Raw genomic sequence first — 57671 nt, forward strand, 5'->3', positions numbered from 1 at the left:
AGGAGATCAGAAAATTAAAAAAATAAAAAAGAGGTCCGAAGACCTCTTTTACAGCAGACTTAATTATAGCGCCTGTTGCTCATCTAGCAACAACTGTGCTTCACGCAAGCTTAATGTACCTTCGTAAATCGCACGGCCGGTAATTGCACCTAAAATACCCGGTTGGTCTTTCAGGTTACGCACGTCATCCAGATTGGTCACGCCGCCTGAAGCAATCACAGGCAAACCTGAGTATTGCGCCAGATTCACGGTTTGCTCAATATTCACACCCTGCATCATGCCATCACGCGCGATATCCGTGTAGACAATGCTTGACACGCCAGCATCGGCAAAACGTTTCGCCAGGTCAGTAGCCTTGACATCAGTCACATTGGCCCAGCCATCTGTTGCTACCATGCCATTCATGGCATCAATCCCAACAATAATATGACCAGCAAATTTTCGACATGCTTCTTCAACAAATTCAGGATCCTGAACTGCTTTGGTGCCAATGATCACAAAAGAAACACCGGCTTGCAGATAATGCTCAATGGTTTCCAGAGAACGGATACCACCACCAATCTGGATCGGCAAATCAGGTTGAGATCGGACAATGGCTTCAACCACTGGCTTATGGATTGGTGTACCTGCGAAAGCACCGTTTAAATCTACTAAATGTAAGCGGCGAGCGCCTTCATTTACCCAATGCTGTGCTGTTGCGACCGGATCGTCTGAAAATACGGTATCGTCTTCCATACGACCTTGCTTTAAACGGACACATTTGCCATCTTTCAGGTCAATTGCAGGGATGATCAGCATGCTTTCGCTCCTTGCTTAATCTTTAGAATGAATTTGAGTGTATTCATCTTAGCAAATAAAGTCGAAATTTCTAACTCTTAAACGGTATGAATAAAGAAAACCTGTCCATAGATAGGTAGCAGTGAGGTAATTTATTTTGCTCGTTTTAATGATTTTAATGATCCGTCTCTTGAATGGAGATCAGATTTTCCATAACGGATCGTGTACTGAGCTGGTCGATAACCGAAGCTGTAAGACCTGTTAAAGTCACAGCTCTCTCATCGAACGCGTTCATCACAGCTTTCATGCGTACATCAAGTTGCCAGTACCAGCAGGCCATGCAAGCACTTAAGCCGTCGATGAAGGACGGATTCTTAATTTCAGTGAAGTATTGGGAATCTCTTTGGGTAAGAGACCCCGCCGCAACAATTCTTCAAATACCAGCACGGGCGCATAGGCATCTGCTGCTGCATAATCAATTTGTGCCGGGCTGAGCTTCTTGCTGGCCCAGTTCGAGGTACTAATCCGTTTGGATTTAGGAAAATTTACTTGAAATAGCAAAGCCATGGCATTTTTTAATCCGATCGGATTGTTTAAACCAAAAGCTTTAAAACATTTGGACAGTTCAATCACACTATTCAGTTCAATGCCTTTTTTACGGAACAGGTGCGCATCATTTTTCAGGCCAAAACCGGCCTTGATCTGCTCGCGACTGGCAAAGATCGGTTTAAGAAAATCCCAGATCGAATCATTCATTTGAAATAAATAGGCTTTATCTAAAGTGGCCAGCTGAATCAGATGTGGCCCGGTAGAAACCTCACCAACTTTAAAGGTCGGTTTGGATTCAGAATCGAAACCCAGGACTGCATGGCTTTTTAGCTCCTGTGCAAGGGCATGACACTGTTCCAGACGATTAATCACCTGAATCTGTTGCATCGGAAGATTTTTAAATACAGGAAAGGTCTGAATTTGTTCCTTGCTTGGTAAAGTATCCAGCAGCTGTTGCATAAGCTTCAATCATGAAATGAATGCGTTCAGCTTAATCACTTTTCCTGTTCTAGGCAAAAATAAAGCCCATGAAGAATGGGCTTTATGCAGAATTTAAATAGGTTTAATCAGTGTGATAGCTACTCTGTTCGATCTGCGCCTGTTGAGCACGTTCAACATAATTCTGATAAGCAGGGACAGCAAAGGCGGCCAAAATAACCGCGAGTACCAGATACAGCACCACCAAAAGCGTTTCCCAGCCACGTGTCGTGCGTGGAGGGCCATATTCATTACTTTCGTTGTGACTGGGTGCCAATAACAGGTAAAGTGTAAAGACAAGGTTTACGACCGGCACAAAAATCAGTAAAGAAAGCCAGCCATTATGATTACGGTCATGTAAACGACGAATTAAAAAAATCACGCTAAAATAAATCGCAACGCCGTAGATCAAAACCAACAGCACCATTAAAGGCATGGACATTTTACCATCTAAAGTCTCTGGACTCATTCCAGGTAAAATGAAAGCAGCAATGATCCCGATGATCATAAAGCAAAAACCCAGCAGCATATTCCATGCGATATACGAACGTCGCCCAAAACGTCCTGATGCATTCCACCCCGAATCCTGAATTGTATTACTCATTATTTTTCCTTTGTTTTCATTAGATTTTTTATAAGTAAGTCTATGATAAAGGGATTTTTTATAAATGAAAAGTGTAAAAAATAATCAACAAAAAAGCCCGCAATTTGCGAGCTTTTTAGGCGAAAGGAAAATCAGATTTTCCAATCCACAAAGTTTTTCAATAACTGTAAACCGGCGGTATGGCTCTTTTCCGGATGGAACTGGGTCGCAAACAGGTTTTCCTTATGAATCGCTGTGCAGAACTCAATTCCATAGGTACAAGTAGCTGCCACCAATTCTGAATCTTGTGGTTCTACATAGTAACTGTGCACAAAGTAGAAACGCGCGTCCTGTTCGATATTGTTCCACATCGGATGATCAGGCTCGACCTGATGCACCTGGTTCCAGCCCATATGCGGCACTTTTAAGCCCGCCATTTCTGGGAAATGCTTAACCGCACCTTCGAAAATACCCAGTGCATCGGTACCACCATTCTCTTCAGAATGCTGCATCAAGGCTTGCATGCCGACACAAATGGCCAATACCGGTTTGTTAAATACGGCATTGCGTACCACTTCATCAATCCCGGCTTCGTGCATGCCTTGCATACAGTCACGCATCGCGCCTACGCCCGGAAAAACAATCTTGTCTGCTTGTGCAATCAGTTTTGGATCATTGGTCACATCAACCGTGGCACCGACATGTTCTAATGCTTTTGCCGCAGAGTGCAAATTTCCCATGCCATAATCAAGAAGGGCAATACGGGTCATTACAGTGTACCTTTGGTTGAAGCTACCGTATTGGCAGCACGTGGATCTACTTCACAGGCCATACGCAGCGCACGCGCAAATGCTTTAAATACGCTTTCGATCTGGTGATGGCTGTTTTTGCCTTTCAGGTTGTCGATATGCACCGTCATCAAGGAATGGTTTACAAAGCCCTGGAAAAACTCAGAGAATAAATCCACATCAAAACGGCCGATCATGGCACGGGTAAATGGAATATCCATAAACAGACCCGGACGACCAGACAGATCCACCACGACACGGCTTAAAGACTCATCGAGTGGCGCATAGAAATGACCATAGCGTTTCAGGCCTTTTTTATCGCCTAATGCCTGTGCAAATGCCTGACCCAGCGTAATACCGCAGTCTTCCACAGTATGATGGTCGTCAATTTCCAGGTCGCCATCACAATAAATATCAATATCAAACAGGCCATGACGCTTGATTTGATCAATCATATGATCTAAAAAGGGAATACCCGTGTTTAAGGTGCCTTGACCAGTACCGTCGAGATTCAAACGAACTCGAATTTTGGTTTCGTTGGTATTTCTTACCACTTCACTGATACGATCTGTCATAGACACGTTCCTCAAATACGTCAAAATGATTGATGTAGAAAATATTTTCGCCGTGACGAAGTCACCGCATATTAGATTGCTCAGGAGGGTTTATCAATGCCTATCACCGTACATGCTTATACTTCTTTAGAAAATGACGAAGTGCGCAGCCAGCTTGAGCGACTGTATGACACGAGCCCGGAATTTAGCGACGGGGCAGATGCCATGGAACAACTAGAGCAAAACCTTGCACAGTATACCTCAGTTTATAGCGCAGAATTTAATAGCAAAATTATTGGGGCAATCTGGTGCACTGGACAGGGCGAAAGCCGGATTCTGGAAAATATCGTGGTACATCCGGCCAACCGTGGTCGTGGCGTGGCAGAAAGGCTGGTCAGCGAAGTCTGCCGCATGGAAGAAGAAAAAGGTGTAAAAAACTTCGTGCCAGGCTGTGGGGCCATTCATCGTTGTCTGGCCAATCTGGAAAAAATCTGAAGATAGAGCAATATCAAGCAGCCGTTAGGCTGCTTTTTTATGTAAATAAGCGCTTAAATCTGTTTTATTGCTGAGGTCTTTGGTAAACACTGTTCGATTTATGACTCAAATTGACGCGAGTTGATGGAAAAGTAAACATTTGACGAAAATTATTCTCTCTGCTCTTGACGATTTACAGCTGAAACTGTTTAATACGCGACATCGGCGTGATAGCTCAGTAGGTAGAGCAACGGATTGAAAATCCGTGTGTCCCCAGTTCGATCCTGGGTCTCGCCACCATATTTTAAAACGATTTCAAAGTTTTCAATCCCTGATCCCATCAGGGATTTTTTTTAGGCCAAAAATCAGTCACTCAAATATTTTTTTCATAATTTTGATTGACTAATGAGGCCAGATACGGCTTAATACACCGCATCGGCGTGATAGCTCAGTAGGTAGAGCAACGGATTGAAAATCCGTGTGTCCCCAGTTCGATCCTGGGTCTCGCCACCATATTCAAAAAATCCTCAAACTTGGTTTGGGGATTTTTTTTGCCTACACCAAAGCCAGATCAGCACTCTTTTCTATTTTTCAGTTGTTTCAACTTGTTCTTTTTCTAGGTTTCCTGCCTTTTTATGCATCATTGACCGTTTATCAAACTTAACAATAGGCACTGGCATTATTTGTAAGATTTAGCTTTGACGCTTTCCCTTTTCCAAACGAGGGTAAAAATGATGAATCTCCTAACACCAATTAAACTCGGCTTTCTTACGGCCTGTACTGCTTTTAGCCTACCGATATTAAGCCATGCTGCGCCTGCTGCTGATTCCGTCGTCTTGCCGACCCTGACCGTCATGGCGGAACCGGAACTGCGCGCCGTGACTGAAAAAATGTTGCCTTATCAGGAGCAGAACAGCCAGCGTAAGGCCCTGCAAATGCGCCTGATGAAAATTGAACGTGAAATTCAGGCCTATAGCGTGGATGGTGACGTAGTGGCGAATATTGATGTGATGCGTGCACCTGCCGACCCTGATCTGGATAGTCTGCCTGTGGTGTTCCGTGAATATGTATTGGCCATCGCACAGGGCTTGCAGTCTTCAGACCCAAGAAATGGGGTGTATGTATTGCTGCAACCTTTTGGAATTAACCACGATGCCACCAATGTGAATATTGTTCGGGAACAATTCGATCCGAACCGGCTGAATCTGAGCCTGCCGTTTAATTCCCCATAATGTGCGCCTGTCGATCTAGATAACTTTGTTTAACGAGCTTGTCAAAGCTAACATGCAATGAGATCGACAAAATAGTGTTCTGGGAAAGGGTAGCTTTGTGAGAGGAGCAATTTCTGTCTAAGCTAGACGTATTATTGGAAAAATCAAATGCCTTGAATTGTGTTTAAAAAATAAGCATAGTGGATGTAAATCAACAAGATCTGACTGACAGAGCTGGAGCGTATACATGTCGCGTGTTTTTATGATTGTAGCCGCTGTGACACTGGCAATTTTTATTGGGCTGTTTTATCAGAATTCGGTCCAGCAAAAACATCAGGCCGAGCTGCTCGAATATGAAACTGTGCTTGAAGAAAAAACCGAGAGTATTGCGCAGCAGGCACAGGACTGGTCTAAACCAATTCAGATTGAACTTGAGGATGACCGTCTGGATGGTGACTATGCCATCATGGCTGAATTTATGTTGGGGCAATTGCGCGACAGTGCCGAGGAACGAAATCAGTATCTACGCGACTTAAAAGCCGCCAACTGGCAGAATTTTCTGAATATCGACCGCTTGGCCAAGGATCAGGCACAAGGCTATAAAGAAACTGAAGCGATGCTCAAGCAAGTGCATCAAATTGTGAATAGCTATCAGCAGAAAATCCAGCAGCGTGATGCCGAGCTGATCGACAAGGCGCAGCAACTGGATATTAAAAACCGTTATCGCCAGCAACTAAGCCTGACCCTGAAAGACAGTCAGCAAAATAGTAATGCACATGTCATTTTTGAAATTGAAAAACAGACTCTGGCCAAGGCTGATGCCTTATTTGCAGTACTGAAAAAGCATAAATGGCAAAAGAAAAATAACACCTTTATGTTCTATGATGATAAAGCCGTGCAAGAGTTTAATGCGCTGTATAAAGAAATGCTGTTCCTCAATAAGCAGATGGAACGAGTTGCGAGCGCTAACCAGAAAGCGGTTGAAAACAAGTTGTAGCCTGATTTAGATGACAGGATTGCCATAGGACTGTCATCTGCTGTTCAAACTCACTTGCTAAATTGAAAGGGTCGCACAGATCACGACATAACATTTAAGCAGGTGAGTCATGCAAACAATTCAGGTTTTTGCTGATATTCAGCAGGTGTACGGTGAGTTTGTCGCAAATAAAACATGTCCAAAATTACAAAGGATGAATAACGGGGACAAGAACCGGTTGTTCTTGAATCAATATTTCACGCTGATCGAGGACTGGCACTATACCGAACAGATTGTGATTCAGTTCAATCAGCAGTATTTCAGTCTGGATCTGGGGAGCGCACCGGATTTTATGGATCAGGATAAATATATCAACTGGCTAAAGTCGGAACTGCTGCATTAATCGAATCGTCATATTCCTCGTTGATAGATAACCGAGCTGTCTCAAGAGAGGCAGCTTTTTTATTTTGATAGAAAACTGGTATTGATCTTGCTGTTGCATCGGCACAGCGCGAACAGGTGCTGATTCCAATTCCGATTTGAACAGGCTATGCTGAATTAATTACCGCTGCCAAAAGAATAACAGGCGGAGCATGGATGATATGGAGGGCAAAAATTATGCAACAGTTGATATGTTATAAGGAACTTCCAGTCTGGAACCAGCAGAGTATTCCTCAGGGCTTTAAGAATCAGCACAATACCAAAGCCGGCACCTGGGCGAAACTGACAGTATTAAAAGGTGAGCTGCATTTTGCCATGCTGGAAGAATCTGGCGCAGTGCAATCCGAGCATGTGTTTACACCAGAGCAGCAGCCGCCATTTATTGAGCCTGAGGCCTGGCACAAAATTGTTTCTGCCAGTGAAGATGTTGAATGTCAGCTACGTTTTTACTGCCGGCCTGAGGATTACTTCATCAAGAAATATCAGTTAAATCCTACCCATTCTGAAGTGCTGGCAGCGATGCCCTATTTAAAAGGTGGCTGTGCGCTGGACGTCGGCTGTGGTACAGGCCGTAATGCGCTTTATTTGAGTCAGAACGGCTTTAATGTCGATGCCTGGGATGTTAACGAAAACAGTTTGCAGACTTTAAGACAGATTGTGCAGACCGAGCAGATTGATCATATGCAGGTACAGCGCCGCGACCTTAACACGGATACCAGCATTGCAGGCCAATATGACTTTATCTACTGTACTGTAGTGATGATGTTCCTTGAGGCGAAAACCATTCCACCGCTCATTGCACAGATGCAGCAGGCGACCGTGCCGGGTGGCTATAACCTGATTGTCTGTGCCATGGATACGCCAGATATTCCGGCACAAGCCGATTTTCCATTTGCTTTTCAGCCGGGGGAGTTGCGAGGGTATTATGAGGGCTGGAATATCGTGAAATACAATGAAGATATCGGTGAGCTGTATCGTGTCGATGAGCAGGGCCAGCGGATTAAACAGCACTTTGCCACCATGTTGGCGCAAAAGGTTTAAATAAGATTAAGTCTTTTAATTTCTGAAAATAAATTAAATCATCCAAAACAAAAAAAGATGTCAGAATGACATCTTTTTTTTATGCTTAAAAAATTTTAAGCTGCTTTTTTAAACCAAGAGAACCAGCCTTTTTTCTCAGCTTTTACTTCTGCTTTTTCAGCAGCAGCGTCTTTGGTTTCTACTGCTTCAGTTTTCGCAGCTTCAATGTGTTGTTCTGCTGTAGCTTGAGCCGTTTCTACTTGAGTCGTCGCTTCTGTTTTTACTGCTTCAGCTTTAGTTTCAGCCGCTTGTTGAGTTGCAGCAACAGTCGCTTGAGTCGCTTCAACTTTCGCTTGTACAGGTGCAGCAGTTTCTTTAGCAACAGTTTGGGTTGTTTGGGTTGTTTGGGTTACAACAGTTGCTGGCGCAACTTGAACTTCAGTTGCCATTGCAGATGCAGAAGTCGCTACGATTGCAGTCGCGATCATTGTTTTAAGCATGTTCATATAAACCCTTTTAAGGAAATAAGAAAAAAGAGGCTTGATCATACATTTATAAAATTTAAGTGCTTCATAAATAGGATTTTATTGGTTGAATTTTCCACTAATTTTACAAAGGGATAACACTCACTGTTTTTTTACTTCTAATTCCATAATTCAATAAAAAATTCACATAGCTAAAACTGCTTATTAAATTGTTTAAATATTGATTAATATAGTGCCTAACTTACTAAAAATTTAAAATTTATGAGCACCCGACTAATCCAACATCTAAAAAATAAATGTGAAGCTGACGCCAACGTAGCCATCCTATATGCACAGTGGGAATTTGACCAAAAATTGGTTGGAAAAGCATTAGAAAATATTGGTGGTTTTTACCCACATTTTAGTAATCACAATGCTTCACACTCTCAGCAAATTTTGGTCAATATTGAACGAATTTTGGGAGATGATGTTGATTTATTAAGTGCTACAGATACTTGGTTAATCCTTGAAGCTGCTTATTGGCACGATGTAGGCATGTTAGTTGATGCCAAAAATGCTAAAGAAGTGCATACCAATCCTGACTTTAAGTTCATGATACAAACAATTGCGAATGGAAAAGGGCATGACTTACAAAAATTTTGCCAAGCATATGTAGAACATAATTGGTTGTCAGCAATTGGAACTTTAGATCACCCTTTTGATGGAGTCGAAAAATATCGCCAATTGATTGCTGAGTGGTTTAGACAAGGGCACGATAAAAGAGTTGGAAAGTTAGTTGAAGACCCATTTAAAGACTTAGGAATCACGTCACCTAGAACAGAGCTTCTTCCAAATCGAATCTATCGTTATTTAGGGCAAATTTGTGTTTCTCATGGTATGAACTTTAGTACTTTGATGGAGACAATTCCTTATAAACAAACAGGTTTGGGAACAGAAAATTGTCATCCAAGATTTATAGGCTGTTTGCTTCGTTTAGGGGATTTATTTGATTTAGATGACAATCGTTTTTGTCCCGTCATGGCAAAGCATGTCAGCAATATGCCTTCTGTCAGCAAACACCATCATGACAAGCATTTATCATTACGAGAGTTTCAACTTGATACACGAACAGTCAAGCTTGTTGCTGAGTGTCCAGATGAAATGTCTTATGTGGAAACTCAAAACTGGTTTGGTTGGATACGTGAAGAATTTCAAAATCAAATGTCACAATGGAATTTGATTGTTCCTGATTTAAAATTTGGTTCACTACCTACTATTGAACAACTAGATGTGCGTATGCAAGGTAATAGAGTTCTATTGAGTAATAAACCAATGAAATTTTCAATTGATGAAAGTAATGCATTGGAGATACTAGAGGGAAGTGGTTTATATAAGGATGATACAAATATTTATAGGGAGTTAATTCAAAATGCTATTGATGCCACCCTAATAAGGGTTTGGAATGATTCCGAAAAAGGAAAAATTAAATTTCCTAAAAATGCACATCCTTATGATGAAAATACACAAAATATTTTTAAAAATTATCCAATTAAATTGTCTTTTGAAAGATTAGAAATTATCGATGATAGTGATGATGCTTGGTGGGAATTTAAAATTGAAGATAAGGGGACAGGAATTAGTTTGCAAGACTTGAAATATATGCAAAAAGTAGCAGGTTCAAGTAAGAATATTGAGAAGCAAAAAATAATAAATAAGATGCCAAAGTGGATGAGACCTTCTGGACAGTTTGGTATTGGTTTACATAGTGCTTTCTTATTATTAAAAGAACTCAATGAAGATGATCAGAAAATAACTATTATTACAACAAATTCAATTGATTATAAAACTTATAAGATAGAGTTAAATTCTCCTCTGAACTCAAAAAAAGGATATTGTTTTATAGAAGAGATAAAAGAATCAAATGGTGATAGTGGTACAACTTTAAAACTAAAATTAAAAATTAAAAGGAGAGCTAGAAGCTATAGTTTTAATCACTCCAAATTATATAAATTTTTATATTCTAATCATGATCCGATAAGAGAGGAAATGTTTGATGTTTTTACGATCGCCACTCAAATCGAGAATATTAAAGAGAAAGTGTTGGAAAAAGTATGTTTTCCTTATGAATTTAATGATTTTTGGAAAATTAAAATAGATAATGTTTTTCCTTTACGTGAAATTGATTTAAAAAATTGTATATGGGTAGAAAAATATAATCTTTATTTTTGTATCAATAGATCTCTTGCGAAAGTCGTTATTGCAAGTTCATCCGGTTTACCAGTGCAGCGATTAAGTTAATGCGTAAACCGAATCTTTTCCGTCTATTTCGATAGCGTTCACTTAGTATTCTAAATCTTTTCAATTGACTGTTAATATGTTCGATTACAACTCGTATTTTTCCAATCATTTTATTGTAATTTTTCTCAGCATCAAATAAGGGTAAATTCTTCTTTTTCTTTATTGGCATCAATAATTTAAAGCCATCTTGCTCTAACCCATAGTACCCTAAATCGGTCATAACATAGTCACAATGTTTGAATTTCTTAACTGTTTTTCTTGCCAATTTAATATCATGCTGACTGCCAGACGATATATCTACTCCTATGATTTGTTTGCTCTTCGGATGATAGATCACTTGGGCTTTTAACGTATGTTTCTTCTTTTTACCACTGTAGAACTTACTCTGATTTTTTTTTCGGGCGTTCTATTAAACATTCTGTCGCATCAATAATTACCCAGTTAAATTGTTCGTCTGCTGTGGTAATGCTTCGTTTTGGCAGGGTAAAACGTCTTGATTTCATTAATGCATCTTCAACCTTTTTAATAGTTCGATTCACATTACTTTCAGCGATATGGTAATTTGCCGCCAATTCCAATTGGGTGTTGTAGCTCCGTAAGTAATTGAGTGTTAATAATAATTGATCCTCTATAGCTAAAGTATGAGGACGCCCTAATTTCTTTTTAAGTGATTCTGCTTCTTTTAAAACTTCGACCATTTCACTAAAAACTGCTCGAGGTACACCAACCAAGCGCTGGAATTCAGAATCTGAAAAACGATTTAATTTCTGATATTTCATGAAATCTATATTGAGGCAGTTTTTACTTTCGCAAGAGGTCTAATAATTCACACGAAGATGGTCTTAATGAGTTACGTAGTGATCTGAGAGGTGGTTTTAAAGGTCAAGATGTTGGACATATAAGATATTATGTAAAACCATTTGATATTTATCTAATGTTATATGGTTTTGATGCTAAGAATACATTACAGACAAACAGAAATGCTTGGAGTAATAACTTTGAAAAGAAGTTTATTGACGACAGATTTTTACATAAGATTTCTAAACATATAGTTGATAAATATAGATATGAATTAAAAAATATTTTGAATGATAATGAATTATTTGATTTGTTCGAGTTTTTTTTAAATGATGATGAGAGTAAAGTTTCTTGGAAAAATAGAAAAATTTTTGGGTCGGAATCTTTGTTAAATTATAAATATAAGAATGAGAAATGTAAGCTTTATGATAAAAGCTTTAATGAGCTTTTAAATTTAAATAAATTTAATATATATCATGTGGATAGTTTTATTAATTCTAGTTTTGACACATCTAAATTGTCAAAACATGATTTAGTCTTTCCTAGTAGCTTTAATAGTTTATTTAAAGCTGTTTTTGATCAAAATTGGATTGAGAAGGGAGGATTTGTATCGAATGAAAAAATTAATGGTTACGAAATTATTCGATATACAAAGGAAGAGTATGAGGGATTTACTGAAAATGAAATTAAAATAATAAACCAAATTAAAAATGCTATTCAATCTAATCGAAAGAGAATTAATTTTAATGAAGAATGGTTGGATGAAAAGTTCTTCGATGAGTTCAAGCCATTATTTACTAAATCAATTTTGGTTGAGAGATTAGTTGGACTGGAAAATTTAAAATTTAATCACTTAATTTTACCATTTTATATATGTTCCAATAATTTGGAAGCAGGTGAAAATATTAAAGTTGATTATTTAAATAATAATGAACTAACTAAATATACTTGGAAGGCAAGACATGAGAAATATGAAAATTTAAAATTTGAGGATTTTGTAGAATTATACAAAAAGTTGGAAGAAAAAATTAGAAAATTATTAGAAACGTTTCATCCAGATTGGATTCAGAAATAAAAAGAAACCCCGCATAAAGCGGGGTTTCTTTTTTATCTAGGTATTTAAAAATTAAACACGTTCGATCACTGTTGCAATACCTTGACCAAGGCCAATACACATCGTCGCAAGACCGATTTGTGTATCTTGCTGTTCCATTACATTCAACAATGTTGTTGTGATACGCGCACCAGAACAACCCAATGGGTGACCCAATGCAATCGCGCCACCGTTATGGTTCACGATGTCTTGCTTGTCATAAATACCTAAGCCTTTAAGAACAGACAGACCTTGTGCAGCAAAGGCTTCGTTCAATTCAAAGGTTTGGATATCAGAAATCGCTAGACCAGCGCGTTTCAACGCTTTTTGTGTTGCCGGAACCGGACCATAACCCATGATCGCAGCATCACAGCCCGCAACCGCCATAGAGCGAATTACAGCACGTGGCTTAAGACCTAAAGCTTGAGCACGTTCAGCAGACATCAACAACATTGCAGAAGCACCATCAGACAAAGCTGAAGATGTTGCCGCAGTTACTGTACCGCCTTTCGGATCGAATACTGGACGCAAAGATTTGAACGATTCAAGGTTCGCATCTGGACGGATCACTTCATCGATATCACACAAGATTTTGTAGCCATCTGCATTATGACCTTCAATGCCCACAATCTCGTTCTGGAACAGGCCATTTTCAGTCGCAGCCCAGGCACGGCGATGTGATTCCACACCGAACGCATCCTGTTCTTCACGGCTAATACCGTTCATGCGACCCAACATTTCAGCAGTTAAGCCCATCATGTTCGACGCTTTGGCATAATGCTTAGACGCTTCAGGATTCAGGTCGATGCCGTGCATCATGCCCACATGGCCCATGTGCTCAACACCACCGATGATGAAGATATCACCCTGGTTCGTCGCAATTTGCGCAGCCGCAGTGTGAATCGCCTGCATAGACGAACCACAAAGACGGTTCACCGTTTGGCCTGCAACAGTTTTCGGCAGGTCTGCCAGTAATGCGATATTACGGGCAATGTTCATACCTTGTTCTAGGGTTTGATTCACACAGCCCCAGATTACGTCTTCAACTTCATGCGGGTCGAATTCGTTACGTACCAAGAGGGCACGGACAAGCTCAGCAGACATCGAGTCGGCACGTACATTGCGGAACATACCGTTTTTGGTTTTACCCATTGCTGAACGTACGCCATCAACGATGACAACGTCACGTGGATTTAAAGTAGCCATTCACGTTGCTCCTTAACCGTAGAATTTTTTGTTGTTAGCAGCCATGTCACGCAACATTTCTGGCGCTTCATAAGCTTTACCAAGGTGCGCATACTTATTGCAAAGCGCAACATACTCAGCTACACCGGTTTGATCGATGTAACGGCATGGACCACCACGGAATGGAGGGAAACCAACACCCATGATCATGGCCATATCTGCTTCAGCAGCAGTGGCTACAATGTTGTCTTCCAGGCAACGAACAGTTTCGTTACAGAAAGCCAGCATCATGCGATCAATGATTTCCTGAGCGTCAAATTCACGTTTTTCCGCAGTTGCAACAGAGGCCACAAGCTCATACGCAGTTGGATCAACCACTTTGGCTTTTTTGCCTTTACGGTCAAGTTCATACTTGTAGAAACCAACGTCGTTCTTTTGACCCAGACGTTTGTTTTCGTACATCACCTGAATCGAACCTTTGAAATCAGGTTTCATACGATCCGGGAAGCCTTCAGCCATCACTTCTGCACCGTGTACGCCAGTGTCGATACCGACAACGTCTATCAGGTAAGCAGGGCCCATTGGCCAGCCGAATTTTTCCATGACTTTATCGATTTGCTGGAAGTCAGCGCCATCTTTAAGCAACAGGTCAAATGCACCGAAGTAAGGGAACAGTACGCGGTTGACCAGGAAGCCCGGGCAGTCATTGACCACGATTGGTGTTTTACCCATTTTCTGAGCAAGCACCACAGTCGTTGCAATCGCTTCGTCAGAAGTCTTCGCACCGCGAATCACTTCAACCAGTGGCATCATGTGTACCGGGTTAAAGAAGTGCATACCGACGAAGTTTTCAGGACGTTCCAGGTTTTCAGCCAGACGCGTGATTGAAATCGTAGAAGTATTAGATGCAATGATCGTGTTTTCACGAACTTTTGCTTCAGTTTCTTTCAGTACGATACCTTTGACTTTTGGATTTTCAGTCACGGCTTCGATCACGATGTCCACTTCTTTAAACTCGTCATAGCTTAAAGTTGGACGGATGCGCGCAAGAGTTTCACCCATTTGAGCAGGCTTCATCTTCTTACGTTCAACTTGTTTGGTCAGTAAACCATTGGCTTCTTTCATACCCAAAGCAAGTTGCTGGTTACCGATGTCTTTCATGATGATCGGTGTGCCTTTGCTTGCCGCCTGGTAAGCAATACCACCACCCATGATACCTGCGCCTAGAACAGCCGCCTGGTTCACTGGATGCGCACCTTTTTCATAGCGCTTCGAGGTTTTTTTCACGATCTGGTCATTCAGGAACAAACCGATCAAGGCACCTGCTTGTGGTGTGACTGCTGCTTTAGCAAAACCTTCAGCTTCCGCTTTCAGCGCGTCATCACGATGCAGGCTCGCACCCGCTTGAAGAGAATCAAGCAGTAATTTTGGTGCAGGGTATTGAGCTGGATTAGCTTTTGCCAGAACCATGCCTTTCGATGAGTTAAACGCCATCATCTGTTCGATCGGGCTGAGTTTAACTGGATCGAGTTTTTCCTGACGCTTGGTTTTCCAGTCTAAACGGCCATGAATCGCCTGTTTTACCAGATCAAGTGCAGCATCTTGTAGCTTGTCAGCAGGAACGACAGCATCGACTGCGCCGTCTTTCAGTGCAGCAGCTGGCTTCTTAGGATTGGCCATTGCCATCCATTCTACCGCGTTGTCGATACCGATTAGACGGCTTAAACGCACTGTACCACCGAAGCCCGGGAAGATACCCAGCTTGATTTCAGGTAGGCCCACTTGTGCCTGTTCTGACATGACACGGTAGTCACACACCAGGCACATTTCGAAACCGCCACCCAGTGCCATGCCATTAATTGCAGCCACTTTAGGAATGTCGAGGTCTTCGAAGCTGTTAAAAATTTCATGTACTGGCATTGCCCAGTCAACAATCGCTTGTTCACCCTGAGCAAAGTTGTCGCCGAATTCAGTGATATCAGCACCTACAATAAATGTAGATTTGCCTGAAGTCACAATCAGACCTTGAATATCGGCATGGGAGACGGCTTCGATAGCAGCCTTGAAATCTTCAATCGTTGCACGGTTGAATTTGTTAACGGACTCACCTTGTAAGTCAAAGCGGAATTCTGCAATCCCGTCCTCAAGCATTTGGACGGTAATGGCATTGCCAGCGTGGATCATGCCCTGATCTCCTTTATTTTGGAGGACTTCTAAGTTGATGTTGTGAAGCAAGTGCGCATGTCCCGCGCACTTTTTGACTTCGCTAATCTTACGATAACTATATCCAAAAAGAACATAACAAGTTGTATCAAGCCGTGACGCAATGGTCATCAATTTCTGCCGGATTGGTTCGAACCGCTATGACTTTTCCTTTCAGTTTTCTAAAAGCAGATGAACCAAAGATTTTGTTTCAATTCATTATTTTTTATCAATCAGCCTGATAGATATGGAGCAGGGTGACTGATTTTCAAGGTTCATTTCTAGCGGAGTTTTGTCAATTCAGTCAATTTCTGTCCTTGAATGTGCCATTTTTAGCCTTGAAGCATACTGAGTGCAGGGCTTTCAGGTCTTTGCTGATAGTGTTCAAGCAGTACAAATAAAAGCGCAGTAGCTCATTTCGGTTGCTGAACTTTTCTGATGAGATCGAAAATGAGAACGATCCTGTCGATGTGTGATTTGAAATAATTTCTATCCTGCCGGGTTGAATCCCTGTCATCTGCTATGGAATTGTTTATGATGATCATGCACCAAGATATGGGGGATATCGATGCACGTATTTCGTTCTAAAAAAGACTGGTGGCTGCTGGCTTTTGTGATTTGTATGAGTGGCCTGTTGCTGCAACTACTGCTGACCATGCAGGCCAAAGGCACTATGCAGCAATATCCGCTGCACACTGCGGTTTATGTCCTGACTATTATCATTTTATGGTGGCCGCTGTGGAGTACGCGCTATGTGGTAGACAATGGGGTGTTGACCATAAAAAGCCTGTGGTTAAGCTGGAAGATTCCGTTAAGTGAAATCCAATCCATTCAGCCCACAGACCACTCTATCATTGCGCCAGCCTTATCCTTAAAGCGTCTGCGAATTGACTATACAGATGCGGGCATGCAGAAATTTATATTGGTTTCACCCAAAGATCAGACTGCTTTTATACAGGCGCTTCAGCCGAATAAAAACTGATATCGAGTCTGCCTTAGTTAAGCTTTTGCTTGCTCAGGCAGAACCACCAGCTGTCCATCGACACAGTCCAGATGCAGACTGAACTGCTCAGGCTGGTTTAAAAAATACAGCGCCAGAATCGGCTCCAGTTCGGTACGCATCTTGCGGCCCAAATGTCGGGCGCCGTAACGAATATCATGGTCCTGATAGAAATAGGCTTTGGCTGAAGCGCTTAAATGCACGCTGCGTTGCTGATGTTGCAAGCGCTTGTTCAGTTTATCCAGTTCAATTTCGACCAGACGTGGCAGGGCATCATGCTGTACCGCCTGATAATGCAGGCTGCGGTCAATCCGGTTCAGAAATTCAGGGTCGAATTTACGCTGCATGACTTTTTCAATGATGCGCTGGGTGGGAACGCGCTTCAGACACAGCGCCTGCATTTTCTCAGGCAGATAGCTGAGTTTGTCCAGATATTGCTGCGCCGCCTGTGCCCCGACATTGCTGGTCATAAAGATCATGCAGTTGCGAAAATCGATAGTTTTAGTGCCCGCTGTCAAGGTCAGCCGGCCAGTATCCAGCACGTTCATCAAGCCGCGAATCACTTCGTTACTGGCTTTTTCTAGCTCATCAAACAGGCTGTGGCCTTCTTTAGAGCCAACATAACCGGGCGGTGCGCCGGTCAAAGCCGCGGCATAATGTTCCTGTGCCAGAGTATTCATATCAATCCGGCAAAAGGCGTCCGGGCGACCATAGATCGCTTCGGCAATCAGACGCACGGTTTCAGTTTTACCGACGCCAGTAGGGGCCAGCATCAAGGTAACCGACAAAGAGCGATCCGGGCTGGAAAAATCTGCCTTGACCACATGCAGCATTTTTTCAATTTCATTCAGGGCTGCATCCTGTCCAATAATCCGTTCACGTAGCAGCTGCATTACATTATTTGGCTCGAAATGAAAACGCGGTTTGCCAATCAGGCGATCACGTTCAGACGGGTGATGGGTGAGGTAGAGGGTTGAACAATATGAATGCCCGATTGCTGCACGGTCATATGAAACATCTCAAAACTAGACTTTTTGAGCATAACAAAGTTAAAGGTTGAAATTTATAGCTTTTAACAATCAGTTTATGCCGTAAGGATTATAGATTGGGGGATAACCCGACAGGAACTTTAAGATTGAATGGCAACTTCAGGGGAATTTTGTGTTTTTGCTTGAAAATGACGCAAAAATCATCACATATATCTGCAGATTGTAGATGAAAAATAGGCTTTAGGTGAACGAAAACGCACGCCCCCATATTGAAAAAATCCTGGCGAATATGACCAGCCTGCCCGGGGTCTACCGGATGTATGGCAAAGACGGCGAATTATTGTATGTGGGTAAAGCCAAAAACCTGAAAAACCGGGTCTCCAGCTATTTTGTCAAAACGCTGGATCATCCCAAAACCCAGGCCTTGGTGGCACGGATTTATGATATCCAGACCCTGGTGGTACGTTCTGAAACTGAAGCCTTGTTGCTGGAACAGAACCTGATCAAGCTGCATCATCCGCCCTATAACATCATGCTGCGTGATGACAAATCTTATGTCTATATTTTTGTTTCGGCAGATAAACCCTATCCGCGTTTAGCCAGTGGGCGCGGCAAGGGCAAGCACCAGGTGGGCAAGTTTTTTGGACCTTATCCGAGTGCGTATACCGCCCGGGATACTCTGGTGGTGCTACAAAAACTGTTCAATGTGCGTTCCTGTGAAAACAGTTTTTTTGCCAACCGGACCCGGCCATGTCTGCAATACCAGATCAAACGCTGCTCTGCGCCCTGTGTCGGATTTATTTCTCCAGAAGACTATAAGGCAGATGTCGATAACTCGATCCGATTTTTGCAGGGCGATACCAAGGAGCTGAATCAGGAACTGATCGCAAAAATGGAAGCGGCCGCTGAAGCGCTGGAATTTGAAAAAGCGGTGTTCTATCGTGACCGGATGGCATTGTTAAGAGACGTACAGTCGCAGCAGGCGATCTATAAGCTCAAAGGCGAAGCCGATATCCTGTCGATTGCCTATCAGGCCGGGGTGACCTGTGTGCAGATCATGCATGTGCGCAACGGCAAAATGCTGGGTGGAAAAAGTTATTTCCCAGATATGCTCAGTGATGACCTGGGGCAGATGCTGGCCGATTTTATTGCCAATTTTTATTTTCAGGTGGCCGATGAAATCCCGGCTGAACTGATTGTTAATCTGGAAGTGGCTGATCGTAAAGAACTGGAAGCAGCACTCTCGCAGCATTTTGGCAAGAAAATCCAGATCAAGTCCAAAGTCCGCGAAACCCGGGCCGAATGGCTGGAACTGGCGCAGATGAATGTACAGCACGCGATTCAGGGCAAGCTGGCCAATCATATAGAATTAAATGAGCGTTTTCATCAGCTGGAGCAGGTGGTCGGCCGTCCGGTAGACCGGATCGAGTGCTTCGACATTTCACATACCATGGGCGAAGATACCGTGGCATCCTGTGTGGTCTTTGATAGTGGCGGCGCGCGCAAGCGTGATTATCGCCAGTTCTCCATTCATGATATTCAGGCGGGTGATGACTATGCCGCCATGCGTCAGGCGCTGACCCGTCGTTATAAAAAAGCCCTGTTGCCAGACTTGCTGCTGATTGATGGTGGCAAGGGGCAATTGCACATGGCAATGGAAGTCATGCAGGAACTGGGACTGGATGCCTTTATGGTCGGTGTGTCCAAAGGTGAGGGACGTAAGCCTGGTCTGGAAACCCTGCACTTTACCGATGGCAGTAAAATTCAATTACCGGAGGATCATAAGGCACTGCATCTAATTCAGCAGGTACGTGATGAAGCACACCGCTTTGCGATTACCAAGCATCGTGCCAAACGCGATAAAAAGCGTGGTTCATCAGTGCTGGAAGTGATTCCGGGGCTCGGACCAAAACGCCGTCGGGATTTGCTGACCCATTTTGGCGGGATTCAGGGCGTACTGAAAGCCTCAGAAAGAGATCTGCAACTGGTACCGGGACTGGGTTCAGTCATGGCCCGGATGATTTATAAAGTGCTGCATGAATGACGCGTGGCTTAAATGCAAGGGCCAAAGTGCGCATTGACGCTTGGGTCACGTGACATTCACAACCTGAAGAATTTTGCCGAATATACTGAGCATCAAGACTTACTGAGGGATCAACATGTCTTTGCATGCACTTTATGCACAAATTGCCGAACAGGAATGGGTAGAGTTTCCACAGGGATGGTTACAGGGTCGTACTCTGTATGGTGGTCTGGCTGCCGCGATGATGATGCAAAAAGCCGTCACTCACATCAATGATCCGGCCAAGCATTTGCTGAGTTGCAGTGTGACCTTTGTCGGCCCGATTCAGCAAGCCAAAGTACGACTGAGTGCCGAAATCCTGCGGCAGGGCAAGTCGGTGACCACGATTGAAGTGCGCTTATGGCAGGACGACGCGGTGCAAAGTATTCTGATTGCCAGTTTTGGTATTTCCCGTGATTCAGAGATTCAGGTTCAGCAACAAGCTCAGGCACCCGACTATGCTGCGCCAGAGCAGCTGTTTCAGATTCCTGCTGGCTATGGCATGCCAGACTGTTATGATCATTTCGAAGTGGCCTGGGCGGATGTCAATCTGCCTTGTAGTGCCAGTTCTCGTCCGGACTTTGGCGGCTGGTGCCGTTTCCATCCCGAAAAGCATTGCAACCGTGAATTTCTGGTCGCCGACTTGATGGCCATCTTTGATATCTGGCCACCCGGGGTGTTACCGATGTTTAAAAACATGGCGCCTGCGAGTAGTCTGACCTGGACAGTGACCTATGTGCATCCGGTTCAACATCAATTGCATGATTGGTTTAAATATAAAGTATTTACCGACTATGCTGCGGATGGTTATACGACGGAGCATGCCTATCTCTGGGATGCCGAAAATCGCCTGATTGCAATGGCAAGACAAACAGTGACGGTGTTTGCCTAGTGACACTGCAAGTCAATTCGTATAAAGTGAAGCCTATTAATGATGGATCAAACCTCTAAAAAAGTGTGCATTTTCATCGTACATGAGGGGAACAATTGGCGGTGTCTATGACTACAGGTCGTATCCTGAATATTCCAAATATCTTGACCTTGGCGCGTATCGCTCTTATTCCGGTATTTCTATTGGTGGCTTACTGGCCGCCTGCAATGGGCTTTGATGCTCATAACCCCGACATGACGCGGCATATAATTTTAACCACGATCTTTGTGGTGGCTGCGGTCACGGACTGGTTTGATGGCTATCTGGCACGTACATTAAACCAGACTTCTGCTTTTGGACGTTTTCTCGACCCAGTTGCAGATAAATTGATGGTCGCAGCTGCACTGATTGTGCTGGTGCAATGGCAGCCTTCCATGTCGATGGCTTTTGCTGCGATTGTGATTATTTCGCGTGAAATTACTGTGTCAGCCTTACGTGAGTGGATGGCAGAGTTGGGTGCACGGACCAATGTTGCGGTTTCAACGGTGGGGAAATACAAAACTGCTTTCCAGATGATCGCCATCACCGTATTTCTGTTAAATTGGCCACCGCTGGAAATGCTGGCGTATGCCTTGCTATACACCGCAGTGGTACTCACTTTATGGTCGATGTTCATTTATCTGAAAGCGGCTTGGCCATATCTGAAACAGCCTTAATCGAAATGAAAAGAGAAGCTCCTTGAAAGGGGGCTTTTTTTATGCGCTTAAATTATCAAGCCAATCGGCAAATTGCAGGCAAAAAAATACCCAGTCTTTGGGGGAAGAACTGGGATGAAATCGGGGTATTTGTTGCTTATTATTATAGTTATTCAAAGATATCTCATCTTCTTAGGGCTCATTATAGAGAGATAGTTTTTTTTAATCATGTGGCTTCTTGTAGCAGAATGTTGTGTTTTGTGAATACTCTGTATATTGCTTTTACAATCCATTATTTTGATACAAATCTAAATGTTTTTCAGTAGGATAGTGACTGACTCGATAGACGAAATAGGATAAGTGAAAATCTGTTTTTTGTGCCCTAAATATTGGTTAGTAAGATTTGCTAGATTTAGTCAAAAAATCCCTTGAGATAGGGGATAGATTTATGCCTACGCGGACTTTATCTTTGTCTCGTGTAACAAAAGAAAAGTAGGGCTTTAATGTGAAAAGCTTCTGTATGGGGAGCTCTTTACATTCAAAACTACGTGCTTAGCTGGTCTTGAGTAATGTTTAGAACAACACATAAAAAAGAATCTCCAAAGTTGGAGATTCTTTTAGATTAAAGTCTACGCGGACTTCGTCCTTGTCTTACGTAAAAAAGAAAAGCAGTGCTTTCTTTTTTACTCAGGCTTCAGCCCTTCGGCTTTTTCTAGGGATGCATCATTGTTAAAGAACTTTTCACGCTGTTCTTCAAGAAACTTTTTCGCATCTGCTTCAAACACGTTCAAACGCTTTTCATTAATTAGCGTAGTCTGGTGTTTTAGCCATTCTTGCCAAGCCTGTTTAGACACGGTGTCAAACAATTCCTGACCCTTTGGCCCCGGGAATGGAGCAAAGTCTAAACCTTCCATGTCCGCCTGATACTTACGGCAAAAAACTTGTCGAGACATATCCATACTCCAAAATTATGCGTAAAGTTGTTCCAAACGCGCATGTGCACGCTCAATGGCTGCTTTCACTTGAGCAGGCGCGGTGCCACCAATGTGATTACGGGCATTCACCGAAGCTTCAAGAGTTAGGGCTTTTTCAAATACGTCTGCTTGAATCAGGTCAGAGAACTGTTGCAGTTGTTCGAGTGTCAATTCAGACAGGTCTTTAGATTCTTGTACACCGAGTGCAACCGCTTTACCTACAATCTCGTGCGCATCACGGAATGCAACGCCGTTTTTTACCAAGTAATCAGCCAGGTCAGTCGCAGTTGAGAAACCACGCAGCGCTGCTTCGCGCATTTCAGCAATGTTTGGAACCAGTGCAGGAATCATGTCAGCAAATGCCATGAGTGAACCACGAACTGTATCGATCGCATCGAACAATGGCTCTTTATCTTCCTGATTGTCTTTGTTATAGGCTAGAGGCTGGCCTTTCATTAAAGTCAGCAGGCTCATCAAATCGCCATAGACACGGCCGGTTTTACCACGTACCAGTTCAGGCACATCCGGATTTTTCTTCTGCGGCATGATTGAAGAGCCAGTACAGAAGCGATCTGGAATATTCACGAATTTGAACTGTGCAGATGTCCATAGAATCAGTTCTTCAGACATACGTGATAAATGCATCATAATTAAAGATGCAGCGGCATTAAATTCAATCGCAAAGTCACGATCCGATACTGCATCCAGCGAGTTTTCAGCAACAGCTTCAAAACCTAGCAGTTCAGCAGTATAAGCACGGTCGATTGGATAAGTAGTACCTGCAAGTGCAGCAGAACCAAGCGGCATACGGTTGACACGCTTACGGCAATCAATCAGACGTTCTGAATCGCGTACCAGCATTTCAAACCAAGCCATTAGATGATGACCAAAAGTCACTGGCTGAGCGGTTTGCAAGTGGGTGAAGCCTGGCATGATGGTGTCGGTGTTTTTAGCCGCTAAGCTTAAAATACCTTTTTCTAGTTTTTTCAGTAATTCCAGGATGCTATCGATTTCATCGCGTACATAAAGACGGATATCTGTCGCCACCTGGTCATTACGGCTACGACCGGTATGCAGTTTCTTGCCAGTAATGCCGATACGTTGAGTCAGGCGTGACTCAATGTTCATGTGGACATCTTCTAAATCAATGCGCCATTCAAAGTTGCCTGCTTCAATATCGGCTTGAATCGCTGTCAGACCTTCAATAATGTCATCGCGTTCTTGCGTGGTCAGTACGCCCACTTTTGCCAGCATGGTTGCATGGGCAATCGAGCCTGCAATATCTTGTTTATAAAAACGTTGGTCAAATTGAACAGATGCTGTAAATTCAGCAACAAAAGCATCAGTCGCTTCAGAGAAACGACCGCCCCACATACCCGAAGTCTGGGCGTGTGATGGATTAGAGGAATTAGAAGATGTGGTCATGTCGGCTCAATCAGATTAAAAGCAGTAGAACGAAAAAGAGTATAACAAATTCAAAGCCCATTGCCGAAGTCACATCTGCTCAATCTTTTACATCGATAAACGAACAGACGCAAAATTCCTATTTTTTTAGCCAGATCGGCAATCTACGCTATTTGCTGGAACTGTTTGCTGGCGGCAATATTCTGGCCATGATTCTGGCGCTTGCAGAAGCGCAATCCTGGCAGGCTTTGAATGGAATGCACCTGCTGCAATATATCCTGTATATCAACTGGGTACTGTTATGTTTTGCAGCACTGGTCGAGCTGTTCCATCAAGCCTTTCAACGTATGGGAATCAAACTGGCTTTGATTTCTGGATTTCTGCTGTTACAGGCAATTGTACTGCTCACTACGGTGAACCTGAATATCTTGATATATTTTGGACAGAATTTTAATTTTCAGGATTTAAACCTGGCGATTGCGCTGGATCGGGTCGGACTCCATTTAAGTCTGGGAATTTTGCTGGGAACTTTCTGTTTTCGCTATCTTTATTTGCGTGAGCAATGGGAGCAGCAGCAGCATAGTGAGTTGAATGCTAGGATTCAGGCCATGCAGGCACGGATTCAGCCGCATTTTTTGTTTAACAGCATGAACAGTGTGATCAGCCTGATCAGTATCAATCCGGATAAAGCCGAGCACATGCTGCTGAATTTGTCACGGTTATTTCGTGCCAGTTTTCAGGAATTAAAACTGGTCAACCTGCAGGAGGAAATTGATCTGTGCCAGCGCTATCTGGAGATTGAGCAGATCCGTCTAGGTGAGCGTTTGCAGGTCGAATGGAAGTTAGAAAACAAAGACTTATACTCACAAGTTCAAATTCCATTATTAACTTTACAACCCTTGCTAGAAAATAGTATTTTCCATGGAGTTGAAAAAATTCTTACAAAGAGTACCATAAGCATATTGGTTGAAATATTGCAAAATCAAATTAATATCATCATAACGAACCCTTATGCACAGGATAATAAAACTTTAAAAAAGGGACATGGTATTGCAATAGAAAATGTCAGACAGCGTCTGCAAGCTTATTATGGACCCAGTGTGACTTTTCAAACCTTTGCCGGCGAAGGGATGTTTACGACGGTAGTGCGATATCAATATAAATAAAAATAAATCAAAGAAATCGCAGTTAGCTTTATCATTCATCTGATGATGTTAACTGGGTAAGGAGGAGAAATGGACATCCTGATTTGTGATGATGAGCCTTTGGCCGTCGAGCGTTTATCACGTTTGGTCTCTCAACTGGGGCATGATGTGGTGGCGACAGCAAGCCATGGCCGTCAAGCGATTGATCTGGCTCACCAATACGAACCCGATGTCATCCTATTAGATATTCAAATGCCTGAAATGAACGGACTGGCTTGTGCGCAACATTTGCGTCAACTGGATCCAATGCCGGCCATTGTCTTTTGTACGGCCTATGACCAACATGCGCTGGATGCATTTAAATCAAATGCCGAAGGCTACTTGCTTAAACCGGTGATGCAACAGGAATTGGCACAGGTTTTAGAGCACTTAACTAAACTTACCCAAGCTCAAATGAGCCAACTAAAACAAAAAGAAAATATGGACGAAATCAATATCAGCCGCCAGCAGATTGCGGCAAAGACCTATCGTGGTGTCGAATTGGTGCCAGTTGAAAATATCTATTATTTTCTGGCGGATCAGAAATATGTCACTGTGCGTCATAAAAACGGCAGTGTATTGATTGATGAAACCTTAAAGGAGTTAGAGCAGGAGTTTGGGAACCAGTTTATCCGGATTCATCGTAATGCCTTGATCTCGGTGCATTATCTGGATGGTCTGGAAGTGGTGAGTTCTGGTCAGTATCAGGTACGTTGTCGTGAGCTGGACGATCGTTTGGCGGTTAGTCGGCGACATTTACCGTTTTTACGAGATCGGATTCAAAAGCTTTAGCGGGGGATGAATGAGAGCATTCAGTTGAAACTTGTATAAATTCACTTGCATTTTCAAGTGAGCAGGTTAAGTTTAGACTATTGTTCTCATTTACTGTTATTGAAATTTATGAAGACCCTAAAAATTGCAACTCGACAAAGTCCACTTGCGCTTTGGCAAGCGGAACACATCCGTGCGCGCCTACAAGATTTGCACGCTGGTTTGCAGGTCGAGTTAGTCACTTTTGTTACACAGGGCGATAAAATTCTAGATACACCACTGGCTAAAATTGGTGGAAAAGGACTGTTTGTAAAAGAATTAGAAGCCGCTTTACTGGATGGTCGTGCAGATCTGGCTGTGCATTCCATGAAAGATGTCCCGATGGCCTTGCCCGAAGGTCTGAGTCTGGCAGTGATCTGTGAACGTGAAGATCCCTTAGATGCCTTTGTGTCGAATACCTACACTAGTTTTGAAGAATTGCCACAAGGCGCCAAAGTCGGAACCTCAAGCTTGCGCCGTAAAACCCAGATTTTAAAACAGCGTCCAGATCTGGACATTATCGATTTACGCGGTAATGTCGGCACACGTTTATCTAAACTGGATGCAGGCCAGTATGATGCGATTATTCTGGCCAGTGCCGGTTTAAAACGCTTGGGTCTGGCAGAACGTATTCGTCATACTCTGACGCCTGAAGTCAGTCTGCCGGCCGTGGGTCAAGGGGCATTGGGACTGGAATGCCGTACTCATGATCAGACGGTGCTGGACTTGATTCAGCCACTCCTGCATGCGGATACAGATGCGTGTGTACGTGCCGAACGTGCCTTTAATGCCTATCTAGAAGGCGGCTGTCAGGTGCCGATTGCCGGTTATGCCACGCTCAAAGAGGGTGTGATTTCAATCGAAGGTCGTGTAGGCAGTATCGATGGAGCAGTTTTGCTCCGGGCACAGCAGACTGGAAAAACGGCAGATGCAGAGCAATTGGGTGTGAAGCTGGCAAAAGACTTGCTTGATCAAGGTGCTGGCGAGTTGCTGAAAGCACTCTATTCACACTGATGTTATTGATTAATACCCGCCCCAGTGATCGTGCTGCAGGTTTGACCCAGCAGTTACAGGCAGCGCAAGTGTCTGTTTTAGAATTGCCTTTGCTCGAACTGCATGCAATGCCTTATTCCGATGAGCTGTCGAGTTTGTATCAGCAGCTGGAGCAGGCACAGATTATTGTGGTGGTTAGCCCGACGGCTGCCCAGATTGGTATGCAATATTTGCAACAGGCTGGAGTCGCGCTCTCGACTTTGGCACAGGTGCATTGGGTGGCAGTGGGTAAAGCCACTGAACAGGCATTGGCGAGCTATGGCATTCATAGTCATGTGCCTGAGGTCGAAACTTCGGAAGGCATGCTGCAATTGCCTGTGTTGAAGCAACTGGCTTCTGGTTCAGGTGTAGCCTTCTGGCGCGGAGAAGGTGGTCGTCAATTTATGATGGATCATTTACGTGCCAGCAATATTAAAGTTTTAAACTTTATTTTGTACCGGCGGCAATGTCCTGAAACGACAGCAACGATTTTGGCAAAGAACCTGGGGCTGCTTAAGACGCAGCAGCGTTTTGCAGTTCTGATCACCAGTGAAGCAAGCTGGTTAAACTGGCTGGCACTTATGCAGGATGATGCAGAGTTCATGCAGCACGTCTGTTATTTGGTTTTGGGGCCACGTTTGGCTACTATTCTTGGGGAATATCAACAGCAGCATCAGGCAAGTTTTCAATTCGTAGAAATCGATGATTTAGACGCAAACACGATCTTGCAGAAAATGAGGCTGATATTAGGGAACGCATGAAGAAACTATTCATTGTATTGTTCATCTTGAGTATGGCGTGGCTAGTTAAGCTCAGCTACGACTTACATGTTCTGAATACAGCACAGACTGAATTCAATCAAAGCATCAATCAGTTACAGCAGCAAAATGCCAATCTCAATGATCAGTTCGTGGCTTTAAAACGCCAGATTTCTGCTCAGCAGGAAAATGCTGGAACCACTTCATCTAAAGCGTCAGGACGTGAAGTGACAATTGATGCAACGCAAAATGATATTGCCTTGGTACAGCAACATCTGGATCTGATCGAATTTGCACTGCAACAGCAACAATACGCCACTGCAATAGAAAAATTAACTCAGTTATCCAATGAGCTGGATGATTATGTTTTAGCGCCTGCCTTGGTCAGTAGTTTGCAGCAAGTAATTGCGAAAGATCAGGACATGCTGAAAAAATTCGTGAACAGCCGATTAGTGCAGCAAAATAAAGTAAAAGAACTCTTGGTGCAGATGGATGCTGAAATTGAAAAAGAAATTCAGACACCACATCGTCAGCGTCCAGAAACTCAACGCTCTTTCTGGCAGCGCTGGATTCAGGTTGAATCCGCAGATCAGCCAAGCACAGTCTTGATGCAACGGCATCTGGTACTGAAAGAGGCCCAGTTGCGCTTGCTCATCGCACAGAATACCTTACAAAAAGACCAATCTGTCGCTTTTCAGCAGGCACTGAATGCCGTGATTGAAGTCTTGGAACAATTGCCGGATGCACAGAGCCAAAAATGGATTCAGCAATTGTATCAAATCAAGGCCACCCCGATTACTCCGATTCCATTATTAAACACACGCACCCTAGTGGGCTAATTGCTTATGAAACAGATTCTGCTAGCCTATTTATTTGTCTGCCTGCTTGGTATTGCGGGGCTGAGTATCCTGAGTTATGGACATGGGGCTGGCTATGTCTATCTGTATTGGCGCGAGTGGCAGTTACAAACCACCCTCTGGTTTTTGGCCGCATCCTTGGTGAGCGTGAGTTTTCTGATGCATTGCATCTGGTATGCGATCAAGCAGTATCGCAGCCGTGAACAACGTAAAACTCAAACGGTCTTTAGTTTTTCCCGCTTACATCCTTATGAACAACTGGCAGTCATCTGGTTATTAAACGCTGCGCAGGATCAGCGGGATTTTATTCACCAGTCTTTTACCAAGTCGGGTTTACTTAAACATATTATTGATGCACGTTTATCTTGGGGGCAACAGCAATATACCCATGCATTAACTGCTTTAAATCAGTCCAATCCCATGGCATTTGAATTGGCAGAATTACAGCGGATTGAAATTTATTTATCACAACAGCAAGGTGAACAAGCACTTACCCATTTAGAGTTTTTAAATCAGCATGAATTATCACCTTGGTTAATACAGGTTAAAACAGCCTATGAGCAGCGCCTTGTCGCCTTATGGGGGGTATTTGCCATGCAGTTTCCTTGGTTATATTTACGTTCGACCCAATATGGGCATTTAGACCAAGAAGTAAAAAAAACATGGCTTGAACAATTATTATTAGCCTATGACCAAGCCACACAGGACGATTTATTTTATTTACAGCAACGTTATTTAGATTTAAAACCGCAAATATTTGATCGTGACTATTCGGTCAAATTATTATGGTTGAAATTATTATTTAGAATACCAGAAATGAGTGCCGAGCATGAAGTGCTTGCGATTCATTTAATGGAACAGCAATTTAATCAGGATGTATTTTATTTGTGGTTCCAACAACAGTTATTGCGTCAAAACCCGGATTATGATGCGATTGCACAACAGATTTCGCACTGGGAAACCAAGTATCCGGCATTACCGGTTTTAAGCTTTGCGAAATGGCATGTGTTGCAAGCCACAGGCTATACAGATCAAGCCCAGCAACTACTTGACTTGTATCCGGATGATATTCGTATGAGTTATTTAAGAATTAAAGCTGCCTTACAAGATCGGGAGGACTTGCTACAGCAGTTAAATGCAGTATTTGAATCGAATGTAAACTTTATAGAAATTAAGACTTGAGAATAATAATGTCAGAATTAAAACAATATCCAGTTATTTATGAACAAACAGTCGCATGGGGTGATATGGATGCCTTTGGACATGTCAATAATGCCATGTATTACCGTTATGTCGAAAGTGCGCGTCTGGCTTATCTAGGGATATTAGATATACATAATGAACCGGTATTTACGGTAGTGTCTTCAAATCAGTGCCGTTATTTAAAACCTGTGGTTTTTCCTGATCATTTAAAAGTAGCAGCACGTATTGAAGAAATTCGAAATAGTGCAGTTAGAATGCAATATCTATTATGGAGTGAAAAACAGCAAAGTATTGTGGCTACTTCAGAAGCAGTGATTGTCTGTGTCGATAAAAAGACCATGCAGAAAACAGAAATTCCGGAACATATTCGCGAAAAAATCAAAGCGCTTGAATTAAGTGTTCAACATGAAATTTAAAAATGAATGAAGCATTTTATTTTGTAATTTTTTTTAAACTTTATTGTTATTGCTTTAAGTTTTTATATTGAATGTTTTATTTAATATAAATATGATGGGGCTATTATTTAACAAAACGAATAATATTATTTTTCGGAGAGCATTATGCCAGATATTACGCATTTATCAGTAGAAGAGTTAAAACGTTTACAAGCAGAAGCAGAGTCACTGATTGCTTCAAAAAAAGATCAAGAGATTGAAGATGCTTATCAGCAAATTTTGGCAGTTGCTGAGAAAGTTGGTATGACAGTTGAACAGTTACTTGAATTTGGTGCGTCTAAACGTAAGAAATCGTCACGTAAGTCGGTTGAACCGCGTTACCGTAGCAAAAGCAATCCGGACGATACCTGGACTGGCCGTGGTAAACAGCCGCGCTGGTTGGTGGCTGAATTGGAAAAAGGCGCAAAGCTGGACGATTTCCTGATCTAAGCTGCCATTTGATCTAGTCATTAGGCTGTCATACAGACAGTCTATGATCATTAAACCAAGCATACCTGCTTGGTTTTTTTATATCTATGAATTGGCGTTGGCAGAAAAGTGTGCATAATGTGTGGGTATAAGGGGAAAATTATAAATGGGGATTTGGACTTGAGCGATTGGTCGTGGTGGGGATGAGCAGTAAACCGAAAACTTTAAGATGGTTGATCCTTGCTCTTGTTGCATTTTTTATTTTTGTCGTATTACAAGTGCCAGCAGCCTGGTTAATTTCAAAATTTTATAAAAATAACCAGACTTTGCATAATGTAAACGGAAATATCTGGCAGGGAAGTGCGGACTGGAAAAAAGGCAATCTTCGGGGCAGTCTGAACTGGAAAGTACGGCCGCTGGATTTGCTGTTGCTGCGAGTTGGAGCACATGTGGATTTGCATAGTGGCAATACCCAGTTGTCCGGAATTATGGCCTATGGTCTGAATAAATCTTTAATTGTCAAAAATCTTGAAGGGCAGGTCGCGCCTGAAACTCTAAAAAAACTTGCAGACTGGCAATGGCCGAGTACTGCGATTCAGTTTAAAGATCTGGATTTTAAATATAAAAAAGAACAGGGCTTCAGTCAGGTGGCCGGACAAATGCAATGGGCGGGTGGTGAGCTGGTTTATACCTTTGCTCAGCGTCAGGAACGCATGAATGTACCCGCCATGACTGGAAAACTCGCAGATGAAAGCGGACAGCTGTTACTTGATGTTCGGGATAGTCGCGATCAACGTATGCTGAATATCAAGCTTGATCCGAGTCTGATGCTGGATATCCAGCTCACCCAGCGCTTTTTAATGAATGCGCCTTCTTATGAAGGTAAAGCCGGATTAGATACCTATGTGATCAGTACCCGCCAACCCTTAATGGGAGGCTTGAACTGATGGCAGTTTCTCTGAATGATTTAAAAAATATTGAACTGAAACAGATCGATCGTGCTGCACCTGTGGTTTTGTTACTGCTCATTCTGTATCTATGCTGGAAGCTGGCGGCTTTTTTCTGGTTGCTGATAGCTCCACCCCAAGCCATGCAGCTGGATCGGGTAGAACTGGGTTCGCAACAGGCACAAATTCCGAATATCGGTGCATTTTCACTGTTTCAGGAAGTTGGGCAGTCTGTGGGTGCTATTGAAACTACCAATATCATTTTACAAGGGGTGGTGGTTGCCAGTCCAAGTTATAACTCTTCTGCGGTACTGAAAATTAATGATCAGGTCGATCGTTACCGTGTCGGGGAAATGCTGGCCAATAGCGGTTTTGAGTTGGCTGAAGTGCATTGGGATCGGGTTATTTTGCGTCGATCCACAGGTGCTACTCAAGAAATCTTATTCAAAGGTCTGGAAAATGGCTTGAATCAGCCGATTGTGCCGGAAACATCAGCATCTTCAAGTTCAATGCCTGCTATGCCTTCTAATAGTGGTATGCCTGAGCAGCCTTCGCCACAGAATGAAATTGGTCGGGCCATCCAGCAGATGCAGGAAAACAAGGACCAGTATTTACAGAATATGGGGGTTAGTGCAGCAGATGGTAGTTATGAAGTAACTTCACGGACGCCGGCTGCATTGCGTAATCGCCTGGGTTTAAGACCAGGCGACCGGATTTTGTCTTTAAATGGCCAGACGCTGAGCCAGGGACAGACCGAAGCACAATTACTGGAACAGGCCCGGCGTGAAGGTCAGGTCAAACTCGAAATAAAACGTGGTGATCAGGTGATGACCATACAACAAGATTTGAAGTGATGTGTCATCACGCATAGGGTTAGGAAACACGAAAGTTTATGGCTTTATTTAATAATAATCGATCAGCATGGGCATTCTGTGTGGCCGCACCGTTAATGGCCATGGTCAGTACGGCGAGTTATGCACAAACCTGGAAAATTAACCTTCGAGATGCTGACTTAACTGCATTCATTAATGAAGTGGCCGATATTACCGGCAAAAACTTTGCAGTCGATCCGCGGGTACGTGGCAACGTAACAGTCATTTCCAATAAAGCCCTGAATAAAAATGAAGTCTATGACCTGTTTTTAGGCGTGCTAAATGTGAATGGTGTGGTGGCAATTCCTTCGGGGAATACCATCAAGCTGGTTCCGGACAGTAATGTCAAAAGCTTAGGCATTCCCTATGATGCCAGAAGTCGTGCCAGTGGTGACCAGATTGTGACCCGGGTGTTGTGGCTGGAAAATACTAATCCGAATGATCTAATTCCTGCATTACGTCCTTTAATGCCGCAGTTTGCCCATCTGGCGGCGGTGCCCGGGACGAATGCCTTAATTGTGTCGGATCGCGCCAGCAATATTTACCAGCTGGAAACCATCATTCGCAATCTGGATGGCACCGGTCAAAATGACATTGAGGCGGTAAGCTTACAATCCAGTCAGGCTGAGGAAATGATTGGACTGATCGAGTCCATGACTGCCACCGGTGGAGCTAAAGATGTCCGCGGTTCACGGGTACGGGTGATTGCAGATACTCGTACCAACCGGATCATCATCAAAGGTGATCCCACGACGCGCAAACGGGTGCGTCAAGTGATCGAAACTCTGGATGTGCCGGCTGCGGATCGTTTGGGCGGTTTAAAAGTTTTTCGTCTGAAATATGCCAGTGCCAAAAATCTTGCGGAAATCTTGCAGGGGCTGGTGAGCGGGCAGGCAGTGAACAGTAGTAATTCAAATTCAGGTAGCACAACCTCGACCTCGTCTTCACTCAGTTCCAGCAGCAATTTAAATAACAACAATACCAGTACGGGTTCGAGTAGCAACACCTCTTCAGGCATTCAGCTGAATACCGGCATGAATAATGAGCAGGGCGGAATTACCAGTTTTAATGGTAATGGCGTCAGTATTATTGCCGATACCACGCAAAATTCTCTGGTGGTGAAAGCGGATCCACAACTAATGCGAGAAATTGAATCAGCAATTGACCAGCTGGATATCCGTCGTCAACAGGTGCTGATCGAAGCCGCGATTATTGAAGTGGAAGGAACCGATGCGGATCAACTCGGTGTGCAATGGGCCTTGGGTGATATCAGCAGTGGGATTGGGCTGGTGAACTTCGATAATTTTGGGACTAGTCTGAAAAATATTGCGGCCGGTTATCTCACCGGTGGTGGTGCAGGTGCTGCAAGTGCCGTGGGCGCGGGCAGTTCACTGGTACTCGGTGATTATCGTGAAGGGAGTGATGGTTCCCGTCGTCTGTATGGTGCGATGATTCAGGCACTCAAAGAAACCACTAAATCCAACCTGTTGTCTACGCCGTCGATTGTGACCATGGACAATGAAGAAGCCTATATTGTGGTGGGTGAAAACGTACCCTTTGTGACAGGCTCAGTGTCTACAGGCGCTGCTGGAGTTGCTAATCCCTATACCACCATTGAACGTAAGGATGTCGGGGTCACTTTAAAGGTGGTTCCACATATTGGCGAAGATGGTACCGTACGCCTGGAAGTGGAACAGGAAGTTTCTGATGTCAAAGCCAGTAAAGGGCAGGCGCAGGATCTGGTTACCAGCAAGCGAGCGATCAAAACCTCAATTCTGGCCGAACATGGACAAACCATTGTGCTTGGTGGTCTGATTTCGGATAACACCAGTTATGGACGCCAAGCAGTGCCGGGTCTGGGTGCGATTCCAGGCTTGGGACGTTTATTCCGTTCTGAAGGTAAATCCAATCAGAAGCGTAACCTGCTGATTTTTATCCATCCAACCATTGTAGGCGATAAAAATGCAGTGCGTAAACTGACCCAACAACGCTATAGTCAGCTATATAGTCTGCAACTCGCACTCGATTCGGACGGGAACTTTGCCAAGCTGCCAGAAAGTGTTGAAGATGTGTATCAACAGCGAATTCCGGTATCCAGAACACCATTGCAAAACTCGACTTATCAAACTGTGCCGACCGCACCCGTTCAGGCGCAGCCAGCCAATGTAGTTGTTACGCCGGTAGCGATAGAACCAGTGATTCAGCGACAAGTGGTAGAACCCGTCCAACAGGTAGAAAAAAGTAAAAATACCGTTACAACAACCACACTTAGACCCAAAAGCTAAGTCATTCGCATTTGCAGACAGCATGTTATGATAATGTCAAAGAGAACAGAGAAGTAACTTTCATGACTTGGAAAATACACGCGATTACAGGCGACTTAACAGGACAGGAAATTAGCATTGACCGTGACATGCTGGTGGGGCGTCATCAGGCGGCAGATATCGTGTTACAGGCTGCGGAAATCTCCCGTAAACATGCGGCATTTTTACTAAAGGATGATGCGCTCTGGGTGCAGGATTTGGGTTCATCGAATGGCACTTTCGTCAATGATGTGCAGATTGCGCAAGAAACCTTATTAAAGCAGGATGACATTGTTCAGTTTGCCAGCTTGAAATTTTCAGTAATGGCGCCTGCGGCTACAGTAGAGGTTCCAGCAGAAATTGAAGCAACGGCAGAAAAAGTCGTGGAACAGGTCGAAGTCGCTGAGCCTACACCTGCACAGCAAATGAATGATCAGGGAATGCCGGAACTGAAACATCGTGATGCTACGGTACAATTAACCCGTGATGGCATGCCAACCAATGTCGGTATTCCAAAACCGGCACCTATTCCGGAAGGCGTGGACATTAATGCGGTAAAACCAGAGCCTACCCCAATTCCGGTTGAGCAGCCTGTATCACGTGTAGAACAGGAAAAAGAAACCCAGAAAAATGTATCTGTAGGTTTGATTTCAGTGATTGTGCTGATTATTTTGGCAATTATGGCTTGGTTGTTGTTCAAATAAGCTGATGATTGGTTACAATCAAGGCATGCATAGCGCATGCCTTTTTTGTGGCTGCGAATATTATAAAAGAGGGTCGGGATGTCTATTGCACAATTAGAAAAGCGCGAACTGATCTTATTCGATCTGGATGGTACCTTGGTGGATTCAGCACATGATCTGTATCGCGCCATGAATATGAGCCTGAATGTGCTGCAATTGCCTCTGGTGACCGAAGAACAGGTACGGACCTGGGTAGGCAAGGGCACGTCGATATTCTGTGAAAGTGTACTCCAGCATCTGGTCGGTGAAGTCACACCGGTACAGCATCAAGAGCTCTTAAACACTTTTCTGGATATTTATAATGTCGATCCCTGTGTTGATACCGTTCCTTTTCCGGGAATCCTGAAATTTCTGGACTGGGCCAAAGCTCAAGGTAAAACCCTGATTTGTGTGACCAATAAGCCTGAACTTCCTGCCCGCAGTATCTTAGATACCTTGGATATGGCTCATTATTTTGCCGATACCATTGGTGGTGACCGTTTTACTGAACGTAAACCGCACCCACGCCAGTTGCTGCACTGTGTTGAACATTATGGCGTAAGTAAAGAACAGGTTTTGCTTATTGGAGATTCTTCCAATGATGTCGAAGCTGCGCGCCGCGCCGGGATTGATTGTGTTGTAGTCAGCTATGGCTATAATCATGGTGAAAATATTGCAGATTGTCAGCCACAGCAGATTGTGGATGATCTTAGAGAATTACTTGCCTAATACGCGTACTAAGGAAAGAAAATGAATAGTTGTAAGGTTTTTCGATGGCGTCGCTCAGTTCAATTCTATTTACATACTGAGTAACCCTAATTTAAAGAGAAAAACCGCATGACCACTCAAGCACAATTCCAGCAACTTGCTGCGCAAGGCTATAACCTCATTCCTGTTTATCGTCAGCGTCTGGCAGATACCGATACACCACTTTCTATTTTTGCTCGGCTTAAACAGCATCAGCAGGCTTATTTATTCGAGTCTGTAGAAGGTGGTGAGAACTGGGCACGCTATTCGATTATTGGACTAGGTGAATCCACGGTATTTTCCTGCAATGCAGGCGAGTTGACGGTACAGCACGCAGATGATTCGATTGAAAAGCAGCACTGTGCGGACCCATTTCAATATATTCGCGACTTTCAGGCGCAATTTAAGGTGCCAACCCAGGCAGAATTACCGGACCTACCGAGTTTTACTGGTGGATTAGTCGGTTACTTTGGTTATGACGCGGTGCGTTATATCGAACCGAAATTAAAAAATGTGCCGGAAGCGGATCCGGTCGGCTTGCCAGATATCTGGATGATGCTCTCTAAAACAGTGATTGTCTTTGATAACCTGAAAGATACCTTGTTCTTAATTGTACATGCGGATGCCACTGCCCCGGGTTCTTATGAAAAAGCACATGAACAATTAAATGAATTGGAAAATATTCTGGCCACGCCCATCAGCCTTAAAGCTGAAAAACATACGCCGCCACATTTTGAGTCCCTCACCGGACATGACAACTTCATTGCTTCGGTCGAAAAGGTCAAAGAGTATATTCGTGCCGGTGATGTAATGCAGGTGGTGCCGGGGCACCGGATGGTCTCTGATTTCGATGGTGATCCGCTACAAGTGTATCGTGCGCTGCGTCATCTCAATCCATCACCGTATTTGTTTCTTGTGCAAGGGCAGACCTTGGAAAACAATACGCCATTCCATATTGTCGGCTCTTCTCCTGAAATTCTGTCCCGTCTGGAAAATGGTATTGCTACCGTACGACCGCTTGCGGGAACACGCCCACGCGGTAAAACCAAAGAAGAGGATCTGGCGCTTGAGGAAGACCTATTATCCGATGAAAAAGAAATTGCCGAACATGTCATGCTGATTGACTTGGGACGTAATGATGTAGGGCGTATCGCAAAAATTGGCAAAGTGCAGGTGACTGATCAAATGGTGATCGAACGTTATTCGCATGTGATGCATATTGTCTCCAATGTGCAGGGTGAAGTGCGTGATGATGTCGATGCTCTGGATGTTTTTAAAGCAACTTTCCCTGCTGGTACACTTTCAGGTGCGCCAAAAATCCGTGCCATGGAAATTATTGACGAAGTTGAGCCGGTAAAACGTGGAATTTTTGGTGGTGCTGTTGGTTATTTAGGCTGGCATGGCGAAATGGACATGTCGATTGCGATTCGTACCTGTATCATTCGCGAAAATAAGGTCTATGTGCAGGCCGGAGCAGGGCTAGTTGCCGACTCAAATCCTGAATCTGAGTGGAATGAAACCCAAATAAAAGCTCGCGCAGTGATCAAAGCGGTTGAATTATCATCAAATGGTTTGATTTTATGAGTTTTTGACGTTTTTTTTGAAAAAAACACTTGCAAGGATTCTGAGTTTTGCTAAACTGCACACCGTTCCGATACGAAACGTACGAAACACTAAGAAACGCCGGCATAGCTCAGTTGGTAGAGCAACTGACTTGTAATCAGTAGGTCCACAGTTCGAATCCGTGTGCCGGCACCATCTTAGAGGTTTGGTAGTGTGAAGTAAAGAACAGCACTGATGTAAGTGTAAAAAATGGTGAGGTTCCCGAGCGGTCAAAGGGGGCGGACTGTAACTCCGCTACGAAAGTTTCGAAGGTTCGAATCCTTCCCTCACCACCAATTTTAAGACTTCAATAAGTGGTTTGTACCAACATCGTGCGGGAGTAGCTCAGTTGGTAGAGCGGTAGCCTTCCAAGCTACATGTCGCGAGTTCGACCCTCGTCTCCCGCTCCATTGAAGTACTAATATTTGCTCTTATAGCTCAGTGGTAGAGCACTCCCTTGGTAAGGGAGAGGTCTCGAGTTCAAATCTCGATAAGAGCTCCAGATTACAGTTTAGCAACTTTGTTGCAAAGAAATTCCAAAAGCAGGCTATTTAGTCTGCTTTTCAAGTATTTGGTGTTCGGTTTTTTTTAAACGATATGTCGGAGCTGGGTTTTACTCAGAATTGTGTTCGACGTAAACGAGGAAGATTAACATGGCTAAGGCTAAGTTTGAACGTAATAAGCCACACGTTAACGTGGGCACAATTGGTCACGTTGACCATGGTAAAACAACTTTAACAGCTGCAATTGCAACTGTATGTGCGAAGAAATTCGGTGGCGAAGCGAAAGACTACGCTGCAATCGACTCTGCACCAGAAGAAAAAGCACGTGGTATTACAATTAATACTTCACACGTAGAATACGATTCTCCAACTCGTCACTACGCTCACGTGGATTGCCCGGGCCACGCCGATTATGTTAAAAACATGATTACTGGTGCTGCTCAGATGGATGGCGCGATCCTTGTATGTGCTGCGACTGATGGTCCTATGCCACAGACTCGTGAACACATCCTGCTTTCTCGTCAGGTAGGTGTACCTTACATCGTTGTATTCTTGAACAAATGCGACCTTGTAGACGATGAAGAGCTTCTTGAACTAGTTGAAATGGAAGTTCGTGAACTTCTTTCTACTTACGACTTCCCGGGTGATGACACTCCAGTGATCCGTGGTTCTGCTCTTCTTGCGCTTAACGGTGATGACAGCCAATACGGCGAGCCAGCGGTAGTTGCGCTTGTTGAAGCACTTGACTCTTACATTCCAGAGCCAGAGCGTGCAATTGACCTTCCATTCCTTATGCCAATTGAAGACGTATTCTCAATCTCTGGTCGTGGTACAGTAGTAACTGGCCGTGTAGAGACTGGTATCGTTAAAGTAGGTGAGTCTGTAGAAATCGTTGGTATCCGTGATACTCAAACTACTACAGTAACCGGCGTAGAAATGTTCCGTAAGCTTCTTGACGAAGGTCGTGCGGGCGAGAACTGTGGCGTTCTTCTTCGTGGTACTAAGCGTGAAGACGTACAACGTGGTCAAGTATTGACTAAACCAGGTGCGATCAAGCCACACACTAAATTCGATGCGGAAGTATACGTACTTTCTAAAGAAGAAGGTGGTCGTCACACTCCATTCCTTAACGGTTACCGTCCACAGTTCTACTTCCGTACTACGGACGTAACTGGTGCGATCGCGCTTAAAGAAGGCGTGGAAATGGTTATGCCTGGTGACAACGTTGAGATGTCAGTAGAGCTAATCCACCCGATCGCAATGGACCCAGGTCTACGTTTTGCGATCCGTGAAGGTGGTCGTACAGTTGGTGCTGGTGTGGTTGCTAAAGTAACTGCATAATCATAGAATAAGACAAGCAGGTTGGAGCTTAGGCTCCAACTTGTTGTTTTGCAGGTCAGTAGTTCAATTGGTAGAGCGTCGGTCTCCAAAACCGAATGTTGGGGGTTCGAGTCCCTCCTGACCTGCCAAGTTTCTAAAAAGACGCTTGATGTCGGCAAAATTGGTCATATAATAAGTCGCGAAACCTACGACGAGTACAAAAATGTCGAATGAAAAATCACGCGACGCATTAGGCGAAGCGGCAATTCCTCAAAGAAATAATCCTGCAGTAGATGTAAGTTCTGGTTCTCCATTAGACATGGTTCTATGGGTTATCGCCTTGATTTTATTGGTTGGTGCAATGATGGTAAACCAATATTTACCAGCGTACTGGGCACCTGCGAATGATATTTGGGTGCGCGTTGGGGTGATTTTGGCTTGTATCGTTGCAGCATTCGGTTTATTATACGCCACCCATCAAGGCAAAGGCTTTATTCGTCTGCTAAAAGATGCACGAATTGAGTTGCGTCGAGTGACCTGGCCTACCAAGCAAGAGACGATGTCCACATCTTGGCAAGTTCTTGTTGTAGTCGTAATTGCATCCATCTTATTGTGGTGTTTTGACTATATTTTAGGCTGGTTAATGAAGTTTATTATCGGGTAAGAGAGCTATGAAACGTTGGTACATTATTCATGCCTATTCAGGTTATGAAAAACAAGTGATGCGTTCGCTTAATGATCGAATCCAGCGTAGCGCTGTTGCCGATAGCTTTGGTGAAGTCCTTGTTCCTACCGAAGAAGTGGTAGAAATGAAGGATGGCAAGAAGCGTAAATCAGAGCGTAAGTTCTTTCCTGGCTATGTCCTAGTCGAAATGGAAATGAACGATGATACTTGGCACATTGTTAAAGAATGTCCAAAAGTTTTAGGTTTTATTGGTGGTACGGCTGAAAAACCGGCACCGATTACGCAAAAAGAAGCAGATGCGATTCTTGCGCGTGTACGTAATACTGGTGAAGCGCCTCGTCCTAAGACGATGTTTGAACCAGGCGAAGAATTACTCGTGGTTGACGGTCCATTCACTGACTTTAAAGGTGTGGTGGAAGAAGTTCAATACGAAAAGTCACGTTTAACGCTGACCATTAATGTATTTAACCGACCAACTCAAGTTGAATTGGAATTTCGTCAAGTCGAAAAATCAGTCTAATTTGTATGGGTTGAAAACGCCTGACTTATTTATAAGTCAGGCATTGTTGTTGTAACGGTATCGTTACTTGAAATCATTGGGGAGCCTTCACCGGCGTTTGCACCCAGAGGTAATTTGAAATGGCTAAGAAGATTGACGGCTATATCAAGCTGCAAGTTCCAGCTGGTAAAGCGAATCCATCTCCACCGATTGGTCCTGCACTAGGTCAACGTGGTGTGAACATCATGGCATTCTGTAAAGAATTCAATGCTGCTACACAAAAAGTTGAAGCTGGTCTGCCAATTCCAGTCGTGATCACTGTGTACAACGACAAGTCGTTCACATTCATCATGAAAACTCCACCTGCTGCTGTTCTTCTTAAGAAAGCTGCTGGTATCCAGAAGGGTTCAGCTGTACCTAACAAAACTAAAGTTGGTAAGTTGACTCGTGCTCAAATCGAAGAAATCGCGACTACTAAAGAACCAGATTTGACTGGTGCTGATTTAGACGCACGTGTACGTACCATTGCTGGTTCTGCGCGTTCTATGGGCTTGGAAGTGGAGCTTTAAGACATGGCTAAATTAACTAAACGTCAAAAAGCGATTGTAGCTGCTGTAGAAGCACACAAAGTTTACACGCTAGAAGAAGCTGTTGCAGTTTTAGAGAGCCTTCCAGCTCCTAAATTCAAAGAATCTCTAGATATCGCGGTAAACCTAGGTGTTGATCCTCGTAAATCTGACCAGGTTGTTCGTGGTGCGACTACACTTCCTGCAGGTACTGGTAAAACTGTACGTGTAGCTGTATTCGCTCAAGGCGCTGCTGCTGAAGCTGCTAAAGCTGAAGGCGCAGACGTTGTTGGTTTCGACGATCTTGCTGAAAGCATCCAAGCGGGTAACCTTGACTTTGACGTAGTAATTGCTGCTCCAGATGCAATGCGCGTTGTAGGTAAACTTGGTACGATCCTTGGTCCACGTGGCTTAATGCCAAACCCTAAAGTGGGTACTGTAACTCCTGACGTTGCTACTGCAGTTAAAAATGCAAAAGCTGGTCAAGCACGTTACCGCGTAGACAAAGCTGGTATTATCCACGCTGCGATCGGTCAAGTAGGTTTTGAGGCTGCTGCTGTTCGTCAAAACGTTGAAGCACTTGTTGCTGACTTGAAGCGTTTGAAACCTGCTACGTCTAAAGGCGTATACATTCAAAAGATCACTTTGAGCTCAACTATGGGTCCTGGTTTGATCGTTGATGTAGCAAACGTTTCTAAATAAGTCTCGACTTATTACAGAATTTTAAAGCCCTGAGTAAAATTTGAAGCAGTGCTTCAAATTTTACGCAAGAAACGCTCCGTCGTATTTTGCAAACTTAGGCAAACTTTGAATTGATAAATGAAAATTTATCAGCGTCAAAGACCGCGGGCGAGGGGAGTTTTATGCTTCTCTCTTAATAGTCCAGCCTGCGTAGACGCGGTGGTGTGATTTGTTCATCCTCCGCGTGTGAGTCCAGTGATGGTCTTGCGAATTGGGAGTGTACTTCGCGTAAGTACATAAATCACCGTTAGGAGGTTTTACAATGGCTCTTCTTATCGAAGGCAAAAAACAGATCGTAGCTGAAGTAGCTGAAGTTGCTTCTACTGCATTTGCTGCTGTTGTTGCTGACTACCAAGGTTTGACTGTAGAGCAGTTAACTACTCTACGTGTTGAAGCGCGTAAACTTGGTGTTACTACACGTATCGTTCGTAACACTTTGGCTAAACGTGCTCTTCAAGATACTCAATTCAATATCTTGAACGACAACCTTGTTGGCCCAACAATCTTAGCTTTCTCGAATTCTGAAGACGACATGGGTGCTGCTGCACGTTTGTTCGAAGAATTCGCTAAAACTAATAAAGCATTTGAACTTAAAGCTGCTGCATTTGATGGCAAACTTTATCAAGGTGCAGAAGTTAGCGTAATCGCGAATCTTCCGAACCAAGAGAAAGCGCTTACTATGCTTGCAAACGTTCTTCAAGCTCCTATTTCGAAATTGGGCCGCTTACTTACAGCGCTTCAAGAGAAAAACGAGTCAGAAGCTGCTTAAGCTCAAACTTAAACACACATCATTCAATACCCATTTGGAGTTAATCTCATGGCTTTAACAAACGAAGAAATCCTAAACGCAGTTGCTGAAAAAACTGTTCTTGAACTTGTTGAACTTATCTCTGCTTTCGAAGAGAAATTCAATGTATCTGCTGCTGCTGTAGCTGTTGCTGCTGGTCCAGCTGCTGCTGCTGCTGAAGAACAAACTGAATTCAATGTTGAATTGACTTCTTTCGGCGCGAACAAAGTTGCTGTAATTAAAGCAGTTCGTGAAGCGACTGGCCTTGGCTTGAAAGAAGCTAAAGACATGGTTGAAGGCGCTCCTGCAGTTCTTAAAGAAGGCGTTTCGAAAGAAGAAGGCGAAGAGCTTAAGAAGAAACTTGAAGAAGCTGGTGCTACAGTTACTCTTAAGTAATTTCTTAAGGGAGCCGGTTTTTTATAATCGGCTCCAAAAATTGGCTGATGGCTCTTGGGTCATCAGCCTTTTTGCGTTACAATAATCGGCTCGATTTTTGTTTGCATGATATAAAAATCATACAAATTGAAAATAAACATAATGAACAAACGTTTACCAATATTTTTCATTAAAAAATATTGATAAGCGTTTTAATACCACTAAAAATTGCAGCATTTGTAAAGAGTGGTGGCCATATCGGCCAGCGTAATTCCTTCTGAGCCCGTTCTGCAGGCGGGCTTGGTTTACACTTTCCGAGGACTCCAGATGGCATACTCATATACCGAAAAGAAACGGATCCGTAAGAATTTTGGTAAATTGCCTAGCGTCATGGATGCTCCGTACTTGCTCGCGATTCAAGTCGACTCGTACAGAACATTCTTACAAGATGGCAAATCACCAAAAAACCGCGAAGATATCGGTCTCCAAGCCGCATTTCGTTCAGTTTTTCCTATTGAAAGTTATTCTGGCAATGCTGCTTTAGAATTTGTTGAGTATAGTCTTGGTAAGCCTGAGTTTGATGTACGCGAATGTATCCTTCGTGGCTCAACTTATGCAGCACCAATGCGTGTAAAAATTCGTTTGATCCTGAAAGATCGTGAAACGAAGTCAATTAAAGACGTACGTGAACAAGAAGTCTATATGGGCGAAATGCCATTGATGACGGATAACGGTACCTTTGTAATTAACGGTACCGAGCGTGTGATCGTGTCACAATTACACCGTTCACCAGGCGTATTCTTTGACCACGATAAAGGCAAGACTCACTCAAGTGGTAAAGTCCTTTATTCAGCGCGTATCATTCCTTACCGTGGTTCATGGTTAGACTTTGAATTCGATGCCAAAGACTTAGTCTATGTACGTATTGACCGTCGTCGTAAATTGCTTGCGACTGTGGTACTTCGTGCCTTGGGTTACAGCAACGAAAACATTCTCAACATGTTCTACGAGAAAGTACCTGTGTATCTTGACATGGGTAGCTACCAGATTGACCTGGTGCCTGAACGTCTGCGTGGCGAAATGGCACAATTTGACATCCTGGACAAGGATGGCAAAGCAATTGTTGAGCAAGGTAAACGTATCAATGCGCGTCATGTACGTCAAATGGAAGCTTCAGGTCTTGAAAAACTTGCAGTGCCAGATGAGTACCTGTATGAGCGTATCACTGCTGAAGACATCCCATTAAAAGATGGTGATGTGATTGCAGCCAATACTGTATTAAGCCATGAAATCATGGTGAAAATTGCAGAAGGCGGCGTGAAGCAGTTCAATATCCTGTTCACTAATGATATCGACCGCGGTTCATTCGTTGCAGATTCTCTACGTGCAGATACGACGAGCAATCGTGAAGAAGCATTGGTAGAAATCTACAAAGTGATGCGTCCGGGCGAGCCACCAACAAAAGAAGCTGCTGAAAACTTATTCAACAACTTGTTCTTCTCTTCTGAACGTTATGACTTGTCTCCAGTGGGTCGTATGAAGTTCAACCGTCGTTTGGGTCGTCCTTACGAAGTCGGTACAGACCAGAAGTCACGTGAGGTTGAAGGCATTCTCTCGAACGAAGATATCACTGATGTATTAAAAACATTAGTTGAAATCCGTAACGGTAAAGGTGAAGTCGACGATATCGATCACTTGGGTAACCGTCGTGTTCGTTCTGTGGGTGAAATGACAGAAAACCAATTCCGTGTAGGTCTGGTTCGTGTAGAACGTGCTGTTAAAGAACGTCTATCTCAAGCTGAAACTGACAACCTGTCTCCGCAAGATTTGATCAATGCGAAACCTGTTGCTGCTGCAATCAAAGAATTCTTTGGTTCAAGCCAGTTGTCTCAGTTTATGGATCAAAACAACCCGTTATCTGAGATTACGCACAAACGTCGTGTTTCTGCGCTTGGTCCTGGCGGTTTGACGCGTGAACGTGCAGGCTTTGAAGTACGTGACGTACATCAAACTCACTACGGTCGTGTATGTCCAATTGAAACGCCTGAAGGTCCAAACATTGGTTTGATCAACTCGCTTTCTGTTTATGCGAAATGTAACAACTTTGGTTTCCTGGAAACCCCATACCGTAAGGTTGTTGATGGTCGTGTAACAGATGAAGTTGAATACCTGTCTGCGATTGAAGAAGTAGGCACTGTGATTGCACAGGCCGATTCTGCAATGGATAAAGACGGTAACTTAACAGAAGAGTTTGTATCTGTTCGTCATCAGGGTGACTTCGTACGTATTCCTCCTGAAAAAGTAACGCATATGGATGTATCTGCTCAGCAGGTCGTATCTGTAGCAGCATCACTGATTCCATTCCTAGAACACGATGATGCCAACCGTGCATTAATGGGTTCGAACATGCAACGTCAGGCAGTTCCGACGTTGATTGCTGACAAGCCGCTTGTTGGTACCGGTATGGAAGCGAACGTAGCACATGACTCAGGTGTATGTGTGATCGCTCAGCGTGGTGGTCGTATCGAGTTTGTTGATGCGTCTCGTGTGGTTATTCGTGTGAATGAAGACGAAATGATCGCAGGTGAAGCAGGTGTAGATATCTACAACCTGATCAAATACACCCGTTCGAACCAGAACACTTGTATCAACCAGAAAGTTCTTGTGAACCTGGGCGATAAAGTAGGTCGTGGTGATGTACTGGCTGATGGTCCATCAACAGATGGCGGTGAGCTGGCATTGGGTCAAAACATGCGCGTTGCGTTTATGACCTGGAATGGTTACAACTACGAAGACTCGATCTTGTTATCTGAGCGTGTACTTCAGGAAGACCGTTTAACGTCTATTCATATCCAGGAATTGTCATGTGTTGCACGTGATACCAAACTGGGTGCGGAAGAAATCACTGCTGATATTCCGAACGTAGGTGAAGCTGCTCTGTCTAAACTGGACGAGTCAGGTATTGTTTACATCGGTGCTGAAGTAACTGCTGGGGACATCCTTGTAGGTAAAGTAACCCCTAAAGGTGAAACACAGCTTACTCCAGAAGAAAAATTGCTACGTGCAATCTTCGGTGAAAAAGCAGCTGACGTAAAAGATTCATCTTTACGCGTTCCATCAGGTACTAAAGGTACAGTCATTGACGTTCAAGTGTTTACACGTGACGGTCTTGAAAAAGACGAACGTGCTCAAGCAATTGAAAAAGCGCAATTGGATGCATACCGTAAAGACTTGAAAGAAGAATTCAAAATCTTCGAAGAAGCTGCACGTGAACGTGTAATCCGTCTACTGAATGGCCAAGAGTCGAATGGTGGCGGTACAACTAAACGTGGCGACAAACTGTCTGAAGACGTGTTGTCTGGTTTAGAGCTTGTTGATCTTCTTGAAATTCAACCAGTTGATGAAGCAATTGCTGAACGTTTAACTCAAATTCAAGTGTTCTTGAAAGAGAAGAGCTTCGAAATTGACGAGAAATTTGCTGAGAAAAAACGCAAACTTTCTACAGGCGATGAACTGACGACTGGCGTATTGAAAGTAGTTAAAGTTTATCTTGCTGTAAAACGTCGCATCCAACCGGGTGATAAGATGGCGGGTCGTCACGGTAACAAAGGTGTTGTATCAAACATCTTGCCGGTAGAAGACATGCCACATGATGCCAACGGTGTACCTGTTGATATCGTATTGAACCCGCTTGGCGTACCATCGCGTATGAACGTGGGTCAGATTCTTGAAACTCACTTGGGTATGGCGGCGAAAGGTCTTGGCGATCAAATCGACAAGATGATGAAAGAGCAACGTACTGTACTTGAGCTTCGTGATTTCCTGGACAAGATTTACAACAAAGTTGGTGGCGAACAAGAAGATCTTGATAGCTTGACTGATGAAGAAATCTTGAAACTTTCTGGCAACTTGCGTGCTGGTGTACCTTTGGCTACTCCTGTATTCGATGGTGCTGAAGAAGGTCAGATCAAAGAGTTGTTACAACTTGCAGGCCTGTCTAGTACTGGTCAGACCGTATTATATGATGGTCGTACTGGTGAGCGTTTCGATCGTCCGGTAACTGTCGGTTACATGTACATGCTGAAACTGAACCACTTGGTTGATGACAAGATGCATGCGCGTTCAACTGGTTCTTACTCTCTAGTTACGCAACAGCCGCTTGGTGGTAAAGCACAATTCGGTGGTCAGCGTTTCGGTGAGATGGAAGTCTGGGCACTAGAAGCTTACGGTGCAGCATATACGCTACAAGAAATGCTGACTGTGAAATCGGATGACGTTGAAGGCCGTACCCGTATCTACAAGAACATTGTAGATGGCAACCATTATATGGATCCGGGCATGCCTGAATCGTTCAACGTATTGACCAAAGAGATCCGTTCTTTAGGTATCAACATTGAACTGAAAAATGGTGACTAATTAGTTCCATTGAATCTCCCTAAACCCCTCTTTGATAAAGAGGGGCTTCCCCCTTAACAAAGGGGGGACTGAGGGGGATTAAAATTCAGTTAAAAAACAATATTTGTGACCCAGTTGTTGAGTGAAAATCTCCACAACACACGGAGAAAAAAATTGAAAGACTTGCTCGATATCATGCGCAAAAAGACGGATTCAGACGGTCATGCTCCTGTAGAGTTTGACCGCATCCGTATTGGTCTTGCGTCACCAGAAATGATTAAGTCATGGTCTCACGGTGAAGTTAAAAAGCCAGAAACCATTAACTATCGTACGTTCAAGCCTGAACGTGATGGTTTGTTCTGTGCCAAAATCTTTGGTCCAGTGAAAGATTACGAATGCTTGTGTGGTAAATACAAGCGTATGAAATACAAAGGCGTCATTTGTGAAAAATGTGGCGTTGAAGTAACAACTGCGAAAGTTCGTCGTGAACGTATGGGTCATATCGAGCTGGCATCTCCAGTTGCACACATCTGGTTCTTGAAATCATTGCCTAGCCGTATCGGTCTATTATTAGACATGACGCTACGTGATATCGAACGCGTATTGTATTTCGAATCTTATGTCGTTACTGATCCGGGTATGACTCCATTTGAGAAATACCAACTTCTAAACGATGAAGAATACTTCAATGCCTTAGAAGAACACGGTGATGAATTCACAGCGAAAATGGGTGCTGAAGCGGTTCAAGACTTGTTGAAAGACATCGATCTTGAAGCTGAAATTGCGCGTCTTCGTGAAGAAATTCCTGTTACAACTTCAGAAACCAAGCTGAAAAAAGCGTCTAAGCGTTTGAAGTTGATGGAAGCATTCAACGATTCGAACAACAAGCCAGAATGGATGGTGTTAACTGTACTTCCAGTTCTTCCACCAGACCTTCGTCCGCTTGTACCACTTGAAGGTGGTCGTTTCGCGACTTCTGACCTGAACGATCTTTATCGTCGTGTGATCAACCGTAACAACCGTTTGAAGCGTCTTCTTGACCTTGCAGCGCCAGACATCATCGTACGTAACGAAAAACGTATGTTGCAAGAGTCTGTAGATGCATTGCTGGATAACGGTCGTCGCGGTCGTGCAATTACCGGTTCGAACAAGCGTCCGCTTAAATCTTTGGCAGACATGATCAAAGGTAAGCAAGGTCGTTTCCGTCAAAACTTACTTGGTAAGCGTGTTGACTACTCTGGTCGTTCGGTAATTACTGTTGGTCCAAACCTTCGTTTGCACCAATGTGGTCTTCCGAAGAAAATGGCACTTGAACTGTTCAAACCATTCATTTTCGCGAAACTACAAGCTTCTGGTCAAGCAACCACCATTAAAGCTGCGAAGAAAATGGTTGAGCGTGAAACTCCAGAAGTTTGGGATGTTCTTGCTCACGTGATTCGTCAACATCCAGTGATGTTGAACCGTGCGCCAACTCTTCACCGTTTGGGTCTTCAAGCATTTGAACCGATCCTGATCGAAGGTAAAGCGATCCGTCTACACCCACTCGTATGTGCTGCGTTTAACGCCGACTTCGATGGTGACCAAATGGCGGTACACGTACCATTAACACTTGAAGCTCAGCTTGAAGCTCGTGCGTTAATGATGTCGACTAACAACATTCTGTCTCCAGCAAACGGTGAGCCAATCATCGTGCCGTCTCAGGACGTTGTCTTGGGCTTGTATTACATCACGCGTGATGCAATCAATGCCAAAGGTGAAGGCATGGTGTTCGCGGATACTCACGAAGTAAACCGTGCACTGGCAACAGGTCAGGTTGATCTACACGCTCGAGTTAAAGCACGTGTACACCAGACTGTGATCGATGAAGATGGTAACCGTGAACAGCAAACCATTATTGTAGATACGACGCCTGGTCGTTGCCTGCTTTGGGAAGTTGTGCCTGAAGGTATGGATTTCCAGCAAATTAACGTTGAGATGACCAAGAAAAACATCTCTAAGCTAATTAACTCTTGCTACCGTAAATTGGGTCTGAAAGATACTGTTATCTTCGCTGACCAGTTGATGTACTTGGGCTTCCGTCAAGCGACGCGTTCAGGTGTATCTGTCGGTATGGAAGACATGGTTATTCCACCGCAAAAACAAGCAATTATTGGTAAAGCGGAAGCTGAAGTTCGTGAAATCGAACAACAGTTCGAACAAGGTTTCGTAACTGCCGGCGAACGTTATAACAAAGTGGTCGATATTTGGGCGCGTACCAATGACCAGGTTGCTAAAGCGATGATGGACAACTTGTCTTTTACCACTGTGAAGAACAAACAGGGTGAAGACGAGAAGCAAAAATCATTCAACTCGATCTACATGATGTCTGACTCGGGTGCCCGTGGTTCGGCAGCTCAGATTCGTCAGTTGGCGGGTATGCGTGGTTTGATGGCGAAGCCGGATGGCTCGATCATTGAAACGCCGATTAAAGCGAACTTCCGTGAAGGTTTGACCGTACTTCAGTACTTCATCTCGACACACGGTGCGCGTAAAGGTTTGGCCGATACAGCACTGAAAACTGCGAACTCTGGTTACTTGACTCGTCGTCTAGTAGACGTTGCGCAGGACTTGGTCATTACCGAGCCAGATTGTGGTACTTATGACGGTCTGGTAATGACTCCGTTCATTCAAGGTGGCGATGTCATCGAAAACCTGGGTGCACGAGTATTGGGTCGTGTGGTTGCTGAAGATGTGAAACGTGTAGGTACAGATGAAGTTCTACTTCCTCGTAATACGTTAATTGACGAGAAATTGGCGACGTTTATCGAAAGCCAAGGTGTCGACGAAATTAAAGTACGTTCAGTCGTGAACTGTGCGTCTACCTTCGGTGTATGTGCGAAATGTTACGGTCGTGACCTAGCACGTGGTCATCAGGTGAACCCGGGTGAGTCTGTTGGTGTAATGGCAGCTCAATCGATTGGTGAGCCAGGTACACAGTTAACGATGCGTACCTTCCACGTCGGTGGTGCTGCAAGCCGAACTTCTGCTGCAAACAGCGTACAAGTTCGTAACCAAGGTACAGTACGTTTCCACAACGTGAAAACAGTACAACATGCCAAAGGTCACTTGGTATCGACTTCACGTTCAGGTGAAATCGGTATTGCGGATGATTTAGGTCGTGAGCGCGAGCGCTATAAACTTCCTTACGGTGCGTCTATCTTGCTGAAAGATGGCGAAGCTGTAGAAGCAGGCGGTATTGTGGCGACTTGGGATCCGCATACACATCCATTAGTAACAGAAGTTGCAGGTAAAGTACGTTTCAGCCAGATTGCTGATGGCGTAACCGTAACTTCTAAAACTGATGATGCAACAGGTATGTCAACCATTGAAATCTTGCCAGTGACTTCACGTCCTGCGTCAGGTAAAGATTTGCGTCCTGCTGTTGTGTTAGATACCGTTGATGGTGGCGAACAGTTCTACTTCCTGCCACAGAACACGATTCTTTCTGTTCGTGATGGCGAAACGATTGGTGTCGGTGATGTCATCGGTCGTGTACCACAAGAAACTTCACGTACCCGTGATATTACCGGTGGTCTGCCGCGTGTAGCTGACTTGTTCGAAGCACGTAAGCCAAAAGAGCATGCAATCCTTGCAGAAGTGTCGGGTGTTGTAAGCTTTGGTAAAGAGACCAAAGGTAAGAACCGTCTGGTGATTACGCCGGATGATGGCTCTGAGATTTATGAAGAGCTGATTCCGAAATGGCGTACGATTAACGTGTTCGAAGGCGAACATGTGAACCGTGGTGAAACTATTTCTGATGGTCCACAGAACCCGCACGATATCTTACGTTTGAAAGGCGAAGTTGCGCTTACAAACTACATCGTGAACGAAGTTCAGGACGTATATCGTCTGCAAGGTGTAAAAATCAACGACAAGCATATTGAAGTCATCGTACGTCAAATGCTGCGTAAAGTTGATATCACTGATGGCGGCGATACCAGCTTTATCAAAGGCGAACAAGTGGATTACATCCGCGTTGTTCAAGAAAACCAAGCAGTTCTTGCACAAAACAAGTTCCCTGCGAAGTTTGAACGTCAATTGATGGGTATTACCAAAGCATCGCTTTCTACTGACTCGTTCATCTCTGCTGCATCGTTCCAAGAAACCACGCGTGTGTTAACTGAAGCGGCTGTAACAGGTAAAGAAGATGACTTACGTGGCTTGAAAGAGAACGTGGTTGTAGGTCGCCTGATCCCAGCGGGTACAGGTTTGGCTTACCACCTGGAGCGTCGTCGTCAAGAAGCAGAAGCTGCAGAATTTGAACTGCACAATGACTTCTCTGATGTAGACCAAGCTCTAAGCCAGGCATTTAACGAAGAATTCTAATTCGAGTTAAAGCTGAGAAAAGAGACGCCTTCGGGCGTCTTTTTTTTGTCTGAAATTTATAAATAAGACATCTTGAACAGAAGAATAATCCATTGATATTTACAAAACTCAGCAGGAATACCGAGAGAAGTAACACGCTACAGATTTTAGTTTCATAAAATGAAGATAAGCTTAAATAAAGCAAGACAGGAAGGCCAAGGTCATGAAAAAATTAATGGGTGTTATGGCAGTTGCCACTCTTTCCATCTTTATGTTGGCGGGTTGTGAAAGTATGTCTGCCAATGAGCAACGGATCGGTGCTGCAGCCCTTGGTGGTGCAGTGGGTGGTGGTGTCGGTAATAAAGTCGGCGGTGGCGTTGGTGCAGCTGTGGGTGGTGGTGCCGGTGCGGCAGTGGGTAGTAAATCCCAAGGCGGTTCAAACCGTAATGCGACCTATAGTGGTGTAGGTGGTGCTGTTGGTTCAGCAGTCGGTAAAAGCATCTTCGGTGGTAATGCGGGTGCTGCAATTGGTGGTGCAATCGGTGGTGGTGCCGGTGCTGCGATTGAACAGGATAACCGTCATCGTTAAGTCGAAAGTTACTTCAGATTCATCTAGATTTAAAAGCGCCAATGTGGCGCTTTTATCTTATTTAGGAGCGTTAATTTTCCCTTTGCTCTGTTTCCGCCGGATATAGACCGTTTTCTCTACCTCAGCAATTCTGACCCCGGCTTCATCATAAATATTCAGCTGATAATGTCGATACACTGGCGCATTATCGGCCGCCAGATTGATAATCGTGGTAATTTCTTCAGCAGAAATCCGAATATCCGCCACCACTGTGCCGCGACCCGGTGCCAAAAACTGAATGCTGGCGCCTTTATCCCAGACCAGATATTTCGGCCCCAAATGATGCATCAGCAATAACATGTAAAAGGGATCGACCATCGAATACAGGCTGCCACCAAAATGCACACCGACAATATTTTGGTTCTTACGGGTCAGCGGCATTTTGACCCGAACGTGATAATTATTAAAATCAATCTTATTAATTTCAATGCCTGCACCACGATAAGGGGCATAGCGGTTCAGAATAAATTTTGAAACCAGAGGCAGTTTTTGAATTTTCTGGAATAGGCTCATACTGACATTCTTTTTGCGGCTGTGATTATGCATACTAGAGCAACAAAAATGCGCTGGCATTGATCAATCATGCCGATTTATAAACTAAGTGGTCAATAATAAAAACAGGATCAAAAGATGGAAACACAAGTGCAATGGGTCGATACCACGGATCAGCAGTGTCTCTGTGTCAAAACTTATGGACAACCCGAACAAACAGCCTTGGTACTGGTTCATGGCTATCCTGATCATCAAGCAGTTTGGGAGCCAGTCATTGCTCATTTGAGTCAGGATTATTTTGTGGTGACTTATGATGTCCGGGGCGCAGGGGAGTCCAGTATTCCCAAAAAAATCTCCGATTACCGCTTGGCCCGTTTAAGTCAGGATCTGGAAGAGGTGGTGAATAAGGTATTGCCGAATCGAGCTTTTCATCTGGCTGCGCATGACTGGGGCTCAATTCAGTCCTGGGAATCTGTCACCGATCCACGCTTTAAAGGGCGAATTCTGTCTTATAGCACCTTATCTGGGCCATGTCTGGATCATGCCGCTTTCTGGATGCGTGAACAGTTCCAGCAAAACAAAGCAAAATTTTTAAAGCAAATGAGCAAATCTTGGTATATCGCGATGTTTCAGTTGCCTTTAGTGGCGCCGTTGGCCTGGAATTTTTTTAATCCGCAGCGTTGGGGCAAGATCGTGCAGCAACTGGAAAGACACGATGATCTGCCACTCAACCCGCATATTGTCAAAGATGGCAAATATGGTGTGAACCTGTATCGGGCCAATTTTTTGCCACGCTTAGCTCAACCACGGCAGCGTTTTGCCATCTGTCCGGTACAGGCGATTGTGCTGAAATATGACCAGTTTGTCGGGCCAGATCTGGTTGATGAAATGTCAAAATGGGTGGATGATTTCTCGAAAGTAGAACTGGCTGCCAATCACTGGGCGATCCTGAGTCAACCGGAGCAAGTGGCTCAATTGATTGATGAGTTTATTCAGCGTAAATCTGCTGACATTCATTGACAGGCCACTCCGCGAAACATGACCCGACCAGAAAAAAGTGGCGGAATTTTTATCCGCATTTTCTGATAAAATAGCCGCTTTCTCTCTATTCCGATTCATTATGTTCGCAATTCTTGCTGCTATTGGAGTCATGTTCGGACTCTCGTTGGCACGTGTACCTGTGGTTTTTGCCCTGGTCATTGGTGCTGTTACAGGTGGTTTATTGGCAGGTCTGGGCCTGCAGGGAACCTTGGACGCGTTTAACAATGGTTTGGGTGGTGGTGCCAAAATTGCCTTGGCTTACGGTATTTTAGGTGCATTTGCTTTGGCTCTGGCGCGTTCGGGTTTACCGGATTTACTGGCTTATAAAATGATCAGCACCTTAAAAGGTGAGGCCGATTTTAAAGCGCAAAACCGGGTGAAATATCTGATCTTCTTCACGGTTGCTATTGCAGCCGTGTTCTCGCAGAACGTCATTCCCGTGCATATTGCCTTCATTCCGGTACTGATTCCGCCGCTATTGATTGTATTTAACCATTTACAACTGGATCGCCGTTTGGTGGCCTGTTTGCTGACCTTTGGTCTGGTTGCCACCTATATGCTCATTCCAGTCGGTTTTGGCGCGATCTTCCTGAATGATATTCTGGGGCATAACATCAATACCTTTGGTAAGCCTTATGGTTTTGAAATTACTTATGATCAGATTCCATCTGCAATGGTCATTCCGGTCATTGGCATGCTGGTCGGGTTGTTGATTGCCATTTTCTTCTCTTACCGTAAACCACGTCTCTATAAAGATATTCATATCGAAGAGCAGCAAAGTATTTCTGCTGAACTTGGAGTAGAGCAAAACCTTAAACCTGAAATTTCGAAATTTACCATCTGGATGGCCGGTCTTGCAGTTGTAGCCACATTGGCTGTACAGCTGTATTCAGATTCAATGATTCTGGCAGGTTTAGTCGGTGTCGCGATTCTCAGCTGTGCTGGCATTTTCAAATGGAAAGAAGCGGATGATGTGATCATTACCGGTATGCGCATGATGGCGCTGGTCGGCTTTATCATGATTGCAGCACAAGGTTTTGCCGCCGTGATTGAAGCGACCAATCAGGTACCTGCACTGGTCGAAGCATCGGTCAACTGGATTGGTGACAGTCAGGCACTGGCAGCGTTCCTGATGTTGCTGATCGGCCTGTTGATTACCCTAGGCATTGGTTCATCATTTTCAACCGTGCCGATTCTGGCGATTATCTATGTACCGCTCTGTATCCAGTTCGGTTTTAGCCCGGCTGCGACCATTGCGATTATCGGGACTGCAGCAGCTTTGGGAGATGCCGGTTCTCCAGCTTCGGATTCAACTTTGGGCCCAACTTCGGGTTTAAATATGGATGGTCAGCATGACCATATGAAGGACAGTGTGATTCCAACCTTCATTCACTTCAATATTCCGTTGATGATTTTTGGCTGGATTGCAGCCATGGTTCTGTAAGTCAATTTCAATCTGCTCTGATATCTATTGGAGCAGATTTATCTGGATTTAAAATAAATAATAAGATGTATTTAAAATATATGTTTAAATAAAAATTAATATAAACCTGATTATTTTACTCTGAATAAAGCCATATTTATCTGATTAATATACTTGGTATTTAAAACCAACTAATTCAGTCAATTTAAAATAAATAACTTTTTAAATCAGTAGTTTAAATAATAATTAAAAATTAGTTTTATAATGCTTATTGCATATTATTTTCCCTCGTGTTTATTATTAATTAAGATTTATTTTCTTAATAATTATTCTTCCTGTGGGGTATTTTAAAATGTTAAAGCAAGCTGCTATAATTGCATTAATGGGTCTTTCTGCATCTGCGATGGCAGGTCAATGGCAGGTGAAAGTCGGTGCCAGTTCTTTAGCACCATCAAGTGACACTGAAATTGCACCAGGTTTAGTCGTAGAAGCCGATCAGGAATATGGTTTTACGCCATCGGTTGAATACTTCTTTAATGACAATATCTCGGCAGAATTATTATTGGCTACCCCGTTTAACCATGACATTTCTCTTCAAGGTGTAGGTAAGGTGGCTAAGATCAAACATCTGCCACCCACAATTACCGCTAAATATAACTTTAAAAATGCAACACGCTTTACACCATATATTGGCGTAGGTGGCACAGCTTTTATTGCTTGGGATGAAGAAGGTCTGGCTAAAGACGTGAAAGAAGAGTTTGGTTTGGCAGGTCAAGTCGGCTTTAATTATCAGCCAGCCGATGCCAAAAACTGGGGAGTATTTGCTGACGTGCGCTATGCAGATTTGAGTCCTGAAGTGACTTTAGATGATGCTGATAATACTAAATTCGACTTGAATATTGATCCTTGGGTTTATACGATCGGTTATAGCTACAAGTTCTAAATTCTAGCCTTGCTCAACAAAAAAGCCTCATCTTGAATGAGGCCTTTTTTTTCAAAATAACAACGATTTATAACTTATTGAAATTGAGCAGATTGGCAATGTTCAACTATATTAAAACGAATAAAGTAAATATTAATTGAATACGACCTAATAATTGAATAATAAGGAAGATCAGCATGAAGTTTTTAAGCCAAGGTATTGTGATCTTCTTCAGCCTGCTGGCAGGGTCTGCCTATGCGGCAAGTTTTGATTGTCAGAAAGCTGAAACCGTGACAGAGAAAGCGATTTGTGAACATCGTCTGCTCAATGATGCCGATGTCAAGATGAGCACCAGCTATCATATTTTGCGCCGTATGGTGCCTATGGGAACCCGCTCGGTGATCCAGCGCGATCAGGTGAAATGGCTACAGTTTCGTGACCGCTGTCAGGAATCTGTGTCTTGTCTGAGTCAGGTTTATAATATGCGCCAGCAGCAAATAGACCTGCAATTTCAACGTATTTATAAGCTTGGGCCTTATTAGGACTTAAACCTAAGCCTTTACAAATCCAAGTCATTTTAGATCAAGAGATCCTTTATAAAATATCTTGAGAAAAAATATACAACTGGCTATTGAAAATTTAGTAACTCACTCCATTCATATAGGCAACAGTATTGACCTGTATTTAAAATAAAAGGAGTGATTAATGAGCGAGTCTAGCGCACAAAAACATAGTTTCCAGGCTGAAGTGGCTCAGTTACTACATCTCGTGACCCATTCGCTTTATTCAAACCCTGAAATTTTCCTACGCGAATTGATCTCGAATGCCTCAGATGCATGCGACAAATTACGTTTTGAAGGGATTAACCATCCCGAATTTTATGAAAATGATCCGGATCTGCGCGTTCGTGTCAGTCTGGATGCAGACAATAAAACCATTACCATTTCAGATAACGGGATCGGCTTAAGCGAACAGGAAGCTATTGATAATTTAGGGACTATTGCCAAATCAGGCACCAAAGACTTTATGTCCAAACTGACCGGCGATCAAAAGGCTGATGCCCAGCTAATTGGCCAGTTTGGTGTCGGTTTCTATTCCGGTTTTATTGTGGCTGACAAGATCACGGTAGAGTCGCGTCGTGCTGGCACAGATGTCTCTGAAGGGG

General features: G+C 43.8%; 51 protein-coding genes, 7 tRNA genes and 2 pseudogenes (1 of these 60 running past the window's edge). 47 read left to right on the forward strand and 13 right to left on the reverse strand.

Annotation, left to right across the window (positions count from 1 at the left end; translation table 11 throughout):
• Window positions 1-63: 63 nt before the first annotated feature.
• The 5 genes from hisA to hisB form a co-directional block, all read right to left on the reverse strand.
• Window positions 64-798, reverse strand: coding sequence for a 1-(5-phosphoribosyl)-5-[(5-phosphoribosylamino)methylideneamino]imidazole-4-carboxamide isomerase (hisA, locus tag F891_RS00875; RefSeq protein ID WP_004278658.1), 735 nt, complete (start codon window positions 796-798; stop codon window positions 64-66).
• 327 nt (window positions 799-1125) lie between these two features.
• Complete coding sequence (locus F891_RS00880; protein WP_004647288.1) at window positions 1126-1785, reverse strand: 3'-5' exonuclease; 660 nt, start codon at window positions 1783-1785, stop codon at window positions 1126-1128.
• A 103-nt stretch (window positions 1786-1888) separates the two neighbouring features.
• A complete protein-coding gene (locus F891_RS00885) occupies window positions 1889-2407 on the reverse strand; it encodes a DUF805 domain-containing protein (RefSeq protein WP_004647289.1) in 519 nt (172 codons plus the stop codon).
• Between the two features lie 131 nt (window positions 2408-2538).
• Complete coding sequence (gene hisH, locus F891_RS00890) at window positions 2539-3156, reverse strand: imidazole glycerol phosphate synthase subunit HisH (RefSeq protein ID WP_004647290.1); 618 nt, start codon at window positions 3154-3156, stop codon at window positions 2539-2541.
• The gene (gene hisB / locus F891_RS00895; RefSeq protein ID WP_004647291.1) at window positions 3156-3749 is read right to left on the reverse strand and encodes an imidazoleglycerol-phosphate dehydratase HisB; all 594 of its coding nucleotides are present in this window, start codon (window positions 3747-3749) and stop codon (window positions 3156-3158) included. The genes hisH and hisB overlap by 1 nt, the downstream gene beginning before the upstream one ends.
• 96 nt (window positions 3750-3845) lie before the next feature.
• On the opposite strand from hisB, the gene F891_RS00900 reads away from it, so the two are divergent.
• The 7 genes from F891_RS00900 to tehB all read left to right on the forward strand — a co-directional run bounded on the left by F891_RS00900 (window position 3846) and on the right by tehB (window position 7871).
• Window positions 3846-4223 carry a GNAT family N-acetyltransferase gene (locus tag F891_RS00900; RefSeq protein ID WP_004278652.1) on the forward strand — a complete coding sequence of 126 codons (378 nt, stop codon included), beginning with the start codon at window positions 3846-3848 and terminating at the stop codon, window positions 4221-4223.
• Window positions 4224-4426: 203 nt separating this feature from the next.
• A tRNA-Phe gene (locus F891_RS00905) sits at window positions 4427-4502 on the forward strand.
• Between the two features lie 137 nt (window positions 4503-4639).
• Window positions 4640-4715, forward strand: a tRNA-Phe gene (locus tag F891_RS00910).
• Window positions 4716-4936: 221 nt separating this feature from the next.
• Window positions 4937-5434 (forward strand): hypothetical protein, encoded by a 498-nt coding sequence (locus F891_RS00915; RefSeq protein WP_004647292.1) that lies wholly within the window; start codon window positions 4937-4939, stop codon window positions 5432-5434.
• Window positions 5435-5660: 226 nt separating this feature from the next.
• Window positions 5661-6410, forward strand: a complete 750-nt coding sequence (locus tag F891_RS00920; protein WP_004647293.1) for a hypothetical protein — start codon at window positions 5661-5663, stop codon at window positions 6408-6410.
• Window positions 6411-6519: 109 nt separating this feature from the next.
• Window positions 6520-6792: a hypothetical protein gene (locus F891_RS00925; RefSeq protein WP_004647294.1), complete on the forward strand. Its 273-nt coding sequence runs from the start codon at window positions 6520-6522 to the stop codon at window positions 6790-6792.
• Between the two features lie 215 nt (window positions 6793-7007).
• Window positions 7008-7871 carry an SAM-dependent methyltransferase TehB gene (gene tehB / locus F891_RS00930; protein WP_004647295.1) on the forward strand — a complete coding sequence of 288 codons (864 nt, stop codon included), beginning with the start codon at window positions 7008-7010 and terminating at the stop codon, window positions 7869-7871.
• Window positions 7872-7966: 95 nt separating this feature from the next.
• On the opposite strand, the gene F891_RS00935 is transcribed toward tehB, so the two are convergent.
• A complete protein-coding gene (locus F891_RS00935) occupies window positions 7967-8356 on the reverse strand; it encodes a hypothetical protein (RefSeq protein ID WP_004647296.1) in 390 nt (129 codons plus the stop codon).
• Window positions 8357-8596: 240 nt separating this feature from the next.
• Between F891_RS00935 and F891_RS00940 the strand changes: the two are divergent.
• Window positions 8597-10549 (forward strand): annotated as a pseudogene (locus F891_RS00940) (ATP-binding protein); the annotation flags it as partial.
• Between the two features lie 19 nt (window positions 10550-10568).
• Here F891_RS00940 and F891_RS17115 read toward each other — a convergent pair.
• Window positions 10569-11391, reverse strand: a protein-coding gene (locus tag F891_RS17115; RefSeq protein ID WP_085064288.1) for an IS5 family transposase whose coding sequence is annotated in 2 segments (ribosomal slippage) — window positions 10569-11009 and window positions 11011-11391 — 822 coding nt in all. Because the reading frame shifts where the segments join, the coding sequence is not laid out codon by codon here.
• 155 nt (window positions 11392-11546) lie between these two features.
• Between F891_RS17115 and F891_RS00950 the strand changes: the two genes are divergently transcribed.
• The gene (locus tag F891_RS00950) at window positions 11547-12485 is read left to right on the forward strand and encodes a hypothetical protein (protein WP_005261613.1); all 939 of its coding nucleotides are present in this window, start codon (window positions 11547-11549) and stop codon (window positions 12483-12485) included.
• A 51-nt stretch (window positions 12486-12536) separates the two neighbouring features.
• Here the strand turns inward: F891_RS00950 and fadA are convergent, their stop codons facing one another.
• Window positions 12537-13709 carry an acetyl-CoA C-acyltransferase FadA gene (gene fadA / locus F891_RS00955; protein WP_004647298.1) on the reverse strand — a complete coding sequence of 391 codons (1173 nt, stop codon included), beginning with the start codon at window positions 13707-13709 and terminating at the stop codon, window positions 12537-12539.
• Window positions 13710-13721: 12 nt separating this feature from the next.
• Window positions 13722-15872, reverse strand: coding sequence for a fatty acid oxidation complex subunit alpha FadB (fadB, locus tag F891_RS00960; protein ID WP_004278642.1), 2151 nt, complete (start codon window positions 15870-15872; stop codon window positions 13722-13724).
• A 586-nt stretch (window positions 15873-16458) separates the two neighbouring features.
• Here fadB and F891_RS00965 point away from each other — a divergent pair.
• On the forward strand, window positions 16459-16872 hold the full coding sequence (locus F891_RS00965) for a PH domain-containing protein (RefSeq protein ID WP_004278641.1): 414 nt from the start codon (window positions 16459-16461) through the stop codon (window positions 16870-16872).
• Window positions 16873-16889: 17 nt separating this feature from the next.
• Here the strand turns inward: F891_RS00965 and F891_RS00970 are convergent.
• Window positions 16890-17899: pseudogene (locus F891_RS00970) on the reverse strand (AAA family ATPase).
• Window positions 17900-18123: 224 nt separating this feature from the next.
• On the opposite strand from F891_RS00970, the gene uvrC reads away from it, so the two are divergent.
• The 3 genes from uvrC (at window position 18124) to pgsA (ending at window position 21528) form a co-directional block, all read left to right on the forward strand.
• Window positions 18124-19923, forward strand: a complete 1800-nt coding sequence (uvrC, locus tag F891_RS00975) for an excinuclease ABC subunit UvrC (RefSeq protein WP_004647300.1) — start codon at window positions 18124-18126, stop codon at window positions 19921-19923.
• Window positions 19924-20038: 115 nt separating this feature from the next.
• A complete protein-coding gene (locus F891_RS00980; RefSeq protein ID WP_004647301.1) occupies window positions 20039-20833 on the forward strand; it encodes a thioesterase family protein in 795 nt (264 codons plus the stop codon).
• A 107-nt stretch (window positions 20834-20940) separates the two neighbouring features.
• Window positions 20941-21528: a CDP-diacylglycerol--glycerol-3-phosphate 3-phosphatidyltransferase gene (gene pgsA, locus F891_RS00985; protein ID WP_016806864.1), complete on the forward strand. Its 588-nt coding sequence runs from the start codon at window positions 20941-20943 to the stop codon at window positions 21526-21528.
• A gap of 662 nt (window positions 21529-22190) precedes the next feature.
• Here pgsA and F891_RS00995 read toward each other — a convergent pair.
• Together F891_RS00995 and argH are read right to left on the reverse strand one after the other, a co-directional pair.
• On the reverse strand, window positions 22191-22460 hold the full coding sequence (locus F891_RS00995) for an oxidative damage protection protein (RefSeq protein ID WP_004278636.1): 270 nt from the start codon (window positions 22458-22460) through the stop codon (window positions 22191-22193).
• A 15-nt stretch (window positions 22461-22475) separates the two neighbouring features.
• Window positions 22476-23906, reverse strand: coding sequence for an argininosuccinate lyase (gene argH / locus F891_RS01000; RefSeq protein ID WP_026055759.1), 1431 nt, complete (start codon window positions 23904-23906; stop codon window positions 22476-22478).
• On the opposite strand from argH, the gene F891_RS01005 reads away from it, so the two are divergent.
• The 29 genes from F891_RS01005 (at window position 23897) to F891_RS01145 (ending at window position 52589) form a co-directional block, all read left to right on the forward strand.
• Entirely contained in the window at window positions 23897-25051 is a 1155-nt protein-coding gene (locus F891_RS01005; RefSeq protein WP_004647305.1) for a sensor histidine kinase, read from the forward strand. The two genes, argH and F891_RS01005, sit on opposite strands and share 10 nt — an antisense overlap.
• Window positions 25052-25120: 69 nt before the next feature.
• Window positions 25121-25861 carry a LytR/AlgR family response regulator transcription factor gene (locus F891_RS01010; RefSeq protein ID WP_004278633.1) on the forward strand — a complete coding sequence of 247 codons (741 nt, stop codon included), beginning with the start codon at window positions 25121-25123 and terminating at the stop codon, window positions 25859-25861.
• A gap of 108 nt (window positions 25862-25969) precedes the next feature.
• Window positions 25970-26893, forward strand: coding sequence for a hydroxymethylbilane synthase (hemC, locus tag F891_RS01015; RefSeq protein ID WP_004647306.1), 924 nt, complete (start codon window positions 25970-25972; stop codon window positions 26891-26893).
• The gene (locus tag F891_RS01020) at window positions 26893-27672 is read left to right on the forward strand and encodes a uroporphyrinogen-III synthase (RefSeq protein ID WP_004278631.1); all 780 of its coding nucleotides are present in this window, start codon (window positions 26893-26895) and stop codon (window positions 27670-27672) included. Before hemC ends, F891_RS01020 begins: the two co-directional genes overlap by 1 nt.
• Window positions 27669-28508 (forward strand): hypothetical protein, encoded by an 840-nt coding sequence (locus F891_RS01025; protein WP_004647307.1) that lies wholly within the window; start codon window positions 27669-27671, stop codon window positions 28506-28508. The genes F891_RS01020 and F891_RS01025 overlap by 4 nt, the downstream gene beginning before the upstream one ends.
• Before the next feature lie 6 nt (window positions 28509-28514).
• Window positions 28515-29708, forward strand: coding sequence for a hypothetical protein (locus F891_RS01030; RefSeq protein ID WP_004278629.1), 1194 nt, complete (start codon window positions 28515-28517; stop codon window positions 29706-29708).
• Window positions 29709-29716: 8 nt separating this feature from the next.
• Window positions 29717-30145, forward strand: coding sequence for an acyl-CoA thioesterase (locus F891_RS01035; RefSeq protein ID WP_004278628.1), 429 nt, complete (start codon window positions 29717-29719; stop codon window positions 30143-30145).
• A gap of 141 nt (window positions 30146-30286) precedes the next feature.
• Window positions 30287-30613 (forward strand): H-NS histone family protein, encoded by a 327-nt coding sequence (locus F891_RS01040; protein WP_026055760.1) that lies wholly within the window; start codon window positions 30287-30289, stop codon window positions 30611-30613.
• Between the two features lie 182 nt (window positions 30614-30795).
• A complete protein-coding gene (gspN, locus tag F891_RS01045) occupies window positions 30796-31539 on the forward strand; it encodes a type II secretion system protein N (protein WP_004647310.1) in 744 nt (247 codons plus the stop codon).
• Window positions 31539-32393 (forward strand): type II secretion system protein N, encoded by an 855-nt coding sequence (locus tag F891_RS01050; RefSeq protein WP_004647311.1) that lies wholly within the window; start codon window positions 31539-31541, stop codon window positions 32391-32393. Before gspN ends, F891_RS01050 begins: the two co-directional genes overlap by 1 nt.
• A gap of 38 nt (window positions 32394-32431) precedes the next feature.
• Window positions 32432-34696: a type II secretion system secretin GspD gene (gene gspD / locus F891_RS01055; protein WP_004278624.1), complete on the forward strand. Its 2265-nt coding sequence runs from the start codon at window positions 32432-32434 to the stop codon at window positions 34694-34696.
• A 62-nt stretch (window positions 34697-34758) separates the two neighbouring features.
• Window positions 34759-35418: an FHA domain-containing protein gene (locus F891_RS01060; protein ID WP_004278623.1), complete on the forward strand. Its 660-nt coding sequence runs from the start codon at window positions 34759-34761 to the stop codon at window positions 35416-35418.
• A 78-nt stretch (window positions 35419-35496) separates the two neighbouring features.
• A complete protein-coding gene (gene gph, locus F891_RS01065) occupies window positions 35497-36165 on the forward strand; it encodes a phosphoglycolate phosphatase (protein ID WP_004278622.1) in 669 nt (222 codons plus the stop codon).
• A 108-nt stretch (window positions 36166-36273) separates the two neighbouring features.
• Window positions 36274-37767 (forward strand): anthranilate synthase component I, encoded by a 1494-nt coding sequence (gene trpE / locus F891_RS01070; RefSeq protein ID WP_004278621.1) that lies wholly within the window; start codon window positions 36274-36276, stop codon window positions 37765-37767.
• A 98-nt stretch (window positions 37768-37865) separates the two neighbouring features.
• Window positions 37866-37941 (forward strand) — tRNA-Thr (locus tag F891_RS01075).
• A 56-nt stretch (window positions 37942-37997) separates the two neighbouring features.
• A tRNA-Tyr gene (locus F891_RS01080) sits at window positions 37998-38081 on the forward strand.
• A gap of 38 nt (window positions 38082-38119) precedes the next feature.
• Window positions 38120-38195 (forward strand) — tRNA-Gly (locus F891_RS01085).
• A gap of 17 nt (window positions 38196-38212) precedes the next feature.
• A tRNA-Thr gene (locus F891_RS01090) sits at window positions 38213-38287 on the forward strand.
• A 151-nt stretch (window positions 38288-38438) separates the two neighbouring features.
• Complete coding sequence (gene tuf / locus F891_RS01095) at window positions 38439-39629, forward strand: elongation factor Tu (RefSeq protein WP_004646112.1); 1191 nt, start codon at window positions 38439-38441, stop codon at window positions 39627-39629.
• 52 nt (window positions 39630-39681) lie between these two features.
• Window positions 39682-39757 (forward strand) — tRNA-Trp (locus F891_RS01100).
• Between the two features lie 74 nt (window positions 39758-39831).
• Window positions 39832-40272, forward strand: a complete 441-nt coding sequence (gene secE, locus F891_RS01105; protein ID WP_004278617.1) for a preprotein translocase subunit SecE — start codon at window positions 39832-39834, stop codon at window positions 40270-40272.
• Window positions 40273-40279: 7 nt separating this feature from the next.
• A complete protein-coding gene (gene nusG, locus F891_RS01110; RefSeq protein WP_004278615.1) occupies window positions 40280-40813 on the forward strand; it encodes a transcription termination/antitermination protein NusG in 534 nt (177 codons plus the stop codon).
• Window positions 40814-40932: 119 nt separating this feature from the next.
• On the forward strand, window positions 40933-41361 hold the full coding sequence (rplK, locus tag F891_RS01115) for a 50S ribosomal protein L11 (RefSeq protein WP_004278614.1): 429 nt from the start codon (window positions 40933-40935) through the stop codon (window positions 41359-41361).
• Between the two features lie 3 nt (window positions 41362-41364).
• Complete coding sequence (rplA, locus tag F891_RS01120) at window positions 41365-42060, forward strand: 50S ribosomal protein L1 (protein WP_004278613.1); 696 nt, start codon at window positions 41365-41367, stop codon at window positions 42058-42060.
• A gap of 301 nt (window positions 42061-42361) precedes the next feature.
• On the forward strand, window positions 42362-42868 hold the full coding sequence (gene rplJ / locus F891_RS01125) for a 50S ribosomal protein L10 (protein ID WP_004278612.1): 507 nt from the start codon (window positions 42362-42364) through the stop codon (window positions 42866-42868).
• Window positions 42869-42916: 48 nt separating this feature from the next.
• The gene (gene rplL / locus F891_RS01130) at window positions 42917-43282 is read left to right on the forward strand and encodes a 50S ribosomal protein L7/L12 (RefSeq protein WP_004278611.1); all 366 of its coding nucleotides are present in this window, start codon (window positions 42917-42919) and stop codon (window positions 43280-43282) included.
• A gap of 306 nt (window positions 43283-43588) precedes the next feature.
• The gene (gene rpoB, locus F891_RS01135) at window positions 43589-47677 is read left to right on the forward strand and encodes a DNA-directed RNA polymerase subunit beta (RefSeq protein ID WP_004278610.1); all 4089 of its coding nucleotides are present in this window, start codon (window positions 43589-43591) and stop codon (window positions 47675-47677) included.
• Between the two features lie 153 nt (window positions 47678-47830).
• Window positions 47831-52021, forward strand: a complete 4191-nt coding sequence (gene rpoC, locus F891_RS01140) for a DNA-directed RNA polymerase subunit beta' (protein ID WP_004278609.1) — start codon at window positions 47831-47833, stop codon at window positions 52019-52021.
• 202 nt (window positions 52022-52223) lie between these two features.
• Entirely contained in the window at window positions 52224-52589 is a 366-nt protein-coding gene (locus F891_RS01145) for a hypothetical protein (RefSeq protein ID WP_005261617.1), read from the forward strand.
• A 57-nt stretch (window positions 52590-52646) separates the two neighbouring features.
• Here the strand turns inward: F891_RS01145 and F891_RS01150 are convergent, their stop codons facing one another.
• Entirely contained in the window at window positions 52647-53141 is a 495-nt protein-coding gene (locus tag F891_RS01150; RefSeq protein ID WP_004278606.1) for a DUF4442 domain-containing protein, read from the reverse strand.
• Between the two features lie 117 nt (window positions 53142-53258).
• Here F891_RS01150 and F891_RS01155 point away from each other — a divergent pair, with 117 nt between their 5' ends.
• From F891_RS01155 to htpG, 5 genes are all read left to right on the forward strand, one after another.
• The gene (locus F891_RS01155; RefSeq protein ID WP_004647314.1) at window positions 53259-54140 is read left to right on the forward strand and encodes an alpha/beta fold hydrolase; all 882 of its coding nucleotides are present in this window, start codon (window positions 53259-53261) and stop codon (window positions 54138-54140) included.
• Window positions 54141-54240: 100 nt separating this feature from the next.
• Entirely contained in the window at window positions 54241-55605 is a 1365-nt protein-coding gene (locus F891_RS01160) for a Na+/H+ antiporter family protein (protein WP_004647315.1), read from the forward strand.
• 331 nt (window positions 55606-55936) lie between these two features.
• Window positions 55937-56527, forward strand: coding sequence for an OmpW/AlkL family protein (locus F891_RS01165; protein WP_004647316.1), 591 nt, complete (start codon window positions 55937-55939; stop codon window positions 56525-56527).
• Between the two features lie 176 nt (window positions 56528-56703).
• The gene (locus F891_RS01170) at window positions 56704-57048 is read left to right on the forward strand and encodes a lysozyme inhibitor LprI family protein (protein WP_004647317.1); all 345 of its coding nucleotides are present in this window, start codon (window positions 56704-56706) and stop codon (window positions 57046-57048) included.
• Window positions 57049-57211: 163 nt separating this feature from the next.
• Window positions 57212-57671, forward strand: partial view of a molecular chaperone HtpG gene (gene htpG / locus F891_RS01175; RefSeq protein WP_004647318.1) — the 5' portion only. It continues 1460 nt past the right edge of the window; the window shows 460 of its 1920 coding nt (coding positions 1-460); the start codon lies at window positions 57212-57214; the stop codon falls past the right edge of the window.

This window comes from Acinetobacter sp. CIP 101966, from assembly GCF_000369725.1.
Taxonomy (GTDB): Bacteria; Pseudomonadota; Gammaproteobacteria; order Pseudomonadales; family Moraxellaceae; genus Acinetobacter; species Acinetobacter lwoffii_Q.

Excerpts from the sequence above, each read along its gene's own strand:
- gph (WP_004278622.1), top strand. The coding sequence starts at position 35,497 with ATGTCTATTGCACAATTAGAAAAGCGCGAACTGATCTTATTCGATCTG.
- F891_RS01170 (WP_004647317.1), top strand. The coding sequence starts at position 56,704 with ATGAAGTTTTTAAGCCAAGGTATTGTGATCTTCTTCAGCCTGCTGGCA.
- F891_RS00980 (WP_004647301.1), top strand. The coding sequence starts at position 20,039 with ATGTCTTTGCATGCACTTTATGCACAAATTGCCGAACAGGAATGGGTA.
- rpoB (WP_004278610.1), top strand. The coding sequence starts at position 43,589 with ATGGCATACTCATATACCGAAAAGAAACGGATCCGTAAGAATTTTGGT.
- rplL (WP_004278611.1), top strand. The coding sequence starts at position 42,917 with ATGGCTTTAACAAACGAAGAAATCCTAAACGCAGTTGCTGAAAAAACT.
- F891_RS01020 (WP_004278631.1), top strand. The coding sequence starts at position 26,893 with ATGTTATTGATTAATACCCGCCCCAGTGATCGTGCTGCAGGTTTGACC.
- hisB (WP_004647291.1), bottom strand. The coding sequence starts at position 3,749 with ATGACAGATCGTATCAGTGAAGTGGTAAGAAATACCAACGAAACCAAA.
- rplJ (WP_004278612.1), top strand. The coding sequence starts at position 42,362 with ATGGCTCTTCTTATCGAAGGCAAAAAACAGATCGTAGCTGAAGTAGCT.
- F891_RS01010 (WP_004278633.1), top strand. The coding sequence starts at position 25,121 with ATGGACATCCTGATTTGTGATGATGAGCCTTTGGCCGTCGAGCGTTTA.
- F891_RS01150 (WP_004278606.1), bottom strand. The coding sequence starts at position 53,141 with ATGAGCCTATTCCAGAAAATTCAAAAACTGCCTCTGGTTTCAAAATTT.
- tehB (WP_004647295.1), top strand. The coding sequence starts at position 7,008 with ATGCAACAGTTGATATGTTATAAGGAACTTCCAGTCTGGAACCAGCAG.
- F891_RS01005 (WP_004647305.1), top strand. The coding sequence starts at position 23,897 with ATGTGGTCATGTCGGCTCAATCAGATTAAAAGCAGTAGAACGAAAAAG.
- hemC (WP_004647306.1), top strand. The coding sequence starts at position 25,970 with ATGAAGACCCTAAAAATTGCAACTCGACAAAGTCCACTTGCGCTTTGG.
- pgsA (WP_016806864.1), top strand. The coding sequence starts at position 20,941 with ATGACTACAGGTCGTATCCTGAATATTCCAAATATCTTGACCTTGGCG.
- F891_RS01160 (WP_004647315.1), top strand. The coding sequence starts at position 54,241 with ATGTTCGCAATTCTTGCTGCTATTGGAGTCATGTTCGGACTCTCGTTG.
- F891_RS00925 (WP_004647294.1), top strand. The coding sequence starts at position 6,520 with ATGCAAACAATTCAGGTTTTTGCTGATATTCAGCAGGTGTACGGTGAG.
- F891_RS01030 (WP_004278629.1), top strand. The coding sequence starts at position 28,515 with ATGAAACAGATTCTGCTAGCCTATTTATTTGTCTGCCTGCTTGGTATT.
- trpE (WP_004278621.1), top strand. The coding sequence starts at position 36,274 with ATGACCACTCAAGCACAATTCCAGCAACTTGCTGCGCAAGGCTATAAC.
- gspD (WP_004278624.1), top strand. The coding sequence starts at position 32,432 with ATGGCTTTATTTAATAATAATCGATCAGCATGGGCATTCTGTGTGGCC.
- gspN (WP_004647310.1), top strand. The coding sequence starts at position 30,796 with ATGAGCAGTAAACCGAAAACTTTAAGATGGTTGATCCTTGCTCTTGTT.
- F891_RS00900 (WP_004278652.1), top strand. The coding sequence starts at position 3,846 with ATGCCTATCACCGTACATGCTTATACTTCTTTAGAAAATGACGAAGTG.
- F891_RS00880 (WP_004647288.1), bottom strand. The coding sequence starts at position 1,785 with ATGCAACAGCTGCTGGATACTTTACCAAGCAAGGAACAAATTCAGACC.
- secE (WP_004278617.1), top strand. The coding sequence starts at position 39,832 with ATGTCGAATGAAAAATCACGCGACGCATTAGGCGAAGCGGCAATTCCT.
- F891_RS01050 (WP_004647311.1), top strand. The coding sequence starts at position 31,539 with ATGGCAGTTTCTCTGAATGATTTAAAAAATATTGAACTGAAACAGATC.
- rplK (WP_004278614.1), top strand. The coding sequence starts at position 40,933 with ATGGCTAAGAAGATTGACGGCTATATCAAGCTGCAAGTTCCAGCTGGT.
- F891_RS01025 (WP_004647307.1), top strand. The coding sequence starts at position 27,669 with ATGAAGAAACTATTCATTGTATTGTTCATCTTGAGTATGGCGTGGCTA.
- nusG (WP_004278615.1), top strand. The coding sequence starts at position 40,280 with ATGAAACGTTGGTACATTATTCATGCCTATTCAGGTTATGAAAAACAA.
- F891_RS01035 (WP_004278628.1), top strand. The coding sequence starts at position 29,717 with ATGTCAGAATTAAAACAATATCCAGTTATTTATGAACAAACAGTCGCA.
- hisH (WP_004647290.1), bottom strand. The coding sequence starts at position 3,156 with ATGACCCGTATTGCCCTTCTTGATTATGGCATGGGAAATTTGCACTCT.
- F891_RS00935 (WP_004647296.1), bottom strand. The coding sequence starts at position 8,356 with ATGAACATGCTTAAAACAATGATCGCGACTGCAATCGTAGCGACTTCT.
- F891_RS00885 (WP_004647289.1), bottom strand. The coding sequence starts at position 2,407 with ATGAGTAATACAATTCAGGATTCGGGGTGGAATGCATCAGGACGTTTT.
- F891_RS00920 (WP_004647293.1), top strand. The coding sequence starts at position 5,661 with ATGTCGCGTGTTTTTATGATTGTAGCCGCTGTGACACTGGCAATTTTT.
- F891_RS00965 (WP_004278641.1), top strand. The coding sequence starts at position 16,459 with ATGCACGTATTTCGTTCTAAAAAAGACTGGTGGCTGCTGGCTTTTGTG.
- F891_RS00915 (WP_004647292.1), top strand. The coding sequence starts at position 4,937 with ATGAATCTCCTAACACCAATTAAACTCGGCTTTCTTACGGCCTGTACT.
- F891_RS00950 (WP_005261613.1), top strand. The coding sequence starts at position 11,547 with ATGTTATATGGTTTTGATGCTAAGAATACATTACAGACAAACAGAAAT.
- F891_RS01165 (WP_004647316.1), top strand. The coding sequence starts at position 55,937 with ATGTTAAAGCAAGCTGCTATAATTGCATTAATGGGTCTTTCTGCATCT.
- rplA (WP_004278613.1), top strand. The coding sequence starts at position 41,365 with ATGGCTAAATTAACTAAACGTCAAAAAGCGATTGTAGCTGCTGTAGAA.
- F891_RS01155 (WP_004647314.1), top strand. The coding sequence starts at position 53,259 with ATGGAAACACAAGTGCAATGGGTCGATACCACGGATCAGCAGTGTCTC.
- argH (WP_026055759.1), bottom strand. The coding sequence starts at position 23,906 with ATGACCACATCTTCTAATTCCTCTAATCCATCACACGCCCAGACTTCG.
- fadA (WP_004647298.1), bottom strand. The coding sequence starts at position 13,709 with ATGGCTACTTTAAATCCACGTGACGTTGTCATCGTTGATGGCGTACGT.
- tuf (WP_004646112.1), top strand. The coding sequence starts at position 38,439 with ATGGCTAAGGCTAAGTTTGAACGTAATAAGCCACACGTTAACGTGGGC.
- hisA (WP_004278658.1), bottom strand. The coding sequence starts at position 798 with ATGCTGATCATCCCTGCAATTGACCTGAAAGATGGCAAATGTGTCCGT.
- F891_RS00995 (WP_004278636.1), bottom strand. The coding sequence starts at position 22,460 with ATGTCTCGACAAGTTTTTTGCCGTAAGTATCAGGCGGACATGGAAGGT.
- F891_RS01060 (WP_004278623.1), top strand. The coding sequence starts at position 34,759 with ATGACTTGGAAAATACACGCGATTACAGGCGACTTAACAGGACAGGAA.
- fadB (WP_004278642.1), bottom strand. The coding sequence starts at position 15,872 with ATGATCCACGCTGGCAATGCCATTACCGTCCAAATGCTTGAGGACGGG.
- F891_RS01145 (WP_005261617.1), top strand. The coding sequence starts at position 52,224 with ATGAAAAAATTAATGGGTGTTATGGCAGTTGCCACTCTTTCCATCTTT.